A 46,307-nucleotide genomic window follows, 5' to 3' on the forward strand; every position below is an offset into this window, starting at 1 on the left:
AGATAGATGCCCTGCAACAGCACGCCGGCAACCAGCGCGTTGGCCCAGGCCCGCAGACCGCGCGGCCAGGGCGCGCCCACGGCGACGGCGATGATCACGAATGCAACGACCGTGAGCGCATAGCGGTAGCACAGAAACGTCAGCGGATCGGAATAGGGCGCGACCAGTCGTGCGGCGATGAAGCCGGTCGACCAGATCAGCACGAAGAACAGGGGCAGGGCACGGGCCAGCATCAGGTCATCCGGTCGGGGGCTTGGACGGGCAGCGACGGCAGGCGATCATTGGTCGAGATCGGCGCTGGTGGCCCAGTTGGGCATGAGGTCGTTGCTGGGCTGTTTCTTGTCGAGCAGCTTGTGCGCGGTTTCCACGCCGGCGATGGGCAGGCCCGTGGGGTCGAGCTTGCCGATCTGGACCAGCACCGAGGCCTGATCCCAGTAGATATGCTCGTTGTAGAGCTTGTTGCCGCGAAAGGTCACGATCGCCACGAACGGAATCTCGACGTATTTGCCGGTGGGCTCGATGCCCGGCAGCAGCCAGTCGATTTCGCAGTCGTGGGTGAAGCAGAGCACGAACTCGTCGACCATGCGATCGACCCCGACCGTGCGCGAGATCGGCTTCATCTGCAGATCGGCCGGGTTCTTCGGGATGAAATGGTGTTTGTAGAACCGCTTGAGATAGTCGTGGCCGGTGCCGCCGGTCATGGTCGGCACATGGTTCACATAGGGCTCGGCCACCATGGTCTTCATGGTTTCATCGACGTCGCGGGCGGCGAATTCCAGCTCGAAGTGATGATCGGCCAGGGCGGCCAGGTCGTAGCGCGGCCCAAGCGCAGCCCGCAGCACGCCCAGCGTACGGGTATGCGCCAGCCGCGCCGCCCCGGGGTTGTAGTGGTCGTTGCCCCAGCGATTGAAGGCATGATCGGCGTTGTCGTAGACGAACACCTGGGCGTCCGGGTTGCCGGCAAACGCGCTGCGAATTTTCTCGATCGTCTCGGGGGGCGAGAACTTGTCCAGGCCGCCGAAGTGCAGCGCCATCGGACAGTCGATCGCCTCGGCCAAATCCAGCGACTCGTCGATGCCCACGCCGTAGTAGCCGACCGCGCAGTCCACGTCGCAATGGGCAGCCGCCAGATAGGCGAGCTTGCCGCCCAGGCAGAAACCCACCACGCCCACGTCACCGCGCCGCGGTTCGGCCACGACTTCGTCCGTGGCCCGGGCGGCGGCTACGGTGGCGCCGATATCGGCCACGGTGCGCTCGACGTTCAGATTCTGGAAATAGCCGAAGGCCTGTTCGAAGTCTTCCGGGCTATAACCCAGTTCGATGCCCGGCTCGAACTGATGAAACAGATCGGGCGCAATGGCGACATAGCCTTCTTCGGCATAGAACTCGCAGACCTCGCGGATATGGCGATTCACGCCGAATATTTCCTGCAGCACGATCACGGCGGGGCCATGGCCGGCTTCCGGCAGGGCGCGATAGGCGCTGAAACGGCTGCCGTCGGGGGCGTCGATCTGAATCGTGTGGGTGCTCATAAATACTGCCTGGCTCATGCAACGATGGCGCATTATCGGGCAGCGGCGGATACAGGCCAAACGCGGCGCTGGGATCGGAGGTTATCAAATGATCAGAAAATAATATAAAATGATCATATGATTAATCGGAGCCGGTCATGACATCAGCTGCTGCCGTCCAAAAAGAAGCCCGTGCGGATATTCACGACGTCGAGCTGCGTCGTCGGGTCAGCCCCGGTGCGCTGCGAAGCTGGTTCGGTATTGCCCGCCAGTGGGGGCTGACCGATATTCAGGCCGCACGCCTGCTGGGGACGCCGACAAGTACGTACCGGCGCTGGAAGCGTGCGCCCGATATCACCCTGGATGTCGGCCAGATGGAGCGGTTGTCTTTGTTGCTGGGTATCTACAAGAGCCTGGAAATGCTGCTGCCACGCGCGGATGCGGCCGATGGCTGGATCAAGCAGCCCAACCGCAACCCGTTGTTCGGCGGCAGCACCCCGTTGGAGCGCATGCTGGCCGGGCATATCGAGGATCTGGCCGTGGTGCGTCGTCATCTGGACGCCGAGCGTGGCGGCTGGGCATGAGCGCTTCGGCCGTCGAAAGCTTTCCGCGTCGCCGCGTGCGCTGGCGGCCGAGCTATCGCATCGTGCCCTCGCGTTTTCCGCCGCGGGGGCTGTTCGACCGCGTTGCCGATCCGGCCGACCTGGAGGCGACCTTCGCGGTCGAGTCGCTCACCAACGACCGCCTGCGCGACGAAGTAGGCGAGCTGTCGCGGGTGCCGCGTGAAGAACGGATGACCGGCCCGGGAGCAACCCCGGTGATGGCTGCCTTCACCCACGTCAATCCGGCCGGTTCGCGCTTCTCGGATGGCAGCTTTGGCGTGTTCTATGCGGCGAAAAGCGAAGCCACGGCAGTACGCGAGACGGTGTTTCATCGCGAGCGTTTTCTGGCCGACAGCGCCCAGCCGCCGATGACCATCGAAATGCGCGTCTATCAGGTCGATGTGGATGGGGCTCTGCGCGACCTGCGCGGCCAGGCCGAAGCAAAGCCCTTGCTCGACCCCTACAGCTACGCGCAGTCGCAACGCTACGGCGTGCAGGCGTACACAGCGAGCGAGAGCGGCATCGTCTACCCGAGCGTGCGGGATGCGGGGGGCGAATGCGTGGCGGTGCTGCGGGCGTCAGCCCTCTCGCCGGCGGTCCAGGGGCGACATTTCGGCTATATCTGGGACGGTAGCTGCATCACCGATGTCGTCACCCTCGGTGAAAGCGGGATCGAGCCCCACGGCGATCGCCGCTAGAAACGTACCGGCTTCTTGTCGAGCTTGCGTTGCAGGGTGCGCCGATGCAGCCCCAGCGCGCGAGCAGCTTCGGAAATATTGCCGTCGTGTTCGGCCAGCACGCGCTGGATATGCTCCCATTCCAGACGTTTCAACGACATGCGCTCGCCGGGGGCGCTCGGCGCGGCGGCATCGCTGTCGTCGGCGAGCGCGGCCAGCACCGTGGGCGCATCGACGGGCTTTGCCAGATAACCGGCCGCGCCGCGCTGCATGGCGGTGACGGTCGTGGCAATACTGGCATAGCCGGTGAGCACCGTGATCCGTACGCCTGCCACGCGCTCGCATAGCGGTGCGATCAGATCGAGTCCGGACACCTCGTCGCCGAGATTCAAATCGAGCAGCACATGGCTGGGCTGCCATTGTTCGGCATGTTCGAGCGCGCTGGCGGGGTCGTGGGCCAGTGCGGTTTCGATACCCCGCCGGTCCAGCGCGCGGGCGAGCGTGGCCGCGAAGACCGGATCGTCGTCGACCAGCAGTACGCGCATGATCCGGGCCTTTGCTGCGTTCATGACCGGGCCGTCTGTGACGACAGCGGTATGGCGACCTGGGTGCGCGTACCCCCCTCGGGCCGACGCTTGAGGCTGATTTCGCCGCCCAGGCGTTCGAGGCTCACATGGGAGACGATCAGGCCGAGCCCGCGGCCGTCGCGCTTGCTCGAAAAGCGGATACGCCCGGCCCGGGCGGTATCGGCATCGGCGATGCCGCGGCCTTCGTCGTCGATGGTCAGCACAAGGCGTGTCTCAAGGCGTTGTGCTGCGATATCCACCCGGCTGCTGGCGTTGGCCTGCGAGGCATCGGCGGCGTTGTTGAGCACGTTGGTCAAGGCCTGAGCCAGAGCGGTTTCGTCGTCTAACGACGCAGTATTGAGGGCGGGGTCGATATCCACCGTGGCCTGGATTTCCGGTCGCATCAATCGCCAGCGAGCCACGATTCGATCGAGCGCGGCGGGGGCGGCCACCGGCGTTGCACTCGCGGGCTCGGCGGGTTCGGCCGCGCCGAGCAGCTGGTCGATCTGGTGCGCGCACAGGGCAAGCTGTTGCTCGAGCACGGCCAGGTCGGCCTGTAGCGGCGTATCGGCGGCCTCGGTATCGCGCAGCTCGGAGACGATCACCGACATCGTCGACAGTGGCGTGCTCAGTTCATGTGCCGCGCCCGCCGCGAGCGCGCCGATGGCGGTGATCTGTTCGTTGCGCAGCATCTGCTCGCGGGCGGCGGCCAGCGAGCGATCGCGCCGTCGTACCGCCGAGGCCATGCTGCCCACGAAGATCACCAGCAACGCCGCACTGACCACGAAGGTGGCCCACATACCCAGCACATGCAGGGTGAAGTCGCCGTGATGCCCGGCCATCGACGCCGGATAGAGAAAGCGCAGCAGCAGCGCGGTATAGGCCCCGCCGGCCAGGGCGGCCACCAGCCAGGCCTGGGCGCGTGGCAGGGCCGCGGCGGCAATCGCGATCGGCAGCAGATAGAGCGAGACGAACGCGCTCGACGAACCGCCGGTACAGGCAAGCCAGGCGGTGAGGGCGCCCACGTCGAGCAGCAGATGGGCCAGCAGTTCGGCCTGGGTGGCCGGGCGGGGTCGGCGCAGGCTCCAGCCGATCAGGGCATTGATCGCGGCCACCACCGCGCTGACCGCGAGCAGGCCATCGGTATTGACGCGGACCTGCGCCAGCATCGGCGCGACGGCGACCGCCGACAGGACGCAGGCAATCGCGCCCCAGCGCAGCCAGTGCAGCCAGGCCAGCAGCCGGATGGGCGTAAGTCTAAAAACAGCCTGCATGGGCTCGGGTCGGTCGGTTCGACCGCCTAGAATAACGGGTGTCGTGCCCGCGGGCCGCCGCCTGCGACAATCGGTCGCAGCATCAACGCCGGCCGCGCTCGGCCAGGGCGATGCCGCCGAGCACCAGCGTCAAAGCGACGACATGAAAGACGTGCAGGCGCTCGCCCAGCAGGAGCACCGACAGCAGGGTGCCGAATATCGGGACCAGGTTCAGGAAGATGCCCGCCCGGTTGCCGCCGATCAGTTCGTTGCCGCGAATGAAGGCGCTCTGCGCGATCAGACCCGGCACCAGTGCCGCAAACGCGACCACGGACAGGCCGATCGCATCCGGCCAGACGATCGTGTTGGTGGCGAACTCCCAGCCAGCAAAGGGCAGTGAGCCGGCCCATGCAGTGGCCGAGATCACGGCGATAAAACTCAGCCAGTGCATCGGCGGTTTGATCCGCAGCGCTGCGGTATAACCGCCGTAACAGGTGATGGCCACCAGCATGAGCGCATCGCCGCGGTTGAGATCGAGCGCGAGCAGTCGAGACAGCTGGCCACCGGATACGATCAATGCCACGCCGGACACGGTGATCACAAAGCCCAGCAGCTGGCGCGCGGTGATGGTTTCACGCAGCAGCAGAAAGTTGAGCGCAAAAATCACCCCCGGCATGCCGGCCTGTTCGATCACCACGTTGATCGCACTCGTATGATTGAGCGCGCTGTAAAGGGCCGCGTTGAAGCCGGTAAAACCGATCGCACCGTAGGCGACGAGCAACGGCGCATGCCGACGAATGACCGGCCAGTCCTGCTTGAGATAGGGCCAGGCGAAGGGCAAGGCGGCAATGAACGCACCACCCCAGCGCAGGTGAGTGAGCAGCAGCGGGCTGATATGGCCGACCGCGAACTTGCCGGCGACCGCGTTCAGCCCCCAGGCCAGTGTGGTGGCAACGAGCAGCGGATAGGCGAGCGCGGCCTTCTGGGCAGCGGCGCGCGGCATCAGTGCACGATTCGCGGGTCGTTCGTGTTCGCGCCGTCCTCGGCCAGGAAACCGCCGGACTGCATCTGCCAAAGGCGTGCATAGAGCCCGCCGGCGGCGAGCAGCTCGGCGTGGGTGCCGGCTTCCACGATCGCGCCATCGTCGATCACGATCAGCCGGTCGAGTTCGGCGATGGTAGACAGCCGATGCGCGATCGCGATCACGGTCTTGTTGTCCATGAGGCGGTGCAGGTTCTCGGTGATCGCGGCTTCCACCTCCGAATCCAGTGCCGAGGTAGCCTCGTCGAGCAGCAGAATCGGCGCGTTCTTGAGCATGACGCGGGCCAGGGCGATACGCTGGCGCTGGCCACCCGAAAGCTTCACGCCGCGTTCGCCCACCATGGCATCGAGGCCGCGCCGGCCCTGGGCATCCACCAGATCATCGATGAAGTCGCGTGCGTGGGCCGCCACCAGTGCAGCCTCGACCTCGGCATCGCTGGCGTCGGGGCGGCCGTAGCGGACGTTGTCGCCCACCGAGCGATGCAGCAGCGCGGTGTCCTGGGTGACCATGCCGATATTCTCGCGCAGCGATGCCTGGGTGACGCCCGCGACGTTCTGGCCGTCGATGGTGATGGCACCGGATTCCACGTCGTGAAAACGCAGCAGCAGCGACAGCAGCGTCGACTTGCCGGCGCCGGAGCGCCCCACCAGGCCGACCTTTTCGCCGGGCGCGACCGTGAGCGAAAGGTTTTCGATCACCCCCGTGCCGCGCCCATAGTGGAAGCCGACCTTGTCGAAGGCGATCGCGCCCTCGCGCACGGTCAGGCGGGTCGCATCGGGGGCGTCGACCAGCGCCTGGGTCCTGGAGAAGGTAGCCATGCCGTCGCGCAGGGTGCCGATATTCTCGAACAGCTGCGAGACTTCCCACATGATCCACTGCGCCATGCCGTTGATGCGCAGCACCAGGCCGAGTGCGGCCGCGATCGCCCCGCCCGTGATCAGGTTCGACTGCCACAGCCCGATGCCGAGGGCGGCGACCGCGATCAACAGCAGCGAATTGAGCAGATACAGGCTGGCGTAGAAGCCATTGACCTTGCGCATCTGGGCATAGACCGTGCTCAAGAACGCCTGCATGCTCTGGCGGGCATAGTCGCCCTCGCGTTCGGTATGGGCGAACAGCTTGACCGTGGCGATATTGGTATAGGCATCGACCACGCGCCCGGTCATCGCCGCTCGTGCATCGGCCTGGCGTTCGGCCACCCGGCCCAGGCGCGGCACGAAATAACGCAGCAGGGCGATATAGCCGGCCAGCCAGAACACGAACGGTATGGCCAGGCGCCAGTCCGCGCCGGCCACCAGCACCACGATGCCGGTGAAATACACGGCTACATAGAGCATCACATCCAGGAACTTCATGACCGTTTCGCGCACGGCGAGCGCGGTCTGCATGAGCTTGGTGGCGATGCGCCCGGCGAACTCGTCCTGAAAGAAGGTCAGCGACTGGCCGAGCAGCCAGCGATGCACCGTCCAGCGAAAACGCATGGGGAAATTGCCGGAGAGCGCCTGAAACGTGACCAGCCCCTCGATGAACACCAGCAGCGGCAGTACGACGAGGATCACCACCGCCATGCCCGACAGCGCCAGCGCATTGTCGGCCACGAACGTCTCGCGCGGCGAATTCGCGAACCAGTCGACGATATGGCCGAGAAAGGCGAACAGCGAGACTTCGATGACGGAAATGGTCGCGGTAAGCACCGCCATGGCGACAAGCAACGGCCAGACCGGCTTCGCATAAAAGGCGATAAAGCGCAGCAGGCTGTCGCTGGGCGGCGTACGGCCGTCGTCCGGAAAAGGCGCGACCAGGCGTTCGAACAGACCAAACATCGGCGAACGGGCGACAACGCGCCGGGTTGCGAAAGGCGCGCCAGTCTAGCCTATGTCGGTTACGTCGACAGCCGTGGGTTGTTAGACCGGCTCGGCGCCATCGTGGACGGACTATTTCGCCGGCATGGCCCGTCGCTGCTCGACCTGGGCAAAGCCGTAGCTTGCAGCGATATAGGCGACCAGCGCGCTCAGCACGGCGTTGACCGGTGCAATCCCGGGGAGGAGATTCGCTGCCGCGAAGCCCACGCCCCAGGCGCCGACGGCGATCCAGTTCACTTGCTTGAGCGCTGCCTGTTCAAGGCTCGGGTAGTGCCGGCGCGCGACGATGAAGAAGTCGGCGATCAGAATTGCGCCGATCGGCGGCAGGGCCGAACTGAGAAACGACAGCCAGCCGACGAAGTTGTTGTACAACCACAGGGCAGCGAGGGTGCCGATCGTGCCGTTGAAGATCACGATCCAGTGCTTGGGCAGGCGGGTGATGTTGGCAAAGCCGAGCGAGGCGGCATACAGGGCGTTGTCGTTGGTCGTCCAGATATTGAGTCCGAGCACCAGAATGGCCGGCAGAATCAGCCCCTGGGCGAACATGACCTGGGAGATATCGGCTTCGCTGTAGACCAGCGCGCCCACGGCACCAAAAGTGAACATCAGCGAATTGCCCAGAAAGAAGGCGATCAGCGTGGTGCTCACGCCAACTCGCGGGCTACGGGCAAAGCGTACGAAATCCGGCGTGAGGGTCGCGCCGCTGATGAACGAACCGATACAGGCGGTCAGCGCCACGGCCAGGGTGATCGGCTCCTCCGGGGTGATCGAGGCCAGCGCGTCGAGGCCGCCGGCTTCGCCCACGGCCATCGCGACCGACATGTTGCCGAGTACGAAGATCGCCGGCACCGCGATGAAGCTCAGGATGGTGAGGGCCTTGAAACCCACCCAGGCGGTCGCGGTCATGAGCACGCCGCCGATAGCGATCAGCGCATACATATTGAAGCCGGTCGCGGCCTGGATCGGCAGGGCGAACATCACCACGCCCACGCCGAACCAGCCCACCTGGGTGCCACCGAGCAGAAACGATGGCAGCCACGAGCCGCGCACGCCGAAGGCATAGCGGCTGAGCAGATGCGTGGACAGCCCGGTGCGGCTGGCGATGAAGGCCAGCGCCACGGCATACAGCCCGAGCACGAAATTGCCCGCCATCACGACCGCGGCAAACTCCCACAGCGTCAGGCCCTGGCCGAGCGTGCCGCCGGCCCACATGCTGGCCGAAAAGAAGGTGAAGCCGAGCATGACGGCGAGCATGGTCCAGAAACCGCGGCGTGCGCCGGCGGGAACGGCAGAGAATTCAAAGTCCTGGAAATCGTGTTCGGGTTGCGGCATCGGTCGGTATTCGAGTGGGTGAGGACATACGGCGCGCGGTCGGCGACAGGCGGCTGCACCCAAACGGGGCAACCCGGCGCGGCATTATCCTTCAGTTGGAAGCGAAGCCGAAGCACAGCAAGGCTCGTGCCAGCGAACACGAGGCGCGCCGGTCTGATCCAGCCGGCTATGCCTGCGGCGGCGCGCTTTCGATATCGCGATACGTGGCGGGCGGAAAGCACAGGTTGAATCTATCCGCGTACAGGCCGATGCGCGGCGTCTGCCCGGCGATATCGGGAAAGCCGCTGTCGTCGGGAATGTCGTAGTCGGCCAGGCGGGCCAGCCGCGAACGGGTGCGTGCACGGATCAGGGTGCGGTAGTAGCGGCCCTGCCAGGGCTGTTCGAGCGTGCGCCAGGCCCGAGGCAGAATACCGGTCGAAAGCGGCAGGCGAGGCCCGCGCCGGGTGAACGACAGCGTGAGCGCGGTGTGATTCGGCAGTTGCACGCGAAAACGCTCGCGCACATCGTTGCTGGCTAGGGTTTCGAAGCGGGCCAGACGTTTGGGCAGGCCCCAGTTGCGCTGGCCGTTGTCGACACTGGCCGAGGTGGATACCCAGATATGGGTGATGGCCGCGGCCCGGCGATCGCCGAAGTCGAAACGCCCCGGGCATAGCAGCAGTTCACGGTACGGGCCGACGTTCGAGCTGGCGTAGTCGATGAGCATCAGCGCGCCCATGCCGCCACGGGCCCGGCCGGCAAGAGCGGGCACGTTCTCTGCGCAGCGCTCGCCGAATGCGGGTGAACAGGACAGGGCGATGACATAGCCGCGGCCGGTGAGTTGCCAGGGCGCGGGCGCCTCGATGTTCGGCGGGCTCATGGCCGTCCCGGCAGGGCAGGTGCATGTTCGAAGCTCATGCCAGGTTGATCCACGGTATGAGGACGAACCACAGCATATAGGTCAGCAGGGCCACCAACAGACCATCGATGCGCTGCAGTTTCTGTGCGGGCTTGTGCGCATACCACCACAACAGACCGAGCGCGAGCGTGGCATGGGCGATAACGAAACCGGCGACGCCCTCGTACGCGCCGCCCGCTACGTGCATGCGCTCGAATGCCAGCCCCAGGCCGGCAGCCGCGGCAACGCTGATCGCTGCGAGTTTGAAGGCGCTCAGATGGCCGAAGCGTACCGCGAGCGTGCGCTTGCCAACGCTCTGGTCGGCCGGGCGGTCCGGCACGCCGGCCAGTATGATCGAGGGCAGGATGGCCAGGGCCAGCGGGGCCGATACGAGCCAGAGCACCGGCTCGAACAGGGTCGCGCCTTGCAGCAGTCCGCCGAGTACGACCACGAGGGCGCTGTGGGTGAATGCGACGTCCAGCTCGCCCAGGCCGCGATAACTCAACTTGAGCGGGGCGGCGGTATAGCCGAGCGTGGTCACCGCGGCGATGCTCATCCAGAGCGCGGTGACCCAGGGCGCCGGCGCGAGAGTCAGCACGAGTGCTGCCACGGCCAGTACGCCGATAAGCAGCAGCCCGGTCGCGAAGCGTAATCGCGAGGGGTCGATCTTGCCGTCGACGAGTACGCGCGAGCCGCCGGTGAACGGGCCGCAATTTGCGTTGGCCCGGTCGGTAGCGAGATCGAGACGTTCGTTGCTGAACACGGTCGCGGCTTCAAGCAGTGCGATGGCGATCAGGCCCCACAAGAACAGGACCCAGTCGAGCGAGGCGCTGACGGCCACGGCGCCCAGACTGTAGGCCGCCCAGCTCATCGGATAGAACTGCAGCCGGAGTGCGGCCAGCCAGGGTTTGGCGCGCTGCCAGGCGCGCCCTAGCGGTGAGTGCACGCCGGCGCGTAGCGCAAACCCCGCAGCGCGTGTTTTCTCGAGCCAGCGCGCGCGCTTGGCGGGCGTGGAGGTACGCACCGGGCCGAAGTGCAGAATCCGGGTCGGGCGTACGCCACAGAAACCCAGCGTCGCCCGTGCCATGGCATTGTGCCCGGGCGCCTTGAACAGCCAGCGATAGATCGGTGGCGGCGTGTCCATGGTGGTAATCAGCTGGGCGGATTTTCCCTGCCAGAGCCCTTCCCATTCTGCTGCGCCCGGCCCGTAGAAACGAAACGCCAGCCCCGGCATCACGAGGCGGTCGAGAAAACTTTTGAGCAGCGCCGGCATGGTGCCCCACCACGTCGGGTAGACGAATACCAGATGGTCGGCCCAGACGAGATCGTCGCGGGCGGCGGCGAGGTCGGGCTCCAGCGGCTGGTTCTCGGGGGAGTCGGCACAGACGTCGCGGGCGAACTCCAGCTCGCCGAGCACCAGCGAGCGCAGCGTGACGCCGGCCTGCGCTGCCCCCTCCCGATAGGCGCTGGCCAGTGCGCCGCAAAGAGAATCCGGGCGCGGATGCGCGAGTATGAGCAGAACGCGCAGGGGCGCATCGTGGTCGGGCATCGTCGGCCTCGCTGGTTTGATACACGGGCGTTCGTGCAAACGCTGTAGAGGCGCCCGCCTCGCTGAGCATGCGACGGCATTCAGCCGTAACGACTCAATATCCCGGGCGCGCCTGTCTTGTTCCAGCATACAGGCGACGGACTCGGGTGCGACGGGTTGCCGGTAGGCGAGCGATTCGGCGATAGCGTGAAGGCCGGTATCGAGTTTGTGGTGACGGCCGGCCGATCTTTTGACATAAAAAAGGGCAGCTCGAAAGCTGCCCTTTTTAGCGTCGGTCTGTGTCGGCCAGCGACGGCCGGTCACGACCATGCCGAATGCGGATTACATATCCGAATCGCGCTGCTGGTTGAGCTCGTCCGGGCTGGACGGATCACGCTGGCCCATGCCTTTGTCGCCGTCAGCGCTGTTGCCGTCGCCCATGGTGTTGCCGCCGGACATCGTGTCCTGATTCAGCGAGCCATCGTTCGACATCGAGCCCTGGCCCTGCATGCCGTTGTCGTTCGACATCGCGCCTTCGTTGGAGCGATCGGCATCGTAGTCCTGGCTATCGCGCTGGCCCTCGGCGCTGCCGTAGCTGTCGTCGCGTGCGTGGCTCTGGCTGCTCATGCTGTCGTCGCCGGACATGTCGTGGTCGCTGCTCATGCCGCCATCGTTCGACATGCTGCTACCGCCGGCCATGTCGCTATCGCTGCCCATGCTGCTTTCGCTGGACATGGTGCTGCTGGTGTTGCCCGAGGCGCTTCCGGCCGAGTCGGCAGCAAAGGCCGCCGGCGCGAGCGTGACCGCGCCGGCAACGACGAGTGCGGTCAGAACGGAGGGGGTAAACTTGGAAATGGAATGCATAATGCAACTCCTGTGGTGTTCTTTTCCGGCCGGGAAAATGGGTGGCCGGAAACTTCAGCCTAATGACGTTTTTCGAATGGCACCTGAACAGCGGCTGCCCTGAAAACGTGGCTGATCAAATAATATGGCGCGGGCGGCAGGGGGCGATATCCGGAATTACCCCCAGGCAAGACATGACGCGTGGTGACAGCCGACTTCGCCTGCAAGCATTTGTTGAAAAATGTAATACGACTTTCATCGAGCTGTAATTTTCATCACGCCACGAGAGTTTTTCGAGCCGATTCGCCGGGAAGGAATATTAATGAGAGCGAAACGCCGCCTGCACAGGATTGCGCTGGCGCTATTGGTTACGCTGGCACTCATGGGCGTAGCGCCCGTCGCACTGGCCGCTAGCGACGGGGTGATGGTCTTCGCGGCCGCCAGCCTAAAGAACGCGATGGATGAAGTCGTGGCCGACTACGAACGCGGGCACGACACGTCGGTACGGGTCAGCTATGCCGGCAGCTCGACGCTCGCGCGCCAGATCGAGCAGGGCGCGCCGGCCGACCTCTATGTATCCGCCAATCAGAAATGGATGGATCGGCTGCACGAGCGTGGCCTGATTCGTACCTCGTCGCGGGTCGATCTGCTACGCAACACGCTGGTGCTGGTCGCGCCCGCGGGCAGCGATACGCACATCACCCTCGATCGGCAGACCGACCTGCGCGCTGCGCTCGGCGACAACGGCTATCTGGCCATGGCCAATACCGACGCGGTGCCGGCCGGCATCTATGGTCGCCAGTCGTTGCAACGGCTGGGTCTGTGGCAAGAGTTGCAGGGGCATATCGCCCAGTCCGAGGACGTGCGCGCCGCGCTGGCCCTCGTCGCGCGTGGCGAGGCGCCGCTGGGCGTGGTGTATGCCAGTGACGCGCTCGCCGAGAAGAGAGTCCGCGTGGTGGCGAAATTCGCGGCCGACAGCCACGATCCGATCATCTACCCGGCGGCGCTGCTGGCCGATGTCGACAAACCCGCGGCGCAGCAGCTGCTGGCCTTCATGCGCGAGGATGCCGCACAGGCCATCTTCGAACGCTGGGGATTCGAAGTCGTCGGCAACGACTGAGGCGCACCATGTTCGATCCCGCCACGCTCGAGGTTCTGTCGCTGAGTCTATGGGTCGCCACGACGGCCGTACTGCTCAGCCTGCCGCTGGCGTTGGTGGTGGCCTGGTTTCTGGCCCGTTCGCGCTGGCGCGGCAAGATGCTGGTCGATGCGCTGGTGCATCTACCGCTGGTCCTACCGCCGGTGGTGACCGGCTATCTGCTGCTGGTCGGCCTGGGCCGCAACAGTTTGGTGGGTGGCTGGCTGGCGGATACCTTCGGGCTGGTATTCGCCTTTCGCTGGACCGGCGCGGCGCTTGCCGGGGCAATCATGGGTTTTCCGTTGCTGGTCCGCCCGATTCGGTTATCGCTGGAAGCCATCGATACGCGCGTGGAGTCGGCCGCGGCCACCCTCGGGGCGTCGCCGCTGTGGGTAGCGCTCACCGTGACCCTGCCGCTCGCCCTGCCGGGGGTCATCGCCGGGCTGGTACTGGCCTTTGCGCGCGCGCTGGGTGAATTCGGCGCCACCATCACCTTTGCCTCGAATATTCCCGGCGAGACCCGTACCCTGCCGATCGCCATCTATACCTTCATCCAGGTGCCGGGCGGTGAAGGCCGGGCCGCACAGCTCATTCTCATATCGGTTGCGGTATCGCTGGCGGCGCTGGTGGCCTCCGAACTGATCGCCCGCCGCGTGAAACGACTCCAGGCGCTTGCCTGATGCTGTCGATCGATATCGCACACCGGCAGGGCGATTTCACGCTCGAATGCGCCTTCGACAGCGATGCCCGCGTGACCGGGCTGTTCGGCCCCTCGGGCGCGGGCAAGAGCAGCCTGCTGCGGATCATCGCCGGGCTGGTGCGGCCCGATCGGGGCCGGGTGGAGCTGGCCGGGCGCTGCGTATTCGATAGCCAGGCGGGTGTGCATGTGCCGGCGCACAGGCGTCGTATCGGCTATGTGTTCCAGCGCGCGCGCCTGTTCGCGCACCTGAACGTTCGCCACAACCTCGGCTATGGCGCCTGGTTCGCCCGTGAGAAGCCCGTTCGTGCGCGCTTCGAGCAGGTGGTCGATATGCTCGATATCGGCCCGCTGCTCGGGCGTCGTATCCACGGGCTGTCCGGCGGTGAACAACAGCGTGTGGCCATCGGCCGGGCGCTGTTGTCGAACCCGGCCATGCTGCTGCTCGACGAACCTCTGGCGTCTTTGGACGTTGCACGGCGTCAGGAAGTGCTGCCCTATATCGAACGCCTGAGCGCAGAGTCCGAGCTGCCGATCCTGTTCGTGAGTCATCAGCTGGACGAACTGCTGCGGCTGGCCAATCGTCGGGTCGTGGCTATTCGCGACGGCCGAGTGACCTTCAGCGGTCCCACCGCCGAGTTTCTGGCGCAGCCCGCCCTGCTGGGCGCCGAGCAGGCCCGGGATGCCGGCGTGCTGTTGCGCGGCGAAATCGTCGCGCATGTGCTGGCCGACGGGCTGACCGAGCTTGCCTGTGGCGGGCAGTTGTTGTACGTGCCGCAGGTGGAGCACGCAGCCGGTGCCGAGATCACCCTGCATGTACGGGCACGCGACGTCATGCTCGCGCGTGAGCGCCCGCAGGACATCAGCGCCTTGAACGTGCTCGAGGCGCGTATTGAACGCCTCGCCAACGACGGCGACTATGCCGTGAATGTGCAAATGCGGGTCGGCGAGCAGCCCCTCGAGGCGCGTATTACCCGGCGTTCGGCCCAGGCCCTGGCGCTTGCACCGGGCCAGACTGTTCATGCCGTCATCAAGAGCCTCGCGCTGGCCGAGCAGGCATGGGAACGGCTGGGCGGGCTATAGCGTCTGCAGGCGCTGCTTTGCGGGCGAACTTTCTGCTAGATTCAACACGCCTGTTCCCACGGAGATAATCATGAAGAAAGGGTTCGTTCTGGCGGGTGCGTTGTTGCTGTCGGCCTCGGTGTTCGCGCCGGCGTTTGGCCAGCAATCGGAAACCTTGAGTTCGAAATCGGCGGATGCGGCCAAGGCCTCGGAGATGCCGCTCGACAAGGTCTGTATACAGCGAAGCAATATCTACAGCGCGGGCGCGGTGGTCACGATGAATGAAAAGCCCTACGTCTGCAAAATGGACAAGAACGCCGGTACCAATGCGCTGAGTTGGGTGCCCATGGAATCCGGGGCCTGACCGAGGCATCGGTTCGCCAGCGTGGCTGGCTTTTGTCGTCGGGCGCCGTTACCGGCGCCCGACGTATACCCGATTCAGCCGGTATGGCCGGCGAAGCGCTGATGGATTTCGAGTACGTGCACGATGCTGGGCAGCAGGGCGGCCAGCGTTTCCTGTGCGCCCGAGCGACTGCCAGGGAAGGTCAGCACGAGCGAATTGCCGGCAAAGCCCGATACGCCCCGCGATAGCACGGCATAGGGCGTGCGCCGCTGGCCGAAGGCGCGGGCGGCTTCCATCAGACCCGGCATGGGCGTGGTCAACAACGGTTCGACGGTCTCCACCACCCGATCCTTCGGGCCGATGCCGGTGCCACCGACGGTGACGATCAGCTGGGTGTCGGCTGCGATCGCGGTATCGAGTGCTTCGCGAACCTGTGTTTCATCGTCGTGCAGCAGCCGGTAGTCGACCGGCGCGAAACCGGCTTTTTCCAGGCCTTCGAGGACATGGCGGCCGGCGGTATCCGGCTTGTGGCCATCGGCCACCGGGTCCGAGACCATCAGCACGGTCGCCGACAACGGTTTTTTGAGGGTTCGCTTGAAATGACTCTTGCCGCCGGTCTTGTCGAGCAGCCGCGTTTCGCCGACGGCCAGCTCTTCGGCCTCGGCATAGGGCTTGAGCATGTCGTAGAGCGTGAGGGCGGCCATGCTGGCGGCGGTGAGCGCTTCCATTTCCACGCCGGTGGGGCCGATCGTATGCACCTCGGCCTCGATGACCACGCGCTCGGACTCGATATGGAAATGCACCTCGGCCGCATGAATGGGCAGCGGGTGACACAACGGCAGCAGTTCATCCGTGCGCTTGGCGGCCAGAATGCCGGCAATACGGGCGCTGGCCTGGGGATCGCCTTTTTCGGTATCGCGATCGGCAATACGCTGCAGGCAATGCGCCGGCGCATGGAAGCTCGTGGTGGCGGTGGCCGAGCGCAGGGTCTCGGGCTTCATGCCGACATCTTTCATGACTGTGGTCCTGTGTCGCGGCCAGTGTCTGCGTCTGCGTCGCGCGGGCGTTCCGGGCGGGGCACTTCCGTGCCTTCGAGATAGGCGCTGCTGCCGTCGGCATAGAATTCGTTCTTCCACACCGCCACGCGTGCCTTGAGTTCTTCCAGCGCATGGCGGGCGGCGGCAAAGGCGGCGTCGCGGTGCACGGCACGCACCACCACATAGACGCTCACCTCGCCCAGACCCAGACGGCCGGTACGATGCTGAATGCGGCAGGCATGGGCATCGAATCGGTCGGTGGTTTCGGCCTCGATATCGGCCAGCGTGCGCGCCGCAAGCGGGCCGTAGGCGGAATAGTCCATCGACTCGACCTCGCGGCCGGCGTTGTTCAGGCGCACGGTGCCACCGAACACCACCAGCGCGCCGCAGCGATCGTCTTCGGTTTCGGCCATCAGCGCGTCGAGATCCAGCGGCGCATCGCTCAGATGGCGGTCTGAATCCGGCTGGCCGCCTGAAACCGGCGGGATCAGGGCGACGCGATCGCCGTCGGCCAGTGGCGTATCCGCGGCGAGCAGCGTATCCCCGCGTGCACAGGCGGTGCGCGAAAGCAGGTCGTGCGCGCGCGGATACTGCTGCTGGGCGGTCTCGATAAGCTGCGCGGGCGTGCAGGGGGCGGCGAGCCGAAGGGCCGCCGTATCGGCGCCCATCAGCGCGGCAAGCTCGCCGAAGCATTCGGCATGGACGGTAATCGAATCGCTCATGATCGGGTCAAGGCAGGTATGCAATACGCAAGGCTAGAGTGTGGCGGCAGACGGGGCAATCGCCGACGGCTCAGCGTCGCGGGCGCAGCGCCCGGTCAGTGGTCGTTCGCACGGGCCGTTCCACGAGCTGCGCCGGTGCACCAGAACGCCAGCGCGCTGGCCTCGAGTACCGCGGCCACGGCGAGCGCGCCCGCCCAGCCACCGAGTTCATAGGCAATACCGGAGACGAGCGATCCGAGCGCGCCGAACAGAAAGAAACAGCCCATATAGGCGGTCGTGATCCGGCTGCGTGCATCCGGGCGCAGGGTATAGATGGTGCTCTGGTTGAGAATCTGCACGCCCTGTACGCCCAGATCCATCAGCAGCAGGCCGATGATGATCGCGGTCAGGCTGTGCGGGTTCAAGCCCATGAACACGAAGGAAGCACAGGCAAGCAACAGAAAACCGCCGGTCGCCCAGCGTTCGTAGCCGCTGTCGTGAAAACGCCCGGCCAGCGACGCACCGAGGGCGCCCGCGGCGCCGAACAGGCTGAACAGGCCAATGGTGGTTTCACTGTAGTTGTAGGGTTCGCCGGCAAGCAGGAAGGGCAGCACCGTCCAGGTGATGGTGAAGCCAGCAAAGCCAAAAGCGCCATAGACGATACGCCGCCGTAGCACCGGTTCTTCCACCAGCAACGCGCCGACCGACCGCAATACCTGGCCGTAGCGCAGCGTATTGGCCGGGGGGGCGTTGTTCGGCAGAACCCGCCAGAGCAGGATCGTCTGGGCCAGCATGGCGAGCGCAGCGCAGCCGAATACAGCCCGCCAACCGGCCATATCGGCGACGATGCCGGAAAACGCCCGGGCCAGCAGGATGCCGATCAACAGCCCGCTCATCACGCGGCCGACCACCGCGCCGCGCTGGGCGGGGGCGGCCAGGGTGGCCGCCATGGGCACCATGATCTGGGCCGAGGTCGCCGACAGGCCGATCACGAAGCTGGCGAGCACGAAATAGCCGAAGGCCGGTGCCAGCGCGGCCGCCGCGAGGGCCAGGGCGGTGATCAGGCATACCGCGCCGATCAGCCGACGACGATTGAAGAAATCGCCGACGGGTACGATGAACACCAGGCCGGCGGCATAGCCCAGCTGGGTGACGGTAATGATCGTGGTCGCGCCCGCCGAAGAGATATCGAAGCTGCGGGTGAGCAGATCGAGCAGCGGCTGGGCGTAGTAGATATTGGCGACCGACAGGCCGCAGGCGACGGCCATCAGCCAGGCCAGCGGGGCCGACGGGGTGAGTTCGGTATGTTCGTTCGTCACAGCGGCGAAGGGTTCGGGAAAAGGCAGCGGATTCTAACGTTGTATCGTGCAGTGGTGTGTTTTGCGGCGGCGCGGACCCGTACTCGCTGCTTCGGTGACGCGTGTTTTTGCCGGCCGCGCGGCCGCGGGCCGTAGCCATCGCCTATGTCCGGCGGGCAAACAAAAAAAGCCCGCCTGAAAACAGGCGGGCCGGGGCGTCGGCGTGCGACAGATCGGCTCGAACGCCGACGGGGCGATCGATCAGTCGTCGTCGCGTTCGCTGCGCAGGATCTCGCCGGTACGGGCATCGATCGTGAGTTCGACGCGCTGGCCGGCCGGGTCGGTGGCCTCGACGTCGTAGCGATCCATATCGCGATCGACTTCATCGATCTGGGTATAGTCCTGGCTCTCCAGCATCTGTACGACGTCCACCAGCGATTTCGTGTTCGCGTTGGCGTTCGCGCCGGCCTCGTTCTGGGCGAGGGCGACGGCCGGACCCGCGGTCAGTGCGGCGGCCAGGGCGAGGGTGGCGATACGGCTGTTGAAGTGGGACATGCGTCCTCCTTGGGTTGAGTTCGGCGCCGAGTGTGGGCGTCGACCGTCGAATACGTTGTGAATAGGGCATTCATCGTCAATTCATCGCTGCAGCATGGACAATAGTCGTATGTCTCGTGCCTTCAGCTCATTCTTGCCGTGGTTATGCGTGGGCGGCCTGCTCATCGGCGCCAGCGCGGCCTTGCGTGCCGGTGACGTCGACGCCGAAGATGCCCGGCAGGCGAGCGATGCCGGCAAGATCGCGCCGCTGCGCCACCTCTTCGACAAGGTCGAGCGCGAATGTCGCGGCCGTTTTGTCGAAATGGAGCTGGAAGAAGACGACGGCCGCTGGACCTACGAGATCAAGCTCATCGGCCCGGGTGGAGATGTCGCGGAACTCGAATACGATGCGACGGATTTGCGCCTGCTCGAAGCCGAAGGCAAGCGCCTTGACGCGCTTGAATGCGTACCGCCCGGCACCCCGGACTGATTCGAAGTATTGCGCCTATGAGACTGCTGATTGTCGAAGACGAGCCCACGCTCTGCGAACAGCTCGAAGAAGCACTGGGCGAGGCGGGCTATGCCGTGGATATCGCCGTCGATGGCGAGGACGGGGCCTATCGCGGCGCCACCGAACCCTATGACGCGATCGTGCTCGATCTGGGTCTGCCGCGACTGGACGGTTTGAGCGTACTGCGCGGCTGGCGCGCCGAGGGCGTGAATGTGCCGGTATGCATTCTCACCGCCCGCGGCGAATGGCATGAAAAGGTCGATGGCATGGATGCCGGCGCCGACGACTATCTGGCCAAGCCGTTTCGCATGGAAGAGCTGCTGGCCCGATTGCGGGCGCTGATTCGTCGCGCCAGCGGCATGGCCACGCCGGTGCTCGAGGTGGGCGACGTCAGTCTGGATACACGCAGCGCACGGGTCGCGGTCGCGGGCCGGCCGGTCAAGCTCACCGGCCACGAATACCGCGTGCTGTCTTATCTGATGCACCACCCCGACGAGGTGGTATCGCGCAGCGAGCTCATCGAGCATATCTATGCACAGGATTTCGATCGTGACTCGAATACGATCGAGGTCTTCATCCGGCGCCTGCGCCAGAAACTCGACAACGACGCCATCGTGACCGTACGCGGCTTCGGCTATCGCTTCGACGCGAACGCGAGCGGCTGAACGGGCATGGCCCGCATGTCTCTACAGCGGCGCCTGTTTCTGGGCGCGGCGATCTGGATCGTACTCGCGCTTGCGACCACCGCGCTGCTGCTGTCGGTGCTGTTTCGTGACCATCTGGAAAACGATCTCGCCCGGCGGCTGGACGCCGATTTCCTCCAGCTCGTCTCCCAGTTCGATGTCAACGAACAGGGCCGGCTGCTGCATTCGGTGGCCATGAGCGATCCGCTCTATCAGCGCGTACTCTCCGGGCGCTACTGGCAGGTCGAGCGTGGGGGCGTGGTGAGCCTGCATTCGCGCTCGCTCTGGGACGCCACCCTGGCTGTCGAAGAACATCAGACCGGCGCGCGGGTGCGCCTGGCCGGCCCGCGCGGCGCGCCGCTGCTGGCGGTGGTGCGCAATATCACCGTGCCCAACGTGGCCGAGCCGCTGCGCCTGACCGTGGCCGCAAGCCTGGCGCCGGTCGACACGGCGGTGGCCGAGTTTCGGCGTACCACGCTTATCGCACTCGGCGTGCTGGCGGCCGGCCTGATTCTGGCCGCGGCATTGCAGGTGCGCCTGGGTCTGCGCCCGCTCGGCAAGCTGCGCGGCGAGCTGGCGACGATCCGCGATGCGCGGGCCACCCGGCTATCCGGCGATTACCCGGCCGAGGTCGAGCCGCTGGTGGCCGATCTCAACAGCGTGCTCGCCCATAACGAAACACTCATCGAGCGCGCGCGTCGCCAGGCCGGCAATCTGGCCCATGCATTGAAGACGCCGCTGTCGGTCATCGGCAATGAGGCCGCCCGCCTGGGTGCCGACGGTCAGGGCCGGCGCGCCGAGCGTTTGCAGCATGAAGTGGCGGCGATGCAGCGCCATATCGACTGGCATCTGGCGCGCACGCGTATCGCCGGGCAGGCGGGCAGTCACAAGTCCACGCCGGTGGCCGAGGTGCTGGCCCGGCTGCAGCGTACCCTGCAACGCCTCTACGGCGCCGACGGGCTGGTGATCGATATCGATTCGTCGCAGGCGCTGCGTTTTGCCGGCGAGCAGCGGGATCTGGAGCAGATGCTCGGCAACCTCATGGAAAACGCCTGCAAATGGGCCCGCGGCGTGGTCGAGGTCCACGTCGCGGCCACGGGCGCGTCGCTGCTCGTACAGGTCGACGACGACGGGCCGGGCCTGAGCGCCGAACAACGCAGCCAGGCCATCCGGCCCGGCCAGCGTTTCGATGAGGCCGTGCCCGGCTCGGGGCTTGGTCTGGCCATCGTCAGCGATCTGGCCGAAGCCTATGCCGGCGCCCTGCGCCTCGAAGACGCCGAGCTGGGTGGGCTCTCGGCGCGGCTGACGTTGCCACGCTCGCCGGACGCGTTCTAGCGCTTGTGCGTCTGTACGCCGCCGTCTGCGGCCACGATAAGAACGTCGGCCGGGCGGCGTGCGAACAGGCCGACCGTGACCACGCCCGGAATGGCGTTGATGGCGTCCTCGAGTTCGATCGGGTTCATGATTTCGAGGTTATGCACGTCGAGAATCGGGTGGCCGTTGTCGGAGACGAAGCCTGTGCGCAGTTCCGGCTCGCCGCCGAGTTTGACCAGCGCCCGCGCCACGCTCGAGCGGCCCATTTCGATGACTTCCACCGGTAGCGGGAAGCGCCCCAGCAGATCGACCTGCTTGGAGGCGTCGACCATGCAGATGAAGGTACGCGAGGCCCCGGCGATGATCTTTTCCCGGGTCAGCGCGCCGCCGCCGCCCTTGATCAGCTCCAGGTGCTCGTTGGCTTCGTCCGCGCCGTCGATATACACGCCCAGCGCGCCGGCGGTGTTCAGGTCCACCACGTCGAAGCCGGCCGCGCGCAGGCGTTCGGTGGTGGCTTTCGAGCTGGATACGCAGCCGGGGATATCCGGCTCGCGCTCGGCGAGCACGTCAATGAAGTGATTGACCGTCGAACCCGTGCCCACGCCCAGGTATTCGCCGTCGTTGACGTATTCGTAGGCGGCTTCGGCCGCGGCGCGCTTGAGATCGTCCTGTTTGCCCATTAAAGCTTTCCTGCTGCGATGTCGAAAAAAGATAGGTTGTGAGAATCAGTGGTCGCGCGCGCCGAATATGTCGGTGCCGACACGTACATGCGTCGCGCCCTCGGCGATCGCGGCTTCCAGGTCGCTGCTCATGCCCATCGACAGGGTATCGAGTCGGTGGCCGCTCGCATTGAGGTGCTGCATGAGTTCGCGCAGCGCGGCAAAGGGTTTGCGCTGGCTGGCTTCGTCGTCGCGGGGTGCGGGAATGGTCATCAGCCCGCGTAGCCGCACGCCATCGAGCTCGACGATCTGGTCGGCGAGTTCGGCCACGGCGTCGGGCGCCAGGCCGGACTTGCTGGCTTCGCCATCGATGTTGACCTGGATGCATAGATTCAGCGGCGCCAGGCCCGCCGGACGCTGATCGGCGAGCCGGCGCGCGATCTTGAAACGGTCGATGGCATGGGCCCAGTCGAAATTTGATGCGATATCACGGGTCTTGTTCGACTGAATGTCGCCGATAAAGTGCCAGAGAGGTGTGCGTTCGGTCAGTACGCCGATCTTGGCGAGCGCGTCCTGGAGGTAGTTTTCGCCAAAATCGCGCTGCCCGTGATCGAGCGCTTCGCGTACGCGTTCGACCGGTTTGGTCTTGGAGACCGCCACCAGGGTGACTTCGCCCGAATCGCGGTGCGCGGCTGCCGCCGCACGGGCAATGCGATCGCGCACACGATCGAGGGCGTCGGCGATGGATGGGGTTGAATCGGTCGGCATGGAAACAGTTTTCGTTCGGCTGCGTTGGGTTAGGATTAGGATAACGCGGCCGGCCTAGCAGGGAGCACGTCGGGAACCTATGGATATTTCCCAGTTACTGGCCTTTTCGGTCAAACAGAATGCCTCGGATCTGCATTTGTCGGGCGGCCTGCCGCCGATGATCCGCGTAGACGGCGACATGCGGCGCATCAATCTGCCGCCGCTGGAACACAAGGAAGTGTTCGATCTCGTCTACGACATCATGAACGACCGTCAGCGCAAGGCCTACGACGAGCACCTTGAGACCGACTTTTCGTTCGAGATCCCGAATCTCGCGCGTTTTCGTGTCAACGTGTTCAACCAGAACCGCGGCGCGGCGGCGGTGTTTCGTACCATTCCTTCGCAGGTGCTCACGCTCGAAGAGCTGGACGCGCCCAAGGTCTTTCGCGACATCGCGGCACTGCCGCGCGGGCTGGTGCTGGTGACCGGGCCGACCGGTTCCGGTAAGTCGACCACGCTGGCGGCGATGGTCAACCACAAGAACGAAACCGAACTCGGACATATCCTCACCATCGAGGATCCGATCGAGTTCGTGCACAGCTCGCAGAAATGCCTGGTCAACCAGCGTGAAGTCGAGCGCGACACCCATTCCTTCGCGGCGGCGCTGCGCAGCGCCCTGCGCGAGGATCCGGACACCATTCTGGTGGGCGAGCTGCGCGATCTGGAAACCATCCGCCTGGCGCTGACCGCGGCCGAAACCGGCCATCTCGTGTTCGGCACCCTGCATACCTCGTCGGCGGCTAAGACCATCGACCGTATCATCGACGTCTTCCCCGGCGCGGAAAAGGACATGGTGCGGGCGATGCTGTCGGAATCGCTGCGCGCGGTGATTTCCCAGACGCTGCTCAAGAAGAAGGCCGGCGGCCGTGTCGCGGCCCACGAAATCATGATGGGCACGCCGGCGATTCGTAACCTGATCCGCGAAGGCAAGATCGCGCAGATGTACTCGTCGATCCAGACCGGCCAGTCGGCCGGCATGCAGACGCTCGATCAGTGCCTGCAGGATCTGGTGCGCCGGGGCGTGGTCACCCGCGACGAGGCGGGCCGCAAGGCGGTCAACCGCGAGTCGCTGGGTAGCAACAGCTAGGGACGTTCGTCATGGATCGTGCACAGGCAACAAAACTTCTCACCGTCCTGCTCGAGCGGCTGGTGGCCGAAGGCGGATCGGATCTGTTCATCACCGCCGGTTTTCCGCCGGCGATCAAGCACGACGGCCAGATTTCGCCGCTGATGGAGCGCCCACTCACCCACGAGCAGTCGTCGCTGATCGTGCGCTCGATCATGAACGACCGTCAGGCTCGCGAGTTCGACGAATACAAGGAATGCCAGTTCGCCATTTCGCCGCCGTCCGGGCGTTTTCGTATCTCGGCGTTCGTGCAGCAGGGCCGGGTCGGCGCGGTCATCCGCGTGATCAACACCGAAATTCCGGACTTCGACGACCTCGGCCTGCCGCCCGTGCTCAAGGATGTAGTCATGGGCGAGCGTGGCCTGGTGATCATGGCGGGCGCGACCGGCTCGGGTAAATCGACCTCGCTGGCGGCGATGCTCGGCCATCGCAACAACAACGCGGCCGGGCATATCATCACCATCGAGGATCCGATCGAGTTCGTGCATCCGCACAAGAAATCGATCGTCACCCAGCGTGAAGTGGGTGTGGATACCCAGTCCTGGGACAACGCCCTCAAGAATACGCTGCGCCAGGCGCCTAACGTCATTCTCGTGGGCGAAGTGCGTACCCGCGAAACCATGGAATACGCGATCAACTTCGCCGAGACCGGTCATCTGGTGCTGTGCACGCTGCACGCCAACTCGGCGAACCAGGCGCTTGATCGCATCATCAACTTCTTCGACGAAGCCCGGCGCGAACAGCTGCTCATGGACCTGTCGCTGAACCTGCGCGCGCTGCTGTCGCAGCGACTGGTGCGCAAGGAAGGCGGCGGGCGCTGCGCGGCGATGGAAATCCTGCTGAATACGCCGCATGTGGCGGACATGATCTTCAAGGGCAAGGTCGGTGAGCTCAAGGAAGTCATGGGCCGCGGCAACGAGCAGGGCATGATCACCTTCGATCAGAGCCTGTTCAAGCTGTTCGAATCCGGCGAAATCGACTACGGCGAAGCGCTTCGACATGCCGATTCGCAGAACGAGCTGCGTCTGAACATCAAGCTCAACAGCAAACGTGTACGCAAGGATCTGCGCGACGACGCCGACGTGAACGCGCTGTCCGTCCACGACGATGAAGAAGACGAAGCCGCCGACGAGGGGATGTACCGCGATGAGCGATAGCGCGCACGACACCGATAACGCCCTCGAGGCGGTAGAGCCGTATCTGCAGCTGGCGATCGACAAGAACGCCTCGGATCTGTATTTCACCACCCATGCGCCGGTCATGCTGCGCGTGGAAGGCGAGATCTATCCGGTCAAGAGCAAGACCCGCGAGCCGTTGACGCCGGACCGTGTGGAAGCGCTGGTGCTCAGCATCATGACCGACGATCAGAAGGCCCACTACGAACAGCATCACGAAGTGGACTTTGCCTATCGCTTCGGGCTGCAGGGGCGCTTTCGCGTGAACGTGTTCCGCCAGCGCGGCTCGGCGGCGATGGTGTTGCGCAACATCGGCAACGTGCCGGATTTCGATACCTTCGACCTGCCGCCGGTGCTGAAGCGCCTGTCCATGCAAAAGCGCGGTCTGATCATGGTGGTAGGCGCGACCGGCTCGGGTAAGTCGACCACGCTGGCCGCGATGATCAACCATCGCAGCGAGAACGCGAACGGGCATATCCTCACCATCGAGGACCCGATCGAATTCATGTATCGCCACAAGCGCTCAATCGTCAACCAGCGCGAGCTGGGCACCGATACGCTGGATTTCGCGCGCGCCGTGCGCAGCGCGATGCGCGAAGCCCCCGACGTCGTCCAGATTGGTGAAACCCGCGATCTGGCCACCGCCGAGGCGGCGATTCAGCTGGCCGGCACCGGCCATCTGGCGCTCACCACCCTGCACGGCAACAACGCCTACCAGGCGCTGCAACGTCTGATCGCGCTGTTTCCGGAGTTCGCGCGCGAGGCGTTGTTCATGGACCTGTCGCTCAACCTGCGTGCAATCATCTCCCAGCGTCTGGTGCGCGGCGTGGGGGGCAAACGCGTGGCCGCCTTCGAGATTCTGCTCAATACGCCCTATATCGCCGATCTCATCCGTCAGGGACGTATCGACTCCGTGCGCGAGGCCATGTCGGAAGGCGACGGTGGCGAAGGCATGGCGACCTTCGACGATTCCCTGTTGAATCTCGTGCGCGAGGGCCAGATCAGCCAGGAACAGGCGCTGGCCTACGCGGATTCGCGCGAGAATCTGCAAAGCCGCATGGCCTTCGAGCATCTCTAGCGTTGCCGCCTTGCCAGGGCGGGCCTATTGCGGCGAGGATTGGCGCTCCTTATTAACCGGGATGGTGGATGAGTTCGCAATCGCCCAACACGGGCGCCGAGTCCGATAGCGTGGACAAGGCCGTGATCGGCTGGCGTGAATGGGTCAGCCTGCCGGAACTGGGCATCGACTGGATCAAGGCCAAGATCGACACCGGCGCGCGCACCTCGGCGCTGCATACCTTCCAGCTCGATGTGGGCCAGGAACACGGCGCCAAGGTCGCGCGTTTTGGCGTGCATCCGTTTCAGCGCGATAACGATACGATCACCTGGTGCAGCGCGCCGGTGGTGGACGAACGCAGCGTGCGCGATTCCGGCGGCCACCAGGAATGGCGGTTCGTGATCGAAACGCCGGTGCGCATGGCACAGCGCGAGTGGCCAATCGAGATTACTTTGACCGCGCGCGATACAATGTTGTTTCGCATGCTCCTCGGTCGAACGGCCATGCGTTATCTTCGGGTCGACCCGCTTGCTTCCTTTATTACCGGCCGGCCGCCGGAAGGCTGATCGCTATGCAAATTGCCATTATGTCGCGTAACCGCAACCTGTATTCCACGCGTCGGCTGGTCGAGGCCGGCAAATCGCGCGGTCACGAGGTCACGGTAATCGACCCGCTGCGCTGCTACATGAACATCGTTCCGCATGCGCCCGAAATCCACTACAAGGGCAAGCGCCTGGAAGGCTTCGATGCGGTCATCCCGCGTATCGGCGCCTCCATCACCTTCTATGCGACGGCGGTACTGCGCCAGTTCGAGATGATCGGCGTTTATCCGCTCAACGAGTCGGTGGCGATTTCGCGCTCGCGCGACAAGCTGCGCTCCATGCAGCTGCTGTGTCGCAAGGGCATCGGCCTGCCGGTGACCGGCTTTGCCCATTCGCCCGACGATACCGACGACCTGCTCGAGCTCGTGGGCGGCAATCAGTACGTGATCAAGCTCACCGAAGGCACGCAGGGCAAGGGCGTGGTGCTCACCGAAACCCGCGGCGCTGCCGAGTCGGTGATCGATGCCTTCCGCGGCCTGGACGCGCACTTTCTCGTGCAGGAGTTCGTCAAGGAAGCCAAGGGTGCGGATATTCGCTGTTTCGTGATCGGCGACAAGGTCGTGGCCTCCATGAAACGCCAGGGCAAGGAAGGCGAGTTCCGCTCCAACCTGCACCGCGGCGGCTCGGCCTCCGTGATCAAGATCACGCCCGAAGAACGCTCGACCGCGGTTCGCGCGGCCAAGATCATGGGTCTGAACGTGGCCGGCGTCGATCTGCTGCGCTCCAACCACGGCCCGGTGGTCATGGAAGTCAATTCCTCCCCCGGGCTCGAAGGCATCGAGACGGCCACCGGCAAGGATGTGGCCGGCCAGATCATCGGCTTCATCGAAACCTACTCGAAACGCGGCAAGACCCGTACTCGCGGCGGCGGCTGATTATCGGCCTGGCGCGAGCCACCCTCTCGGAAACGGCAGCGTTATCGGCGCTGCCGTTTTTCGATGCGCGTTGAGAACAGCCGACCACCCCGGCTGCCTGGTGCTGGATCAATAGAATTTCGAGCCTGCGTATGAGCGACGACAACAACAAGCAAAACCCTGCCGACGACAAGTACCGCGCCTTCGAAGCGCTGGAGATCGGCGGCCAGACCATCGAAGCCGGGACCCGAACGACGATCGATCTGCCGGTGACCGATCTCTACACCCACGCCAAACTCACCATGCCGGTCAACGTCATTCGGGGCCGGCGCCCCGGGCCGACGCTGTTCGTGTCGGCCGCGGTTCACGGTGACGAACTCAACGGCGTGGAGATCATCCGGCGGCTGCTCAAGCTGCGCGGCCTCAAACAGATGCGCGGCACCCTGATCGCGGTGCCGATCGTCAACGTGCACGGCTTTTTGCGCCACTCGCGATATCTGCCGGACCGGCGCGATCTCAACCGCTCGTTTCCGGGCTCGTCGAAGGGCTCGGTGGCCTCGCGTCTGGCCAAGGTATTCGTCGACGAGATTCTGGCCAAAGCCGACTACGGCATCGACCTGCATACCGGCGCTATCCATCGCGCCAATCTGCCACAGATTCGCGCCGATCTGTCCAACGAGGAAACACGGCGCCTGGCCGAGGCCTTCGGCTGCCCGCTGCTCATCGATGCCAGTCTGCGTGAAGGCTCGCCGCGCGAGCACGCCAACGAAAAAGGCGTGCCGCTGCTGCTCTACGAAGCGGGCGAGGCGCTACGCTTTGACGAGTTTTCCATTCGGGCCGGCGTACGCGGGGTTTCCGGCGTCATGCGCGAACTGGGCATGCTGCCCATGCGCGGCAAGCGCGCCCCGCACAAGTCCGTGGTCGCCCTCGATTCCAACTGGGAGCGCGCCCCCGAGTCCGGCATTCTGCGTTCGCTGGTCGAGCTGGGCGAATATGTCAGCAAGGATCAGGTGCTCGCCTATATCGCCGACCCGTTCGGCGAAACCGAGGTCGCGGTCACGTCCGAGCACTCGGGCATCGTGATCGGACGCTCCTACCTGCCGCTGGCCCATGCCGGCGACGCGCTGTACCACGTCGCCCGGGTCAAGGGCGCCCAGAAGCTCGCCAGCCGGGTCGAGGCCTACCAGTCCGATAACGAACCGGATAACTTCGACGACCGCGGCGAATCGGGCGAGCCGCCGATCGTCTAGGGAAGCGCTGCACAACCTGTAGCGATCGCGCCGGCCTGCTTTGCGCGTGATTGACAGACGAGTGAAAGCGTAGCGTGCCCAAACCGACAACAAGTGGCACGGTAGCGAACACTGACCCCGATCAAGCGTGCGCAAAGCCCCGGCCCCGCGAGGGGTTCGGCCGCAAAGACGCCGCGGCTGCGTTGCCAGGCTTGACCTGCCAGAAAGGCAGGCGCTGCGCCGGGGCGCCTTGCCGCACCGTCTGCGAAGACTCGAACGCGACCCGCGAGAGGCCGTGCAGCGCTTGCCTGGCAGCCTGCCGGCACGCCATGCCTAGTCGCTGAAGATCAGCACCACGCAGGCCGCGGTCAGCGCCCCCATGAGCGCGTTGAACACCCGCCACGATCTGGGCGAGCGCAGCCGCGCGCCCAGCGTACGACCGAACAACGCCCAGAAGGACACGCAGGGAAAGGCAACGGCTTCCATGAGCAGCGCCAGCAACAGGGCGTTGACCATCAGCGAGCCCTCGGCGGGGAGGAATGAAGCCGTCAGCGTCAGCCCCATGATCCAGGCCTTGGGGTTGGCGAACTGAAAGGCGGCGGCCTCCCAGGCGTTGAGCGGCCGCGCGGATTGCGTCGTATCCAGATTCGGCGGGGGCGCTGTGGCGATACGCCAGGCGAGATAGAGCAGATAGGCGCTGCCGGCAAGCCGCAGCACCCATTGCACGCTTTCATAGCGTTCGAACACGGCGCCCAGCCCCAGCGCGATAGCCATGAACAGCACCACGCAGCCGCCGAGAATACCGGCGATATGGGGCAGCGTACGGAGATAGCCATAGCGTGCGCCCGAAGCGGTCAGCATCAGGTTGTTCGGTCCCGGCGTGCCGGACATGGCCACGCTGAACAGGGCGATCGATAGCAGCCCGCTGAGCGTTGTCATGACGTGGATCGGTGGTGAGGCCCGGCGACAGGCCGGCGAAACGTATTGCGCGTGAACATGATTTCTGCTTAATTGTATGGGTTCAAAATAGCGATTCGGTTTTGAGTCGTACCGCTTATTCGAACTCTATAACGCATGAAGGCAGCGTCAATGTTTTTATTGTCACCATGACAATGTGGGTGCCCGTTCTATCCGGCGAGGGGCCACGCTACCGCCAGGTGGCCGATGCCATCGTGGCCGCCATCGGTACCGGTGAATTGGCGGAGGCCGAGAAGCTGCCGCCGCAGCGCCGGCTGGCCCATGCGCTGGGGGTCACCACCGGCACGATCACGCGGGCGTACGCCGAAGTGGAGCGGCGCGGCTTCGTACAGGCCCGTGTCGGCAGCGGTACGTATGTGTGCGCCGCGGTGGCCGATACGTTCACGCACGTCCGAGCGCAGGCTGATGCCGGACAGGTCGATCTGTCGCTGTCCCTGCCGCCACCCTGTGCCTTGCGAGCGCAGGGGCTGGGACGTGCCATGGCCGCGCTGCAGAACGACGTATCGGCGCTCACGCACGCCATGGACTACCAGCCTGAAGGCGGGTTGGCTATGCACCGTCGCGTCTATGCACGGTGGCTCACGCAGCTGGGCCTGCCCATGGCCGCCGATGAGCTGCTCATCGACCAGGGCGGCATGAACGGGATCTTTCTGAGCCTGTCGACCCTGCTGGCGCCGGGCGAGCGCCTCGCCGCCGAGATGCTGACCTATCCCGGCCTCATCAGCGTTGCCCAGCAGCTGGGTATACGCACGGTCGCGGTCGAGCACGATGACCAGGGCATCGATATCGATGCCCTGGTCATGCGCCACGAACGTCAGCCTTTCGCGGCGTTGTATGTCATGCCGGAGCATCAGAACCCGACCACCGCGGCCCTGTCGGAGTCGCGCCGTCAGGCGCTTGTAGCGCTCGCCCGCGAACGCGATTTCTGGTTGATCGAGGACGGCGTGCAATACATCCGCGAGCGGGCGACGCCGCTTTATCAGCTCGCGCCCGAGCGCACGGTCTATCTGTTTTCGGTGGCCAAGATGTTCGGCGGCGGTATGCGTTCGGGCGTGATTCGTGTACCGGCGGCGTTAAGCGCGCGCATGGCCGCAGCACTGCGCAACCAGAGCTGGATGCCGCCGCCGCTGATCGCCAGCCTGGTCTGTCGCTGGATCGAGAGCGGCGATGCCGATCGCTTATTGGCATGGCAGTGCGAGGAAATGGCCGCGCGCCATGCGCTGGTCGAAACGTATCTGGCAGGTTATGACTACAGCGGCCGGACGGACGGCTTTTATATCTGGCTGCGCTTGCCGGCCGGTCGGCGCGCGAACGGGTTTGTCGACGAGCTGGCCGAAAGCGGGATCCGCGTCACCCCGGCCGAGCCGTTCTGTGTGGGCAGCGAGCCGGCGCCGCAGGCGGTTCGTATTTGTATTAGCGCGGCAGCCGATCGCGAGGCACTGCAACGAGCCCTGGCCACGATCCGCGAGCGGCTGGATTCGCCGGGGCCGGCCGTGTGGCGCACGCTTTAGGGCGTGTCGTCGGCAACGGCGGGGGCGGAGATCAGCGCGCGTTGCGGTTGCCGGCGATGATCGCCATCACTGCCATGCGGATCGCGATGCCGTTGGTCACCTGTTCCAGAATCACCGATTGCTGGCCGTAGGCGATATCGGCGTTGATTTCCACGCCGCGGTTGATGGGCCCGGGGTGCATGATCAGCGCATCTTTTTTCGCATGGGCGAGATTGGCCGCGGTCAGGCCGAACTGCTGGTGGTAGTCGTCAACGCCGGCCAGGGCATCGCCCTCGATACGCTCGCGCTGGATGCGCAGGCCCATGACCACATCGGCATCGGCCAGGCCCTGGACGATATCGCCCAGGGCGGTCACGCCGAGCGTATCGGCATTGTCCGGCAGGAAATGTTCCGGGCCGACCACGCGAATATCGGTGGTGCCGAGCGTGCGCAGCGCGTGAATGGTGGAGTGGGCCACCCGCGAGTGGCGTACGTCGCCCACGATCGCCACGCGCAGGTTGGCGAAATCGGGCCGGTGGCGCCGAATGGTGAATACGTCGAGCAATGCCTGGGTGGGGTGGGCATGACTGCCGTCGCCGGCGTTGATGATTGCGACGTGCTCGGCCGCGTGGGCGGCAAACCGCGCTGCCGCGCCGTTTTCCGGGTGGCGGATGGCGAAGATGTCGGCGCCCATGGCCTGCAGGGTATAGAGCGTGTCGAGATCGTCCTCGCCCTTGGAGCGCGAGGAATGGGCCACGTCCATGTTGATCACGTCGGCCGACAGGCGCTTGCCCGCGAGCTCGAAGGTGGTGCGTGTACGTGTGGAGTTTTCGAAGAACAGGTTGAAGACCGTCTTGCCGCGTAGCAGCGGCACCTTTTTCGGGGCTGTGCCGGGCGTCGGTACGAACGTCTCGGCGGTGTCCAGGATCTGTTCGACCAGGGCGCGGGGCAGGCCCTCGGTGGTGATCAGATGGCGCAGGCCGCCGTTGGGATCGAGCTGAATATCCGGGCTCATGAACGGGCTCCATCGTTTGAACCAGGGGCGGATCGGCGCTGCAGTGCCTCAAGCAGGGCCATCGCCCGATCGGCCTGATCCAGCGGCACGAACAGATGATCGTGGCGCGTACCGGCCACGACGTTGCAGGCGATATCGGCCTCGGCAAGCACGCCGGCCACGGCAGCGGTCAGGCCGACCGCGGCCAGCGACGAGTAAACGTTGAGGGTGATCCAGCAGCAGCGCAGTTCGCTGGCATCGGCTGTGGGCGGTATGTCGGATTCCCGCGCCACGATCGAGATGCCCTCGGGTTCGTGCATGAAACACAGCACCCGCGCCAAGTCGATATCGTCGATACGGGCGACGCTTGCGAATCGATAGACGCCCGCCTGGCGTTCGGGACGCAGTCCTCGCAAAAGCCGGGCAAGATCGCGTTCGCCCTCGTCGCGGCCGAGCTGCGCCGGGCTCACTGCATGATCAGACGCAGCGGCTCGGGGCCGGTGAGTTTGATGCGTTCGCCCTTGGCAATATCCAGCTGCAGGCCAACGGCGTCCGGCGCGAAGGGCAGCTCGCGGGCGCCGCGATCGACCAGCACGGCCAGCTTCACCGCCGCGGGGCGGCCATAGTCGAACAGTTCGTTGAGCGCGGCCCGTACGGTCCGTCCGGTATAAAGCACATCGTCGACCAGGATCACCGTCTTGCCGTCGATATCGGCATCGATACGCGAGGGCCCCACGCTGGGGTGCAGGCCGATGGTGGAGAAATCGTCTCGATAGAAGCTGATATTGAGCGTGCCCAACGGCGCGGCCAGGGCGAAATGCCGATGCAGGCGCTCGGCGATCCAGGCGCCGCCGGTTTCCACGCCGACCATGACCGCGCTCGGATCCGCCGCGATCATGGGCGCCAGGGCCGATTCCAGGGCCGCTATCGCGGCATCCACGTCGAAAGTCCGGGACGTTGGGCTATCGGTAGGCGTCATGGTGTGGCTCTTTGCAGCGAAAAACAGGGGCAGACGAACGCATCACGACGGGCTGCCGTTGGCGAGCCAGCCTTCGAGGATGACCTGGGCGGCCATGGAGTCGGAATCGCCCTTGGCCAAACGCTTGCCACGGCTGCCGCTGGCGCGTGCGGTGCGCAGTCGTTCCATGGCCTCGATGGTGGAGAAGCGCTCGTCCATGGCATGCACGGGGATATCGAAATGCTCGCCGAGCTGGCGCATGAACTGTTGGGCGTTTTCGGTCATCGGCTGGCTCGAGCCGTCGTTGGCCAGGGGCAGGCCGACCACCAGCGCGCCCGGGCGCCACGCGGCCACGATACGGGTCAGGCCCTGCCAGTCCGGCCCGCCGCCGGCGTTGCTGTGGTGCAGGGTGGTCAAGGCCTGGGCATTGCCGGTAATCGCATTGCCTACGGCCACGCCGATGCGTTTTGTGCCGAAATCGAAGCCCAGCAATACGTTCGCATCACCGGCCATGGGCGTACTCCACGATGCTAGGCATGGCCGACCAGGCCCGATAGCTGATGCGCTTCCAGGCCGAGCAGGCGCGCGGCCGCGGCCCAGCGGCCTTCCACCGGCGTGGAGAAGATGATCTGGTCGCTGGCCGGTGTATTGAGCCAGCTGTTGGCGAGCATTTCGTCTTCGAGCTGGCCTTCGCCCCAGCCGGCATAGCCGAGGGTGATCAGATACTCGCTGGGGCCGAAGCCGTTGCCGATCGCTTCCAGCACGTCGCGCGAGGTGGTCAGGGCGAGACCGCCGCCCACCTTGAGCGTGGACTCCCACCGGCCCTCGTCGCGATGCAATACGAAGCCGCGCTCGGTCTGTACCGGGCCGCCCCAGTAGACCGGCTGCTTGGCCGGCACATGCGCTTCGATATCCATATGCCCGAGCATTTCGTGCACGGACAGATCGCTGGGTTTGTTGATCACCAGCCCCATGGCGCCGTCGTCGTTGTGCTCGGCGATGAAGGTCACGCTATCGGCGAAATCGCCGCCCACACGGCCCGGCATGGCAAGCAGGAACTGGTTGCGGAATATTCCATGTGTCATGGCGTCATTATCCGCCGAGCGCTTGCGTACGGGCAAATGAGCGCCCGGGCCATTCAATCGTTGCGACTGATTTCGTTCGAGTCGCCCGCCTCGAACAGCCAGTCGTAGGCAAAGCTCAGTTCGCTGGTGATCTCCTTGAGCGGCTCGTCAAAAGTCGGATAGGGCGCCGCACCGCGCACAATGGCAAGCGCGATGTTGTCGAGCGCGTCGTTGCCGGAGGAACGCAGCACGCGCACCGCGAGCAGGCTGCCGTCGGCGCGCACGCGCACGGCCATGGTCAGCCGTCGCGGCTGCGCGGCGTCCAGCAGTTCGGCCGGATAGCGGCGGCTGCCCCGTGCTTCGATTCGTTCCTGCCAGAGTTCGAGATAGGCCGCCCGCGCATCCCGGGCGGCCGCCGAGATCTGCGCAGGGCGGGGTTTTCGGATGATCTCGATCGCCGCGTTGGGGGTGGCGGGCGTATCCGGCGTTTGCGCTTGCGGCCGTGCTTCGGGCTCGGCGACCACCACGAAGCGGGTGAGGGTGCGTTCACCGGGGGGGTGAGAACGCGTATTCGGCGGGGTTTGCGACGGCGTATTGGCTAGCTGTGCACGCTGCGAAGCACGGGCGTCGCCCTGCTGGTTTTGGGCCGCGCGGATCGACGTATCCGGCGCGTTCACAGCCGCCTCGCCCACGCTGCGCGTGGCCGAAAGCAGGCGGGCGTCGTCCGGGTGGGTCTGCGACGAACCACTCGACCAGCCGAGCAGCAGGGCATGCAGGATCAGCGCGATCGCCAGGCAGAAACAGAACCGCGCGCGAACGCTGGACATGGGCTAGTTCAGCCGCAGCTCGATCGCGTCGAACAGCTTCGCGGCGATATTGATGCCGAACTGCTTGTCCAGCTCACGCACGCAGGTGGGGCTGGTGACGTTGATTTCGGTGAGCTTGTCGCCGATCACGTCCAGGCCCACGAACAGCAGGCCCTTTTCGCGCACATAGGGGCCGATCTCCTCGGCGATCGCCCGGTCGGCATCGGTAAGCGGACGGCCCACGCCGCGCCCGCCGGCGGCGAGGTTGCCGCGCAGTTCGCCTTCGGCCGGCACGCGTGCCAGCGCGTAATCCACCGGCACGCCGTCGACCACCAGAATACGTTTGTCGCCTTCCTTGATCGCCGGCAGGTAGGCCTGGGCCATCGCATAGCGACTGCCGTGTTCGGTGAGTACTTCCAGCACCACCGAAATATTGTCGTCGCCGGTCTTGACCCGAAAGATCCGCGAGCCACCCATGCCGTCGAGCGGTTTGATCACGGCATCGCCGTGTTCGGCGATAAAGCGCTTGAAGTCGGCGCTGCGGCGCGCCACCAGCGTGGGCGCGGTCAGATGGGCAAAGCGGTTGATCGACATCTTCTCGTTGACGTCGCGCAGCGCATCGCAGCGATTGACCACCAGCGTGCCTTCGTTTTCGGCCAGCTCGAGAATATAGGTGGCATAGATGTATTCGGTATCGAACGGCGGATCCTTGCGCATGAGGATGGTATCGAGATCGGCCAGGGCCAGAATCTCCGACTCGCCGGTAAAGCGATACCAGTCGTCGTTGTCGTCGAACACTTCCAGGCGGCGTCCCGTGCCGTAGCCCACGCCGTCGCGCACGAACAGATCGGACATCTCGAAATAGATGATTTCGTACTCGCGGCGCATGGCTTCGAGCAGCAATGCCAGGGTGGTGTCCTTGTAAGGGGTGATATCCGCGATGGGGTCCATCACGACGCCGAGACGGGTGGCCATGCCGCAGCTCCTGATACCGGACGCGCATCAGCGCGCCCAGCGATTGTCGAATAAGCGCGCATGGTAGCGCAGGCATGCCATGCCTGGCTTTCGTCCACGCAACCTGACGTCGCCGCGTTTTCTGCGAACACATGCCCGCGGGTGGGCGGGACGGCTTCGTTCCTTGAAGGCAACCACAGATTGCGCAGATTTAAGGGATTAAGAAAACGGCACTCTCTACCCTTACGTCTGCCCCAAGCCTCGTGCATGCGGACGTAGTACGAAGCGACCTCTCATGGAATCTGCGTTGATCTGCGAAATCCGCGGTTCCTGTCTTGTCTTAGAGGACGACTCGGGCCGCGAATGAACGCGAACGGGGCATGCAGTGTGAACGTGGGGCTTCGCGTTGGCTGGCTTCGTTCCTTGAAGGCAACCACAGATTGCGCAGATTTAGGGGATTGAAGAATGGGGCGCTTCCCGGCCTCGCACGTGCCCCAAGCCTCGTGCATGCCGACGTAGTGCGACGCGGCCTTTCACACAATCTGCGTCGATCTGCGAAATCTGCGGTTCCTGTCCTGTCTTGGAAGACGACTCGGACCGCGAATGCACGCGAATAAACGCGTATGAGGCATGCATTGTGAACGTGGGGCTTCGAGTGGACTGGCTTCGTTCCTTGAAGGCAACCGCAGATTACGCAGATTTTGGGGATTAAGAATGGGGCGTTTTCGGCGCTCGTGCTTGCCTCAAGCATCGTGCGTGCAGATAGAGCGCGAAGCGGCCTGTCAGACAATCTGCGTCGATCTGCGAAATCTGCGGTTCCTGTCCTGTTTTGGAAGACGACTCGGACCGCGAATGCACGCGAATAAACGCGTATGAGGCATGCATTGAGAACGTGCGGCTTTCGCGTTAGCTGGCTTCGTTCCTTGAAGGCAACCACAGATTGCGCAGATTTAGGGGATTAAGAAGAGGGCACTTTCTACTCTTACGCCTGCCTCAAGCATCATGCATGCCGACGTAGCGCGAAGCGGCCTGTCACACAATCTGCGTCGATCTGCGAAATCTGTGGTTCCTGCCTTGTCTTAGAGGACGACTCGGACCGCGAATGAACGAGAATAAACGCGAACGGGGCATGCAGTGTGAACGTGGGGCTTCGCGTTGGCTGGCCTCGTTCCTTGAAGGCAACCACAGATTGCACAGATTTAAGGGATTAAAAAGGGGGGCGTTTTCGGCCCTTTCACTTGCCTCAAGCTTCGTGCATGCGGACGTAGTGCGAACAGGCCTGTCACACAATCTGTGTCGATCTGCGAAATCTGTGGTTCCTGCCTTGTCTTAGAGGACGACTCGGACCGCGAATGCACGAGAATAAACGCGAACGGGGCATGCATGCCGACGTAGCGCGAAGTGGTCTGTCAGGCAATCTGTGTTGATCTGCGAAATCTGTGGTTCCTGTCTTTCGTTCAAAGACAGCACACCACTCGAAGCGCGCCTTGGCGGACAGTTACACCAGCAGCCAGTCCGGCGGATCCGAATTGGCGTTTCAGCCGCTCTACATCGGGCCGTGCGCTCAGGCAGCAGTCTTGAGTTGAGCCGGGGCTTGCCCGGACAGCTGGGTGACGATCTGCTGCAGGCGTCGTGCAGAGAATACTTCGACCCGATAACTGCGGATATATTCGGCAAGCTCGGGCCCGTGCACCATATTGGCTGGGCGCTCTGCGGGCAGGTTGCTGACGGTGACCAGCACCGGGCTGACGAAGCTGCGGTTTTCCTCGAGCAATTCCGCCACGTCCCGGGCCTGCTGTTCGCAACGGTCGACGGGGTTGTCGTCGTTCGCGGCATCCGCCATGGGTCGCGGGGCCCAGTCGGTGGAACCCAGGTCGTGGGCGATGCCGGCATCCAGCGGTTCGATGATGAAAAGCCCGCGGGTGCTGACCACCACCAGCCCGAGATGGATGAGCGCCGCCGGGGTCTGGACGGCCAGATTGCGCAGCACGATATAGCGACGCGAGCGCAGCATCCACCACCATGCGAGCACGGCGCGCCAACGCGACAGACGCACAACCATCGACGCATAATCGCGACGAACCACAAATCCGAGAGAAATCAGCGCTTTCACGGCAACTACTTAAGGCTGATGAACGACACGCGGCGGGCGCCGAGTGGGCTTCGAGACGGTATATTACGGCGCTTGCAAGCGCTTCTGAAGTACTTGGTAAATTAAATTTTCATGGCAGTTCGATAGCCGCGTTGAATGGTCTCGAAAGCCTGTTTCGAGCGGCTTTGCCAAGGGCTTCGCTTAAGGCTTTCGATCAGTCGGTTACCGCGCGAAACCAGAACAGTCCGGGCGTCACCCCCAGGCCGGCGAACACCAAGACGGCCGCCTGTAACGACAACTGACTCATCAGCACCCCGAACAAGGGTGCGCCCGCGGTCTGGCCGACGGCGATCGTGAGAAACCCGGCCATCAGGCCGGTCCCGGGACGGTCGGGCAGCGTCGTGGTGCCCCAGACCAGATAGACGCCGGTGAGCATCACGTAGGCCGCGCCGAACAGTGCGCCGCCGACGAGCGTGAGGGTGGGCGTGGTGAACGCCAGCCCGGTCATGCCGATACTGGCCACGAGCGCCACCAGGAACAATCGATGTACGGTATTGATGCCCAGGCGCGCGACCAGCCACCCGGCCGCGGCACCCAGGATGCCGGCCGCGCCGATCGCTATCCAGAGCATGCCGGTCAGCCGGGTGGACCAGTCGAGCCGTGCCTGTGCGATCTCGCCGCCAAACGACCAGAGCGCGGTGCTGGCCGCGCCCATGAGAAACGACGCCGCCACCAGCCGTAGCAGGTTGGCATGCAGCGGCGGCATACCCAGCCCGTCGATCCGACCGTTTTTCGAGCCGCGGGCCGGCAAGGCCAGGTAGGAGGCGACGCCCAACGCGGCGGCCGTGGCGGCGAAGATCATGAAAACGAGGCGCCACTGCTCACCGAGCCCCAGCGCGAACGGCCCCGACAGCGCCACGCCCGCGCTGGTGCCGGCGTTGATGATCGTGTTGGTGAGATCGCGACGTGCCGGGGCCACCGCGTAGGACACCGCCTCGGCCAATGGCGGCGAGGCCAGGCCGGTGCTGGTGCCGGCAAGAATGACGAATACCGCCAGCCATACCGGTGAAGTACAAACCGCGATGCCGACCAGACCCGCCGTCGCCACGGCCGCCGCGGCGACCGCGACGATGCGTGCCCCGAAACGCTCCGAGCAGCGGGCCGAGACGATGATGGCGACACAGTAGGCGGCAAAGGCGCCGCCGGATATGACGCCGGCCAGGCTGGCAGACAGCCCCAGATCGCTACGGATCTGGGGCAGGAACAGGCCGAAGGCAAAGCGGGCAAAGCCGTAGCAGACCGCGATCAGCCCGAAGCCGGTCGCGCCGATCCGAAGCGCGGGCGTCATGGCCGAGCCCGTGCGTTTACCAGCTGACAGGCACAGGTGCGTGCGGCTTCGATTACGGCCGCGCCGCGGTAGGTGGCAGCCGTGGTTGCCCCTTCGAACAGGGCCAGTATCTGATCGGCCAGTTGTGCATCCGCCTGGCCGGTTTCGCGCACGACCAGATCGGCGATGCGCTCGGTCAACTCCCGATGGTAGGCCGCGACCTCGGCGGCGATCTCCGGTATGTCGCCGCCAGTCTCGGCCTCGGCCCGGAAGAACAGGCAGCCGCGTATGCCTTCCGCGGCGAACCACTCGGCGAGCGAGTCGAACAGCGCGGTGGTCGTGCTGAAGTCGGTGTGTTCGAAGAAACGCCGATGGCGTTCCGCCAGTACCCGCGCCATCAACGCATTCTTGTTGCCCGCATGCTTGTAGACGGTTCGACTCGAAAGCCGCGCTTCGCGAACCAGTTTGCCCATGCCGGTGGCATTGAAACCGTTGCGATCGAACAGGCGTTCTGCAGCCGCCAGCAGCTGTTGATCAATATCCATGCGCTCAATGTAAAACGATCGTTTTACATGCGTCAATCTTGTGGCCCCTCACTGCGAGACCCGCTGCCGTGCGCAGAACGCGGATGTGCGACTGGCGGGAATGCGACGCAGGTCGGTTCGGCCACCGCGGGCGCAGGCCGTAGCGCTCGCGAATGAATGCCTGGAAAGCGCCAGAAGTCGCGGCGTGGCGTGCGGAACCGGCCTAGGGAAGCTCTGCACGACCTGTCGCGATCCGCGAGAGGCTATGCAGAGTTTATCTAGCCGGCCAGATCGCCCCAGAGCGACTGCAGCGCGGCGAGTGCCGCCATGCCCGCGGTTTCTGTACGCAGTACGCGCGGGCCGAGGGTGATGGGCTGCCAGCCGGCGGCTTCTGCGCTGGCGATTTCGGCCTCGGACAGGCCCGATTCGGGGCCGATGAGCAGGGTCATGCGCGTGTTTTTCGCCAGCGCGGTCAGGCCCGTGGTGGCGGTGGGGGCGAGCATCAGTCGCAGGGCATCGGCGTGCGCGTCTTCATCGAGTACCTGCGCCAGGTTAATGGCCGGTTGAAGCGGCGGGCATACAAGCCGGCCGCTCTGTTCGGCGGCGGATTCGACCACGGCCTGCCAGTGCGCCTGTTTCTTGGCGAGCCGGTCACCTTCGAGCTTGACCTTGCCGCGTTCGGTGAACACGGGGCGGATCGCGGTCACGCCCAGTTCCACCGCCTTGGCCAGGGCGAAGTCCATGCGATCACCGCGTGCGATGGCCTGATAGAGGGTGATCGACAACGGCGATTCGCGTTCCGGCGTATCCCGGGTTTCGATCGCCAGCGTCATGCGCTTGCGCCCCGCCTCGCGGATGCGCGCCCCGTATTCATGGCCATCGCCGTTGAACAGCGTAACCGCTGCGTCGCTGTCGAGGCGCAGCACGGTGGCCAGATGATGGCGCTTGGCATCGGCCAGTTCGATTACCTCGCCGACCGCGAGCGGGGTCTCGACGAACACCCGAGGGACGTGGGCCCGGCGACTCATGCCAGCGTCTTGATCAGCACCGCCGAGTTGCGCTGATAGTTGTAGAGGGCGCGCTTGGCCAGAGGCAGGGCATCCAGATCGGCCGGGGCAAAGCCGTGTTCGACGAACCAGTGCGGCGTCTTTGTGGTGAGTACGAAGATGCGTGCAAGGCCTGCTGCCCGTGCACGCCGCTCGACCTCGACCAGCAATCGCTCGGCCCGGTCCTGGCCACGATAGTCCGGATGCACGGCGACGCAGGCCAGTTCGCCCACGCCTTCTTCGGCATAGGGCATGAGCGAGCAACAGGCCGTGATCAGGCCGTCGCGTTCCAGCACCACGTAGTGGCCGATGTCCAGCTCGATCTGTTCGCGCGAACGTGCGACCAGAATGCCCGCCTCGGCCAGCGGCTCGATGAGCGCGAGCACGCCGCCGAGATCGTCGGCGGTCGCGGTACGGGTGATGTCGTAGGTGTCGGCGGCGATCATGGTGCCGGCGCCGTCGCGGGAATACAGCTCGCGCAGCAACGCGCCGTCGGTATCGAAGCTCACCAGATGGGCCCGGGCCACGCCTGCCTGGCAGGCGTTGATCGCGGCCTGCAGGCGAGCGCGATCGGCGGCCTGCAACGGCGCGGATTCGGTCGCCAGCAGCCGTCGTGCGGTCTGGATATCCAGCTCGGCCGGGGTATCGGCAAACCGTTCGTGCAGAGAGGCGCCCGGGTGCAGCACGACGAATTTGTCGGCGGCCAGGGCCGTGGCGGTCGCGGTCGCCACCTCTTCGGCATACAGGTTGAAGATTTCGCCGGACGGCGAATAACCCACGCAGGACATCAGCACGATGGTGCCGCGCTCCAGATGGTCATTGATGCTGGCCACGTCGATACGCCGGACTTCGCCGGTATGGCCGTGATCGATACCGCCGGCAATGCCCACGGGCCGTGCGGTCACCAGATTGCCGCTGGCGGTCACGATGCGTGCGCCGCCCATGGGCGTGCTCGCCAGGCTGGTTGACAGCAGCGCCTCCATATCCATCTGCAGGCTGCCGACCGCGCGTTTCACGCAGGCAAGTGCTGCGCTGTCGGTCACGCGCACGCCATCGACGAAGCGGGTGGCAAGCCCGGCATCGGCCAGCGCGGCATCGATCTGCGGGCGCGCGCCGAACACGATCACCAGCCGAACGCCCAGGCTCGCCAGGAGGGCGATGTCGTAGACCAGATCGGCAAAAGCTGGCGATGCCGCGGCCTCGCCGGGCACATGGATCACGAAAGTGCGCCCGCGGTGGGCATGCACATAGGGCGCGCTCGCGCGCAGCGAGGCGACCATGTCGGGGTGGCGCGGTTCTTCGGCGCGCTCGGGCGCGACCGGCTGCGGGGCAGTGTGCGGCGTGTTCATCCCGATATTATGCGGGTGTCGCGGCTAGCGGGCGAGGCAGAAGCGCTCGATGAGCCCGTGCAGGATGCGTTGCATCGGCGCGATGCGTTCCAGGGCGAGATATTCGTTGGGCTGATGCGCCTGGGCGATATCGCCCGGGCCGAGCACCACGCTGTCCATGCCCATGGCATTGTAGAACGAGCCTTCGGTGCCGAAATCGACGGCCGCCGCGGCCTGGCCGGACAAATCCTCGCAGGCGGTGACGATCGGCGAGTCGCCGGCGGTCTCGAAAGCCGGCGTGCCGGTGAACAGCTCGCGAAAATGCAGCGTGCAATCGCTATCGGCGAGCGCGGCGGCCACGCGTTCATGCAGTTCCGCTCGCAGGCCGTCGATGGTCATGCCGGGCAGAAAACGCAGGTCCATGTCCAGCCGGCAGCGGGCCGGAATGCGATTGGCGTTGTCGCCGCCAGAGATCGCGCCCAGGTTGAGCGTGGCATGGGGTACGGGAAAACCGGCGATGCGCTGGCGTTCCACCAGTTCGTCACGCAGGGCGCGAATCGCGCTCAGTGCCCGGTACATGCCCTCGATGGCGTTCGCGCCCAGGGCCGGGTTGCTCGAATGCCCGGAGGCGCCGTGCACCTCCAGCGTTTCCATGAAGATGCCCTTGTGCTGGCGAATGGGTACCAGATTGGTGGGCTCGCCGATCACGCAGTAGCGGCCCGGGCGCCGACCGTGCTCTCGGTGGGCATCGAGCAGGGCACGGGCGCCGTCCATGCCGCATTCCTCGTCGGCCGATACCAGCAGGCTCACGGGTGCGGCCAGTTTTTCGGCCGCGTATTCGCTGGCCACGGCGGCGGCGATCGCGATGAAGCCTTTCATGTCACAGGTGCCCAGGCCGTAGAGTCGACCATCGCGCTCGGTCAGGCTAAAGGGGTCGCTGTGCCAGCCGTTATCGTCATAGGGCACGGTATCGATATGTCCGGCGAACACCAGGCCGTGTTCACCGGTCGGGTCGTCAGCGCCCAGGCGTGCGACGAGGTTCACCTTGTCGTCGCGGTCGGGCATGGGGGTGATCGTGCAGGCAAAACCGGCCTGCTCGAGCCGATCGGCCAGGTCTTCGACGGCGGCGCGATTGCCGCAATCGAAGTTCGGATTGTCGCTGCTGATGGTGCGATGGCCGATCAGCGTGGAGAGCGTTTGTTGCCAGTCGAGTACGGTCATATGCGGTTCTATCGTGGGCCTGCGCCGGGCCTGTCATCTTCGGAACACCGCATGGTATACCGGCGGTTCGAAACCTGATGAAATCATGCGGCGTAAGCCAGGTTGGATATTCACGTATGAGGGTTACAAAACCAATGCGATTGTTTAAGACACCGGTAGCAGCGTTGCTGCTTGCCGCCAGCCTCGGCGTGGCGGGTTCGCCGGCTGCGTTCGCCGCCGAGCAGAAGATCTTCATCGACCCGGAAACCGGCGAAATCGTCGCGCCGCCGGCGGAAAAGCGGGAAGCCCCGAAACCGGGTGAGGCCGCGCAGAAGACGCGCGCCCCGGCGCCGAAGGCCTGGACGAACAGCGAAGGCGCACAGATGTTGACCCCCCGTTTTGAATCCGCGCCGCGCACGCGCGCGGTGCGTTGCGCGGACGGCAGTCTGCATATGGGCCACGTTGGCCACGACGAAGCCAGCGATGGCACGGAGGCGTTATGCGCTACGCACGATCGTTAGCCGGAGCCACAACGCTCGGCATGGCCCTGCTGTTCGGCACGGCCTCGACCGCCAGCGCGGCCGACATGGTGCTGGTCGTCAACGACGGCCCGGACAGCGGCTTCAACGACCCCACGCCGGTCGCACCGGAAGGTGGCAATAACGGTGCCACGCTGGGACAGCAGCGCCGTATCGCCTTTCAGTACGCCGCCGATATCCTGGGCAGCCGAATTGACAGCAGGGTGCCGATTCGCATCGTCGCCGACTTCGACGAGACGTTGAGCTGCGACCGCGAGAGCGCGACCTTGGGCGCGGCCGGGCCGATAACCTACGTCGCCAATTTCACCACGACGAGCCGCGCGCGAAGCAACGTCTTCTATCCGCTGGCGCTGGCGAATGCCCTGCGTGGTTCGCGGGTGCCGGATACGGCAAACGATATCCGTGCCACGTTCAATCCGACTCTCGACGAGGGCACCAATTGCCTGGAGAGCGCCAGCTGGTACTACGGTATCGACGGCGTAACGCCCAGCGACCGCCCGAGCTTCGTAAGCACGGTAGAACACGAACTCACGCACGGCGTGGGCTTCATATCGCTGGTGGCACTGACCGACGACGCCAACTCGCGAGCCGGTCAGTTTCCGCAGACCAGCGACGGCGGCGCACGCTTGCCCGATATTTACAGCACCTTCATCCAGGATCTGTCCTTCCCCAACGACCCGCTTTGGACCGATCTCACCGACGAGCAGCGTGCCCGGTCCTTGACCAACGGCGAAAACGTGGTCTGGAGCGATATCAATACCGGCAGCCGCGCGGCCAGTATCCTCACCGCCGGTCTTAAGGAAGGCCGGGTCAAGCTGTATGCGCCGTCGCCTGTCAGTCCCGGCAGCTCGATCTCGCACTGGGACGAGTCGCTTTCTCCGGACCAGATCATGGAGCCTTTTGCCACCGGCAACGACGATGTCGCCAGCGGCATCGGTCTGACCACCTGCGTGCTTGAAGACATCGGCTGGACGCTCGCCAACGGTGCGCGCTGCCCGGACGAAGCCGATCAGGCGATCGCGAATCCGCAGGAGCCCGAGGAAGAGCCCACTGAGCCGGTGACCGAGCCGGTCGTGAGCACGGGTGGTTCTTCAAGTTCGAACAGCAGCAGTGGCAGCGGCGGCGGCTGTACGCTGACCGGCGAAGGCCGTTTCGACCCGCTATGGGCCTTGTTGCTCGCGGTGGGCGCGTTCGGGGTCTGTCGCCGTCGTCGGCTCGTCTGACCCGCCGGCGCGGTCGCCGGGCCGCGACCCGGTCTATGCGGCGGCGCTTGTCGCCGCCGTGCCCGCGCTCTGGCTGATCACGCTCGCCACGCCAGCGCAGTTTGTACTGCGCTGGCCGGGCTTTCCGGTTCTGATCATGGCGGTCGGGGTTCTGCCCCTGCTCGAAGAAATCGTGTTCCGGCTCGGCGTGCACGACTGGCTGCGTGGGCACATCCGTGCGCGTTGGGGGCCGCTGAGCGCGGCCAATCTCTTCACCGCCGCGTTGTTTGCGGTCGCCCATCTGCTCGCCCATCCGCCGGCCTGGGCGCTGGCGACCTTTTTTCCCGCGCTCGTATTCGGCGCGCTCTGGGAGCGTCACGCCCGGCTGTGGTCGCCGGTGAGCGTGCATGCCTTCTATAACCTCGTCTATTTCTGCTGTCTGGGCGCTGGATAGCGACTGGCGGATCGAGGCGCGGGACGCAGGCTTTAAGCCCGCCAAGCATAATCGCGCACGGCAGGCTATGCGCCGGGTCAACGGCCGGCTTTGCTACCATGCCGTATTGCAAAAAAGCAGCGCGACATGAGCCAAGGCAACAGCCAGAACAATATCTTCGACGCCCTCCAGGTGGGCCTGACCCAGGCCGAGTCGGTACAGACGCCGGGCGAGGTGCACGGCACGCTTACCGGCATGCTCTGTGTCGATAACGAAATCAGCGGCGCGCGGGCCGTCGAAGACGTCAAGAACGACAAGATCGAAGGCGCGCTGGATGCCCTGCGCGAGATGACGCTCGAAGGCCTGTTCGATCCGGACCTGAGTTTTACGCCGCTGCTGCCGGGCGACGACGTCGATCTGGAACGGCGCGTGCAGGCGCTGGCGCGCTGGTGTGC

At 65.1% G+C, this 46,307-nt stretch carries 49 protein-coding genes and 1 pseudogene; 20 read left to right on the top strand and 30 right to left on the bottom strand.

Annotated features, from left to right (window positions below):
- Together CMN27_RS03045 and CMN27_RS03050 are read right to left on the bottom strand one after the other, a co-directional pair.
- Positions 1-233, bottom strand: a pseudogene (locus CMN27_RS03045) (EamA/RhaT family transporter); the annotation flags it as partial.
- A gap of 45 nt (positions 234-278) precedes the next feature.
- Complete coding sequence (locus CMN27_RS03050; RefSeq protein WP_293623935.1) at positions 279-1,532, bottom strand: dienelactone hydrolase family protein; 1,254 nt, start codon at positions 1,530-1,532, stop codon at positions 279-281.
- Positions 1,533-1,669: 137 nt separating this feature from the next.
- On the opposite strand from CMN27_RS03050, the gene CMN27_RS03055 reads away from it, so the two are divergent.
- Together CMN27_RS03055 and CMN27_RS03060 are read left to right on the top strand one after the other, a co-directional pair.
- Positions 1,670-2,095 carry an MbcA/ParS/Xre antitoxin family protein gene (locus CMN27_RS03055; protein WP_293623936.1) on the top strand — a complete coding sequence of 142 codons (426 nt, stop codon included), beginning with the start codon at positions 1,670-1,672 and terminating at the stop codon, positions 2,093-2,095.
- Entirely contained in the window at positions 2,092-2,811 is a 720-nt protein-coding gene (locus CMN27_RS03060; RefSeq protein WP_293623937.1) for an RES family NAD+ phosphorylase, read from the top strand. The genes CMN27_RS03055 and CMN27_RS03060 overlap by 4 nt, the downstream gene beginning before the upstream one ends.
- Here CMN27_RS03060 and CMN27_RS03065 read toward each other — a convergent pair.
- From CMN27_RS03065 to CMN27_RS03100, 8 genes are all read right to left on the bottom strand, one after another.
- Positions 2,808-3,359, bottom strand: coding sequence for a response regulator (locus CMN27_RS03065; RefSeq protein ID WP_293623938.1), 552 nt, complete (start codon positions 3,357-3,359; stop codon positions 2,808-2,810). The two genes, CMN27_RS03060 and CMN27_RS03065, sit on opposite strands and share 4 nt — an antisense overlap.
- The gene (locus CMN27_RS03070; RefSeq protein ID WP_293623939.1) at positions 3,356-4,630 is read right to left on the bottom strand and encodes a HAMP domain-containing sensor histidine kinase; all 1,275 of its coding nucleotides are present in this window, start codon (positions 4,628-4,630) and stop codon (positions 3,356-3,358) included. The genes CMN27_RS03065 and CMN27_RS03070 overlap by 4 nt, the downstream gene beginning before the upstream one ends.
- An 82-nt stretch (positions 4,631-4,712) precedes the next feature.
- The gene (locus CMN27_RS03075; protein ID WP_293623940.1) at positions 4,713-5,612 is read right to left on the bottom strand and encodes a DMT family transporter; all 900 of its coding nucleotides are present in this window, start codon (positions 5,610-5,612) and stop codon (positions 4,713-4,715) included.
- On the bottom strand, positions 5,612-7,474 hold the full coding sequence (locus CMN27_RS03080; RefSeq protein ID WP_293623941.1) for an ABC transporter ATP-binding protein: 1,863 nt from the start codon (positions 7,472-7,474) through the stop codon (positions 5,612-5,614). The genes CMN27_RS03075 and CMN27_RS03080 overlap by 1 nt, the downstream gene beginning before the upstream one ends.
- Positions 7,475-7,585: 111 nt before the next feature.
- Entirely contained in the window at positions 7,586-8,845 is a 1,260-nt protein-coding gene (gene codB, locus CMN27_RS03085) for a cytosine permease (RefSeq protein ID WP_293623942.1), read from the bottom strand.
- Between the two features lie 166 nt (positions 8,846-9,011).
- Positions 9,012-9,701 carry an acetoacetate decarboxylase family protein gene (locus CMN27_RS03090; RefSeq protein WP_293623943.1) on the bottom strand — a complete coding sequence of 230 codons (690 nt, stop codon included), beginning with the start codon at positions 9,699-9,701 and terminating at the stop codon, positions 9,012-9,014.
- 34 nt (positions 9,702-9,735) lie between these two features.
- Entirely contained in the window at positions 9,736-11,247 is a 1,512-nt protein-coding gene (locus CMN27_RS03095; RefSeq protein ID WP_366515393.1) for an NAD(P)H-dependent oxidoreductase, read from the bottom strand.
- A gap of 342 nt (positions 11,248-11,589) precedes the next feature.
- A complete protein-coding gene (locus CMN27_RS03100; protein ID WP_293623945.1) occupies positions 11,590-12,111 on the bottom strand; it encodes a hypothetical protein in 522 nt (173 codons plus the stop codon).
- Between the two features lie 301 nt (positions 12,112-12,412).
- Between CMN27_RS03100 and modA the strand changes: the two genes are divergently transcribed.
- The 4 genes from modA (at position 12,413) to CMN27_RS03120 (ending at position 15,351) form a co-directional block, all read left to right on the top strand.
- Positions 12,413-13,210 carry a molybdate ABC transporter substrate-binding protein gene (gene modA, locus CMN27_RS03105; RefSeq protein WP_293623946.1) on the top strand — a complete coding sequence of 266 codons (798 nt, stop codon included), beginning with the start codon at positions 12,413-12,415 and terminating at the stop codon, positions 13,208-13,210.
- Between the two features lie 8 nt (positions 13,211-13,218).
- Complete coding sequence (modB, locus tag CMN27_RS03110) at positions 13,219-13,908, top strand: molybdate ABC transporter permease subunit (RefSeq protein ID WP_293623947.1); 690 nt, start codon at positions 13,219-13,221, stop codon at positions 13,906-13,908.
- On the top strand, positions 13,908-15,008 hold the full coding sequence (gene modC / locus CMN27_RS03115; protein ID WP_293623948.1) for a molybdenum ABC transporter ATP-binding protein: 1,101 nt from the start codon (positions 13,908-13,910) through the stop codon (positions 15,006-15,008). The genes modB and modC overlap by 1 nt, the downstream gene beginning before the upstream one ends.
- A gap of 70 nt (positions 15,009-15,078) precedes the next feature.
- Positions 15,079-15,351, top strand: coding sequence for a DUF1496 domain-containing protein (locus CMN27_RS03120; protein WP_293623949.1), 273 nt, complete (start codon positions 15,079-15,081; stop codon positions 15,349-15,351).
- Between the two features lie 74 nt (positions 15,352-15,425).
- Here the strand turns inward: CMN27_RS03120 and moaCB are convergent, their stop codons facing one another.
- The 4 genes from moaCB to CMN27_RS03140 all read right to left on the bottom strand — a co-directional run bounded on the left by moaCB (position 15,426) and on the right by CMN27_RS03140 (position 18,921).
- Entirely contained in the window at positions 15,426-16,346 is a 921-nt protein-coding gene (moaCB, locus tag CMN27_RS03125; RefSeq protein WP_293623950.1) for a bifunctional molybdenum cofactor biosynthesis protein MoaC/MoaB, read from the bottom strand.
- Complete coding sequence (locus CMN27_RS03130) at positions 16,343-17,089, bottom strand: molybdenum cofactor biosynthesis protein MoaE (protein ID WP_293623951.1); 747 nt, start codon at positions 17,087-17,089, stop codon at positions 16,343-16,345. The genes moaCB and CMN27_RS03130 overlap by 4 nt, the downstream gene beginning before the upstream one ends.
- A 95-nt stretch (positions 17,090-17,184) precedes the next feature.
- Positions 17,185-18,387, bottom strand: a complete 1,203-nt coding sequence (locus tag CMN27_RS03135) for an MFS transporter (protein ID WP_293623952.1) — start codon at positions 18,385-18,387, stop codon at positions 17,185-17,187.
- Positions 18,388-18,627: 240 nt separating this feature from the next.
- Positions 18,628-18,921, bottom strand: coding sequence for a PepSY domain-containing protein (locus tag CMN27_RS03140; protein ID WP_293623953.1), 294 nt, complete (start codon positions 18,919-18,921; stop codon positions 18,628-18,630).
- Between the two features lie 94 nt (positions 18,922-19,015).
- Between CMN27_RS03140 and CMN27_RS03145 the strand changes: the two genes are divergently transcribed.
- The 3 genes from CMN27_RS03145 to CMN27_RS03155 are packed head-to-tail and all read left to right on the top strand — an operon-like array spanning position 19,016 to position 21,429.
- Positions 19,016-19,390, top strand: a complete 375-nt coding sequence (locus CMN27_RS03145; protein ID WP_293623954.1) for a hypothetical protein — start codon at positions 19,016-19,018, stop codon at positions 19,388-19,390.
- A gap of 17 nt (positions 19,391-19,407) precedes the next feature.
- The gene (locus CMN27_RS03150) at positions 19,408-20,076 is read left to right on the top strand and encodes a response regulator transcription factor (RefSeq protein ID WP_293623955.1); all 669 of its coding nucleotides are present in this window, start codon (positions 19,408-19,410) and stop codon (positions 20,074-20,076) included.
- Between the two features lie 15 nt (positions 20,077-20,091).
- Positions 20,092-21,429 carry a sensor histidine kinase gene (locus CMN27_RS03155; protein ID WP_293623956.1) on the top strand — a complete coding sequence of 446 codons (1,338 nt, stop codon included), beginning with the start codon at positions 20,092-20,094 and terminating at the stop codon, positions 21,427-21,429.
- On the opposite strand, the gene rpiA is transcribed toward CMN27_RS03155, so the two are convergent.
- Both rpiA and CMN27_RS03165 read right to left on the bottom strand, forming a co-directional pair.
- On the bottom strand, positions 21,426-22,088 hold the full coding sequence (gene rpiA / locus CMN27_RS03160) for a ribose-5-phosphate isomerase RpiA (protein ID WP_293623957.1): 663 nt from the start codon (positions 22,086-22,088) through the stop codon (positions 21,426-21,428). The genes CMN27_RS03155 and rpiA overlap by 4 nt on opposite strands.
- Positions 22,089-22,133: 45 nt before the next feature.
- Positions 22,134-22,835: a YggS family pyridoxal phosphate-dependent enzyme gene (locus CMN27_RS03165; RefSeq protein ID WP_293623958.1), complete on the bottom strand. Its 702-nt coding sequence runs from the start codon at positions 22,833-22,835 to the stop codon at positions 22,134-22,136.
- A 79-nt stretch (positions 22,836-22,914) separates the two neighbouring features.
- On the opposite strand from CMN27_RS03165, the gene CMN27_RS03170 reads away from it, so the two are divergent.
- The 6 genes from CMN27_RS03170 (at position 22,915) to CMN27_RS03195 (ending at position 28,938) form a co-directional block, all read left to right on the top strand.
- The gene (locus CMN27_RS03170; protein ID WP_293623959.1) at positions 22,915-23,961 is read left to right on the top strand and encodes a type IV pilus twitching motility protein PilT; all 1,047 of its coding nucleotides are present in this window, start codon (positions 22,915-22,917) and stop codon (positions 23,959-23,961) included.
- Between the two features lie 11 nt (positions 23,962-23,972).
- Positions 23,973-25,157, top strand: a complete 1,185-nt coding sequence (locus CMN27_RS03175; RefSeq protein WP_293623960.1) for a PilT/PilU family type 4a pilus ATPase — start codon at positions 23,973-23,975, stop codon at positions 25,155-25,157.
- On the top strand, positions 25,147-26,253 hold the full coding sequence (locus tag CMN27_RS03180; RefSeq protein WP_293623961.1) for a PilT/PilU family type 4a pilus ATPase: 1,107 nt from the start codon (positions 25,147-25,149) through the stop codon (positions 26,251-26,253). The genes CMN27_RS03175 and CMN27_RS03180 overlap by 11 nt, the downstream gene beginning before the upstream one ends.
- Before the next feature lie 68 nt (positions 26,254-26,321).
- Positions 26,322-26,798: a RimK/LysX family protein gene (locus CMN27_RS03185; protein WP_293623962.1), complete on the top strand. Its 477-nt coding sequence runs from the start codon at positions 26,322-26,324 to the stop codon at positions 26,796-26,798.
- A 5-nt stretch (positions 26,799-26,803) separates the two neighbouring features.
- Complete coding sequence (gene rimK / locus CMN27_RS03190; RefSeq protein ID WP_293623963.1) at positions 26,804-27,709, top strand: 30S ribosomal protein S6--L-glutamate ligase; 906 nt, start codon at positions 26,804-26,806, stop codon at positions 27,707-27,709.
- A 131-nt stretch (positions 27,710-27,840) separates the two neighbouring features.
- Complete coding sequence (locus CMN27_RS03195) at positions 27,841-28,938, top strand: succinylglutamate desuccinylase/aspartoacylase family protein (RefSeq protein WP_293623964.1); 1,098 nt, start codon at positions 27,841-27,843, stop codon at positions 28,936-28,938.
- A gap of 312 nt (positions 28,939-29,250) precedes the next feature.
- Here CMN27_RS03195 and CMN27_RS03200 read toward each other — a convergent pair whose 3' ends face one another.
- Entirely contained in the window at positions 29,251-29,856 is a 606-nt protein-coding gene (locus CMN27_RS03200) for a LysE family translocator (protein WP_293623965.1), read from the bottom strand.
- Positions 29,857-30,029: 173 nt separating this feature from the next.
- On the opposite strand from CMN27_RS03200, the gene CMN27_RS03205 reads away from it, so the two are divergent.
- Positions 30,030-31,406: a PLP-dependent aminotransferase family protein gene (locus tag CMN27_RS03205; protein WP_293623966.1), complete on the top strand. Its 1,377-nt coding sequence runs from the start codon at positions 30,030-30,032 to the stop codon at positions 31,404-31,406.
- A gap of 31 nt (positions 31,407-31,437) precedes the next feature.
- On the opposite strand, the gene CMN27_RS03210 is transcribed toward CMN27_RS03205, so the two are convergent.
- The 13 genes from CMN27_RS03210 to argE all read right to left on the bottom strand — a co-directional run bounded on the left by CMN27_RS03210 (position 31,438) and on the right by argE (position 43,699).
- The gene (locus CMN27_RS03210) at positions 31,438-32,400 is read right to left on the bottom strand and encodes an aspartate carbamoyltransferase catalytic subunit (RefSeq protein WP_293623967.1); all 963 of its coding nucleotides are present in this window, start codon (positions 32,398-32,400) and stop codon (positions 31,438-31,440) included.
- Positions 32,397-32,849: an ACT domain-containing protein gene (locus tag CMN27_RS03215; protein ID WP_293623968.1), complete on the bottom strand. Its 453-nt coding sequence runs from the start codon at positions 32,847-32,849 to the stop codon at positions 32,397-32,399. The genes CMN27_RS03210 and CMN27_RS03215 overlap by 4 nt, the downstream gene beginning before the upstream one ends.
- Entirely contained in the window at positions 32,846-33,277 is a 432-nt protein-coding gene (pyrR, locus tag CMN27_RS03220) for a bifunctional pyr operon transcriptional regulator/uracil phosphoribosyltransferase PyrR (RefSeq protein WP_366515394.1), read from the bottom strand. Before pyrR ends, CMN27_RS03215 begins: the two co-directional genes overlap by 4 nt.
- A 123-nt stretch (positions 33,278-33,400) precedes the next feature.
- Positions 33,401-33,850, bottom strand: a complete 450-nt coding sequence (gene ruvX, locus CMN27_RS03225; protein ID WP_293623970.1) for a Holliday junction resolvase RuvX — start codon at positions 33,848-33,850, stop codon at positions 33,401-33,403.
- A 17-nt stretch (positions 33,851-33,867) separates the two neighbouring features.
- Complete coding sequence (locus tag CMN27_RS03230) at positions 33,868-34,422, bottom strand: YqgE/AlgH family protein (RefSeq protein WP_293623971.1); 555 nt, start codon at positions 34,420-34,422, stop codon at positions 33,868-33,870.
- Positions 34,423-34,475: 53 nt separating this feature from the next.
- Positions 34,476-35,228: a TonB family protein gene (locus CMN27_RS03235; RefSeq protein WP_293623972.1), complete on the bottom strand. Its 753-nt coding sequence runs from the start codon at positions 35,226-35,228 to the stop codon at positions 34,476-34,478.
- A 3-nt stretch (positions 35,229-35,231) separates the two neighbouring features.
- On the bottom strand, positions 35,232-36,182 hold the full coding sequence (gene gshB / locus CMN27_RS03240) for a glutathione synthase (protein WP_293623973.1): 951 nt from the start codon (positions 36,180-36,182) through the stop codon (positions 35,232-35,234).
- Between the two features lie 1,543 nt (positions 36,183-37,725).
- Positions 37,726-38,223, bottom strand: coding sequence for a hypothetical protein (locus tag CMN27_RS03245; RefSeq protein ID WP_293623974.1), 498 nt, complete (start codon positions 38,221-38,223; stop codon positions 37,726-37,728).
- A gap of 244 nt (positions 38,224-38,467) precedes the next feature.
- Positions 38,468-39,601 (bottom strand): MFS transporter, encoded by a 1,134-nt coding sequence (locus CMN27_RS03250; RefSeq protein WP_293623975.1) that lies wholly within the window; start codon positions 39,599-39,601, stop codon positions 38,468-38,470.
- Positions 39,598-40,125 carry a TetR/AcrR family transcriptional regulator gene (locus tag CMN27_RS03255; protein ID WP_293623976.1) on the bottom strand — a complete coding sequence of 176 codons (528 nt, stop codon included), beginning with the start codon at positions 40,123-40,125 and terminating at the stop codon, positions 39,598-39,600. The genes CMN27_RS03250 and CMN27_RS03255 overlap by 4 nt, the downstream gene beginning before the upstream one ends.
- Positions 40,126-40,382: 257 nt before the next feature.
- Positions 40,383-41,132 (bottom strand): 16S rRNA (uracil(1498)-N(3))-methyltransferase, encoded by a 750-nt coding sequence (locus CMN27_RS03260; RefSeq protein WP_293623977.1) that lies wholly within the window; start codon positions 41,130-41,132, stop codon positions 40,383-40,385.
- On the bottom strand, positions 41,129-42,499 hold the full coding sequence (argA, locus tag CMN27_RS03265; protein ID WP_293623978.1) for an amino-acid N-acetyltransferase: 1,371 nt from the start codon (positions 42,497-42,499) through the stop codon (positions 41,129-41,131). Before argA ends, CMN27_RS03260 begins: the two co-directional genes overlap by 4 nt.
- Before the next feature lie 24 nt (positions 42,500-42,523).
- Complete coding sequence (gene argE, locus CMN27_RS03270) at positions 42,524-43,699, bottom strand: acetylornithine deacetylase (RefSeq protein ID WP_293623979.1); 1,176 nt, start codon at positions 43,697-43,699, stop codon at positions 42,524-42,526.
- A 164-nt stretch (positions 43,700-43,863) separates the two neighbouring features.
- Between argE and CMN27_RS03275 the strand changes: the two genes are divergently transcribed.
- The 4 genes from CMN27_RS03275 to CMN27_RS03290 form a co-directional block, all read left to right on the top strand.
- Positions 43,864-44,199, top strand: coding sequence for a hypothetical protein (locus CMN27_RS03275; RefSeq protein ID WP_293623980.1), 336 nt, complete (start codon positions 43,864-43,866; stop codon positions 44,197-44,199).
- Positions 44,200-44,219: 20 nt separating this feature from the next.
- Positions 44,220-45,440, top strand: a complete 1,221-nt coding sequence (locus tag CMN27_RS03280) for a JDVT-CTERM domain-containing protein (protein WP_293623981.1) — start codon at positions 44,220-44,222, stop codon at positions 45,438-45,440.
- Between the two features lie 58 nt (positions 45,441-45,498).
- Positions 45,499-45,873 carry a JDVT-CTERM system glutamic-type intramembrane protease gene (gene mrtJ, locus CMN27_RS03285; RefSeq protein ID WP_293623982.1) on the top strand — a complete coding sequence of 125 codons (375 nt, stop codon included), beginning with the start codon at positions 45,499-45,501 and terminating at the stop codon, positions 45,871-45,873.
- Positions 45,874-45,999: 126 nt separating this feature from the next.
- Positions 46,000-46,307: UPF0149 family protein (locus tag CMN27_RS03290; protein ID WP_293623983.1), on the top strand; the 308-nt coding region annotated here is incomplete at its 3' end.

It is taken from the genome of Salinisphaera sp., assembly GCF_002729955.1.
GTDB lineage: Bacteria > Pseudomonadota > Gammaproteobacteria > Nevskiales > Salinisphaeraceae > Salinisphaera.

Excerpts from the sequence above, each read along its gene's own strand:
- modA (WP_293623946.1), top strand. The coding sequence starts at position 12,413 with ATGAGAGCGAAACGCCGCCTGCACAGGATTGCGCTGGCGCTATTGGTT.
- CMN27_RS03280 (WP_293623981.1), top strand. The coding sequence starts at position 44,220 with ATGGCCCTGCTGTTCGGCACGGCCTCGACCGCCAGCGCGGCCGACATG.
- CMN27_RS03185 (WP_293623962.1), top strand. The coding sequence starts at position 26,322 with ATGAGTTCGCAATCGCCCAACACGGGCGCCGAGTCCGATAGCGTGGAC.
- CMN27_RS03200 (WP_293623965.1), bottom strand. The coding sequence starts at position 29,856 with ATGACAACGCTCAGCGGGCTGCTATCGATCGCCCTGTTCAGCGTGGCC.
- CMN27_RS03100 (WP_293623945.1), bottom strand. The coding sequence starts at position 12,111 with ATGCATTCCATTTCCAAGTTTACCCCCTCCGTTCTGACCGCACTCGTC.
- rimK (WP_293623963.1), top strand. The coding sequence starts at position 26,804 with ATGCAAATTGCCATTATGTCGCGTAACCGCAACCTGTATTCCACGCGT.
- CMN27_RS03070 (WP_293623939.1), bottom strand. The coding sequence starts at position 4,630 with ATGCAGGCTGTTTTTAGACTTACGCCCATCCGGCTGCTGGCCTGGCTG.
- codB (WP_293623942.1), bottom strand. The coding sequence starts at position 8,845 with ATGCCGCAACCCGAACACGATTTCCAGGACTTTGAATTCTCTGCCGTT.
- CMN27_RS03165 (WP_293623958.1), bottom strand. The coding sequence starts at position 22,835 with ATGCCGACCGATTCAACCCCATCCATCGCCGACGCCCTCGATCGTGTG.
- CMN27_RS03065 (WP_293623938.1), bottom strand. The coding sequence starts at position 3,359 with ATGAACGCAGCAAAGGCCCGGATCATGCGCGTACTGCTGGTCGACGAC.
- pyrR (WP_366515394.1), bottom strand. The coding sequence starts at position 33,277 with ATGATCGCGGCGGATCCGAGCGCGGTCATGGTCGGCGTGGAAACCGGC.
- argE (WP_293623979.1), bottom strand. The coding sequence starts at position 43,699 with ATGACCGTACTCGACTGGCAACAAACGCTCTCCACGCTGATCGGCCAT.
- CMN27_RS03140 (WP_293623953.1), bottom strand. The coding sequence starts at position 18,921 with ATGTCCCACTTCAACAGCCGTATCGCCACCCTCGCCCTGGCCGCCGCA.
- CMN27_RS03060 (WP_293623937.1), top strand. The coding sequence starts at position 2,092 with ATGAGCGCTTCGGCCGTCGAAAGCTTTCCGCGTCGCCGCGTGCGCTGG.
- ruvX (WP_293623970.1), bottom strand. The coding sequence starts at position 33,850 with ATGGCCGGTGATGCGAACGTATTGCTGGGCTTCGATTTCGGCACAAAA.
- CMN27_RS03050 (WP_293623935.1), bottom strand. The coding sequence starts at position 1,532 with ATGAGCACCCACACGATTCAGATCGACGCCCCCGACGGCAGCCGTTTC.
- rpiA (WP_293623957.1), bottom strand. The coding sequence starts at position 22,088 with ATGGGCAAACAGGACGATCTCAAGCGCGCCGCGGCCGAAGCCGCCTAC.
- CMN27_RS03175 (WP_293623960.1), top strand. The coding sequence starts at position 23,973 with ATGGATCGTGCACAGGCAACAAAACTTCTCACCGTCCTGCTCGAGCGG.
- CMN27_RS03210 (WP_293623967.1), bottom strand. The coding sequence starts at position 32,400 with ATGAGCCCGGATATTCAGCTCGATCCCAACGGCGGCCTGCGCCATCTG.
- CMN27_RS03075 (WP_293623940.1), bottom strand. The coding sequence starts at position 5,612 with ATGCCGCGCGCCGCTGCCCAGAAGGCCGCGCTCGCCTATCCGCTGCTC.
- CMN27_RS03245 (WP_293623974.1), bottom strand. The coding sequence starts at position 38,223 with ATGGTTGTGCGTCTGTCGCGTTGGCGCGCCGTGCTCGCATGGTGGTGG.
- gshB (WP_293623973.1), bottom strand. The coding sequence starts at position 36,182 with ATGGCCACCCGTCTCGGCGTCGTGATGGACCCCATCGCGGATATCACC.
- CMN27_RS03145 (WP_293623954.1), top strand. The coding sequence starts at position 19,016 with ATGGACAATAGTCGTATGTCTCGTGCCTTCAGCTCATTCTTGCCGTGG.
- CMN27_RS03150 (WP_293623955.1), top strand. The coding sequence starts at position 19,408 with ATGAGACTGCTGATTGTCGAAGACGAGCCCACGCTCTGCGAACAGCTC.
- CMN27_RS03130 (WP_293623951.1), bottom strand. The coding sequence starts at position 17,089 with ATGAGCGATTCGATTACCGTCCATGCCGAATGCTTCGGCGAGCTTGCC.
- CMN27_RS03090 (WP_293623943.1), bottom strand. The coding sequence starts at position 9,701 with ATGAGCCCGCCGAACATCGAGGCGCCCGCGCCCTGGCAACTCACCGGC.
- CMN27_RS03230 (WP_293623971.1), bottom strand. The coding sequence starts at position 34,422 with ATGACACATGGAATATTCCGCAACCAGTTCCTGCTTGCCATGCCGGGC.
- CMN27_RS03195 (WP_293623964.1), top strand. The coding sequence starts at position 27,841 with ATGAGCGACGACAACAACAAGCAAAACCCTGCCGACGACAAGTACCGC.
- CMN27_RS03205 (WP_293623966.1), top strand. The coding sequence starts at position 30,030 with ATGTGGGTGCCCGTTCTATCCGGCGAGGGGCCACGCTACCGCCAGGTG.
- CMN27_RS03080 (WP_293623941.1), bottom strand. The coding sequence starts at position 7,474 with ATGTTTGGTCTGTTCGAACGCCTGGTCGCGCCTTTTCCGGACGACGGC.
- argA (WP_293623978.1), bottom strand. The coding sequence starts at position 42,499 with ATGAACACGCCGCACACTGCCCCGCAGCCGGTCGCGCCCGAGCGCGCC.
- CMN27_RS03170 (WP_293623959.1), top strand. The coding sequence starts at position 22,915 with ATGGATATTTCCCAGTTACTGGCCTTTTCGGTCAAACAGAATGCCTCG.
- moaCB (WP_293623950.1), bottom strand. The coding sequence starts at position 16,346 with ATGAAAGATGTCGGCATGAAGCCCGAGACCCTGCGCTCGGCCACCGCC.
- CMN27_RS03055 (WP_293623936.1), top strand. The coding sequence starts at position 1,670 with ATGACATCAGCTGCTGCCGTCCAAAAAGAAGCCCGTGCGGATATTCAC.
- CMN27_RS03255 (WP_293623976.1), bottom strand. The coding sequence starts at position 40,125 with ATGGATATTGATCAACAGCTGCTGGCGGCTGCAGAACGCCTGTTCGAT.
- CMN27_RS03155 (WP_293623956.1), top strand. The coding sequence starts at position 20,092 with ATGTCTCTACAGCGGCGCCTGTTTCTGGGCGCGGCGATCTGGATCGTA.
- CMN27_RS03250 (WP_293623975.1), bottom strand. The coding sequence starts at position 39,601 with ATGACGCCCGCGCTTCGGATCGGCGCGACCGGCTTCGGGCTGATCGCG.
- CMN27_RS03235 (WP_293623972.1), bottom strand. The coding sequence starts at position 35,228 with ATGTCCAGCGTTCGCGCGCGGTTCTGTTTCTGCCTGGCGATCGCGCTG.
- modB (WP_293623947.1), top strand. The coding sequence starts at position 13,219 with ATGTTCGATCCCGCCACGCTCGAGGTTCTGTCGCTGAGTCTATGGGTC.
- CMN27_RS03120 (WP_293623949.1), top strand. The coding sequence starts at position 15,079 with ATGAAGAAAGGGTTCGTTCTGGCGGGTGCGTTGTTGCTGTCGGCCTCG.
- CMN27_RS03180 (WP_293623961.1), top strand. The coding sequence starts at position 25,147 with ATGAGCGATAGCGCGCACGACACCGATAACGCCCTCGAGGCGGTAGAG.
- modC (WP_293623948.1), top strand. The coding sequence starts at position 13,908 with ATGCTGTCGATCGATATCGCACACCGGCAGGGCGATTTCACGCTCGAA.
- CMN27_RS03260 (WP_293623977.1), bottom strand. The coding sequence starts at position 41,132 with ATGAGTCGCCGGGCCCACGTCCCTCGGGTGTTCGTCGAGACCCCGCTC.